53 protein-coding genes (1 of these 53 running past the window's edge) are annotated in these 57,149 nt (G+C 67.5%); 40 read left to right on the forward strand and 13 right to left on the reverse strand.

Annotated features, from left to right (window positions below; genetic code table 11):
• Positions 1–317 precede the first annotated feature (317 nt).
• From infA to RIL96_RS09845, 15 genes are all read left to right on the forward strand, one after another.
• Positions 318–539 (forward strand): translation initiation factor IF-1, encoded by a 222-nt coding sequence (infA, locus tag RIL96_RS09775; RefSeq protein ID WP_310548833.1) that lies wholly within the window; start codon positions 318–320, stop codon positions 537–539.
• A gap of 13 nt (positions 540–552) precedes the next feature.
• Positions 553–666: a 50S ribosomal protein L36 gene (rpmJ, locus tag RIL96_RS09780; RefSeq protein WP_261624120.1), complete on the forward strand. Its 114-nt coding sequence runs from the start codon at positions 553–555 to the stop codon at positions 664–666.
• A gap of 224 nt (positions 667–890) precedes the next feature.
• Positions 891–1,259, forward strand: coding sequence for a 30S ribosomal protein S13 (rpsM, locus tag RIL96_RS09785; protein WP_310548834.1), 369 nt, complete (start codon positions 891–893; stop codon positions 1,257–1,259).
• Positions 1,260–1,326: 67 nt separating this feature from the next.
• A complete protein-coding gene (rpsK, locus tag RIL96_RS09790) occupies positions 1,327–1,728 on the forward strand; it encodes a 30S ribosomal protein S11 (RefSeq protein WP_261624122.1) in 402 nt (133 codons plus the stop codon).
• Positions 1,729–1,878: 150 nt separating this feature from the next.
• A complete protein-coding gene (locus RIL96_RS09795) occupies positions 1,879–2,892 on the forward strand; it encodes a DNA-directed RNA polymerase subunit alpha (protein ID WP_310548835.1) in 1,014 nt (337 codons plus the stop codon).
• Between the two features lie 94 nt (positions 2,893–2,986).
• Complete coding sequence (gene rplQ / locus RIL96_RS09800) at positions 2,987–3,535, forward strand: 50S ribosomal protein L17 (protein WP_310548836.1); 549 nt, start codon at positions 2,987–2,989, stop codon at positions 3,533–3,535.
• 199 nt (positions 3,536–3,734) lie between these two features.
• Positions 3,735–4,592: a tRNA pseudouridine(38-40) synthase TruA gene (truA, locus tag RIL96_RS09805; protein ID WP_310548837.1), complete on the forward strand. Its 858-nt coding sequence runs from the start codon at positions 3,735–3,737 to the stop codon at positions 4,590–4,592.
• Between the two features lie 81 nt (positions 4,593–4,673).
• Entirely contained in the window at positions 4,674–6,185 is a 1,512-nt protein-coding gene (locus RIL96_RS09810; RefSeq protein ID WP_310548838.1) for a sugar porter family MFS transporter, read from the forward strand.
• A 182-nt stretch (positions 6,186–6,367) separates the two neighbouring features.
• Positions 6,368–8,473, forward strand: coding sequence for a PTS mannitol transporter subunit IICBA (locus RIL96_RS09815; RefSeq protein ID WP_310548839.1), 2,106 nt, complete (start codon positions 6,368–6,370; stop codon positions 8,471–8,473).
• Between the two features lie 104 nt (positions 8,474–8,577).
• Complete coding sequence (locus RIL96_RS09820; RefSeq protein ID WP_310548840.1) at positions 8,578–9,768, forward strand: mannitol-1-phosphate 5-dehydrogenase; 1,191 nt, start codon at positions 8,578–8,580, stop codon at positions 9,766–9,768.
• A gap of 297 nt (positions 9,769–10,065) precedes the next feature.
• Positions 10,066–10,515 (forward strand): 50S ribosomal protein L13, encoded by a 450-nt coding sequence (rplM, locus tag RIL96_RS09825; RefSeq protein ID WP_310548841.1) that lies wholly within the window; start codon positions 10,066–10,068, stop codon positions 10,513–10,515.
• 35 nt (positions 10,516–10,550) lie between these two features.
• Complete coding sequence (rpsI, locus tag RIL96_RS09830) at positions 10,551–11,051, forward strand: 30S ribosomal protein S9 (protein WP_310548842.1); 501 nt, start codon at positions 10,551–10,553, stop codon at positions 11,049–11,051.
• A gap of 183 nt (positions 11,052–11,234) precedes the next feature.
• The gene (gene ppk2 / locus RIL96_RS09835) at positions 11,235–12,122 is read left to right on the forward strand and encodes a polyphosphate kinase 2 (protein WP_310548843.1); all 888 of its coding nucleotides are present in this window, start codon (positions 11,235–11,237) and stop codon (positions 12,120–12,122) included.
• An 84-nt stretch (positions 12,123–12,206) separates the two neighbouring features.
• Positions 12,207–13,559 (forward strand): phosphoglucosamine mutase, encoded by a 1,353-nt coding sequence (glmM, locus tag RIL96_RS09840; RefSeq protein ID WP_310548844.1) that lies wholly within the window; start codon positions 12,207–12,209, stop codon positions 13,557–13,559.
• A gap of 44 nt (positions 13,560–13,603) precedes the next feature.
• Positions 13,604–14,854: a CapA family protein gene (locus RIL96_RS09845; RefSeq protein WP_310548845.1), complete on the forward strand. Its 1,251-nt coding sequence runs from the start codon at positions 13,604–13,606 to the stop codon at positions 14,852–14,854.
• 77 nt (positions 14,855–14,931) lie between these two features.
• Here RIL96_RS09845 and mscL read toward each other — a convergent pair whose 3' ends face one another.
• The gene (gene mscL / locus RIL96_RS09850; protein WP_310548846.1) at positions 14,932–15,366 is read right to left on the reverse strand and encodes a large conductance mechanosensitive channel protein MscL; all 435 of its coding nucleotides are present in this window, start codon (positions 15,364–15,366) and stop codon (positions 14,932–14,934) included.
• Positions 15,367–15,572: 206 nt separating this feature from the next.
• Entirely contained in the window at positions 15,573–16,490 is a 918-nt protein-coding gene (gene coaA, locus RIL96_RS09855) for a type I pantothenate kinase (RefSeq protein WP_310548891.1), read from the reverse strand.
• Between the two features lie 152 nt (positions 16,491–16,642).
• Between coaA and glmS the strand changes: the two genes are divergently transcribed.
• From glmS to tsaD, 8 genes are all read left to right on the forward strand, one after another.
• Positions 16,643–18,514, forward strand: coding sequence for a glutamine--fructose-6-phosphate transaminase (isomerizing) (glmS, locus tag RIL96_RS09860; RefSeq protein ID WP_310548847.1), 1,872 nt, complete (start codon positions 16,643–16,645; stop codon positions 18,512–18,514).
• Positions 18,515–18,555: 41 nt separating this feature from the next.
• On the forward strand, positions 18,556–18,909 hold the full coding sequence (locus RIL96_RS09865; RefSeq protein ID WP_310548848.1) for a holo-ACP synthase: 354 nt from the start codon (positions 18,556–18,558) through the stop codon (positions 18,907–18,909).
• Positions 18,910–18,919: 10 nt separating this feature from the next.
• Positions 18,920–20,446 carry an NAD(P)H-hydrate dehydratase gene (locus RIL96_RS09870; protein WP_310548849.1) on the forward strand — a complete coding sequence of 509 codons (1,527 nt, stop codon included), beginning with the start codon at positions 18,920–18,922 and terminating at the stop codon, positions 20,444–20,446.
• A gap of 89 nt (positions 20,447–20,535) precedes the next feature.
• Positions 20,536–21,726 (forward strand): alanine racemase, encoded by a 1,191-nt coding sequence (gene alr / locus RIL96_RS09875; RefSeq protein ID WP_310548850.1) that lies wholly within the window; start codon positions 20,536–20,538, stop codon positions 21,724–21,726.
• Positions 21,723–22,316: a tRNA (adenosine(37)-N6)-threonylcarbamoyltransferase complex ATPase subunit type 1 TsaE gene (gene tsaE, locus RIL96_RS09880; RefSeq protein ID WP_310548851.1), complete on the forward strand. Its 594-nt coding sequence runs from the start codon at positions 21,723–21,725 to the stop codon at positions 22,314–22,316. Before alr ends, tsaE begins: the two co-directional genes overlap by 4 nt.
• Positions 22,317–22,488: 172 nt before the next feature.
• Positions 22,489–23,247, forward strand: a complete 759-nt coding sequence (gene tsaB, locus RIL96_RS09885) for a tRNA (adenosine(37)-N6)-threonylcarbamoyltransferase complex dimerization subunit type 1 TsaB (RefSeq protein ID WP_445482784.1) — start codon at positions 22,489–22,491, stop codon at positions 23,245–23,247.
• Positions 23,244–23,816 carry a ribosomal protein S18-alanine N-acetyltransferase gene (gene rimI / locus RIL96_RS09890; RefSeq protein WP_310548853.1) on the forward strand — a complete coding sequence of 191 codons (573 nt, stop codon included), beginning with the start codon at positions 23,244–23,246 and terminating at the stop codon, positions 23,814–23,816. The genes tsaB and rimI overlap by 4 nt, the downstream gene beginning before the upstream one ends.
• Complete coding sequence (gene tsaD, locus RIL96_RS09895) at positions 23,813–24,922, forward strand: tRNA (adenosine(37)-N6)-threonylcarbamoyltransferase complex transferase subunit TsaD (protein ID WP_310548854.1); 1,110 nt, start codon at positions 23,813–23,815, stop codon at positions 24,920–24,922. The genes rimI and tsaD overlap by 4 nt, the downstream gene beginning before the upstream one ends.
• A gap of 112 nt (positions 24,923–25,034) precedes the next feature.
• Here tsaD and RIL96_RS09900 read toward each other — a convergent pair whose 3' ends face one another.
• Positions 25,035–26,480, reverse strand: coding sequence for a CitMHS family transporter (locus RIL96_RS09900; RefSeq protein WP_310548855.1), 1,446 nt, complete (start codon positions 26,478–26,480; stop codon positions 25,035–25,037).
• Between the two features lie 142 nt (positions 26,481–26,622).
• Here RIL96_RS09900 and RIL96_RS09905 point away from each other — a divergent pair, with 142 nt between their 5' ends.
• The 3 genes from RIL96_RS09905 to RIL96_RS09915 all read left to right on the forward strand — a co-directional run bounded on the left by RIL96_RS09905 (position 26,623) and on the right by RIL96_RS09915 (position 29,071).
• Complete coding sequence (locus RIL96_RS09905; protein WP_310548856.1) at positions 26,623–27,732, forward strand: PAS domain-containing protein; 1,110 nt, start codon at positions 26,623–26,625, stop codon at positions 27,730–27,732.
• Positions 27,733–27,813: 81 nt separating this feature from the next.
• A complete protein-coding gene (locus RIL96_RS09910) occupies positions 27,814–28,362 on the forward strand; it encodes a sensor histidine kinase (RefSeq protein WP_310548857.1) in 549 nt (182 codons plus the stop codon).
• 22 nt (positions 28,363–28,384) lie between these two features.
• Positions 28,385–29,071, forward strand: a complete 687-nt coding sequence (locus RIL96_RS09915; RefSeq protein WP_310548858.1) for a response regulator — start codon at positions 28,385–28,387, stop codon at positions 29,069–29,071.
• A gap of 141 nt (positions 29,072–29,212) precedes the next feature.
• Here RIL96_RS09915 and RIL96_RS09920 read toward each other — a convergent pair whose 3' ends face one another.
• Entirely contained in the window at positions 29,213–30,370 is a 1,158-nt protein-coding gene (locus RIL96_RS09920) for a glutamate--cysteine ligase (protein WP_310548859.1), read from the reverse strand.
• Positions 30,371–30,501: 131 nt separating this feature from the next.
• On the opposite strand from RIL96_RS09920, the gene RIL96_RS09925 reads away from it, so the two are divergent.
• Positions 30,502–32,355 carry a glycoside hydrolase family 3 protein gene (locus tag RIL96_RS09925; protein ID WP_310548860.1) on the forward strand — a complete coding sequence of 618 codons (1,854 nt, stop codon included), beginning with the start codon at positions 30,502–30,504 and terminating at the stop codon, positions 32,353–32,355.
• A 75-nt stretch (positions 32,356–32,430) separates the two neighbouring features.
• Here RIL96_RS09925 and RIL96_RS09930 read toward each other — a convergent pair whose 3' ends face one another.
• Positions 32,431–33,072: a hypothetical protein gene (locus RIL96_RS09930; RefSeq protein ID WP_310548861.1), complete on the reverse strand. Its 642-nt coding sequence runs from the start codon at positions 33,070–33,072 to the stop codon at positions 32,431–32,433.
• 363 nt (positions 33,073–33,435) lie between these two features.
• On the reverse strand, positions 33,436–34,848 hold the full coding sequence (locus RIL96_RS09935; protein WP_310548862.1) for a THUMP-like domain-containing protein: 1,413 nt from the start codon (positions 34,846–34,848) through the stop codon (positions 33,436–33,438).
• A 221-nt stretch (positions 34,849–35,069) separates the two neighbouring features.
• Here RIL96_RS09935 and RIL96_RS09940 point away from each other — a divergent pair, with 221 nt between their 5' ends.
• From RIL96_RS09940 to RIL96_RS09955, 4 genes are all read left to right on the forward strand, one after another.
• Entirely contained in the window at positions 35,070–36,101 is a 1,032-nt protein-coding gene (locus RIL96_RS09940; RefSeq protein ID WP_310548863.1) for a siderophore ABC transporter substrate-binding protein, read from the forward strand.
• Positions 36,102–36,205: 104 nt separating this feature from the next.
• A complete protein-coding gene (locus RIL96_RS09945; protein ID WP_310548864.1) occupies positions 36,206–37,318 on the forward strand; it encodes an ABC transporter permease in 1,113 nt (370 codons plus the stop codon).
• A complete protein-coding gene (locus tag RIL96_RS09950; protein ID WP_310548865.1) occupies positions 37,315–38,409 on the forward strand; it encodes an iron chelate uptake ABC transporter family permease subunit in 1,095 nt (364 codons plus the stop codon). Before RIL96_RS09945 ends, RIL96_RS09950 begins: the two co-directional genes overlap by 4 nt.
• A complete protein-coding gene (locus RIL96_RS09955) occupies positions 38,406–39,161 on the forward strand; it encodes an iron ABC transporter ATP-binding protein (RefSeq protein ID WP_310548866.1) in 756 nt (251 codons plus the stop codon). Before RIL96_RS09950 ends, RIL96_RS09955 begins: the two co-directional genes overlap by 4 nt.
• 312 nt (positions 39,162–39,473) lie before the next feature.
• On the opposite strand, the gene chrA is transcribed toward RIL96_RS09955, so the two are convergent.
• Positions 39,474–40,700, reverse strand: coding sequence for a chromate efflux transporter (gene chrA, locus RIL96_RS09960; RefSeq protein ID WP_310548867.1), 1,227 nt, complete (start codon positions 40,698–40,700; stop codon positions 39,474–39,476).
• Positions 40,701–40,769: 69 nt separating this feature from the next.
• Positions 40,770–42,236, reverse strand: coding sequence for an MFS transporter (locus tag RIL96_RS09965; protein WP_310548868.1), 1,467 nt, complete (start codon positions 42,234–42,236; stop codon positions 40,770–40,772).
• 239 nt (positions 42,237–42,475) lie between these two features.
• Between RIL96_RS09965 and RIL96_RS09970 the strand changes: the two genes are divergently transcribed.
• A complete protein-coding gene (locus RIL96_RS09970) occupies positions 42,476–43,138 on the forward strand; it encodes an alpha/beta fold hydrolase (protein WP_310548869.1) in 663 nt (220 codons plus the stop codon).
• A 90-nt stretch (positions 43,139–43,228) separates the two neighbouring features.
• Here RIL96_RS09970 and RIL96_RS09975 read toward each other — a convergent pair whose 3' ends face one another.
• The 4 genes from RIL96_RS09975 to RIL96_RS09990 are packed head-to-tail and all read right to left on the reverse strand — an operon-like array spanning position 43,229 to position 47,755.
• A complete protein-coding gene (locus tag RIL96_RS09975; RefSeq protein WP_310548870.1) occupies positions 43,229–45,061 on the reverse strand; it encodes an acetyl/propionyl/methylcrotonyl-CoA carboxylase subunit alpha in 1,833 nt (610 codons plus the stop codon).
• The gene (locus RIL96_RS09980; RefSeq protein WP_310548871.1) at positions 45,058–45,771 is read right to left on the reverse strand and encodes a Maf family protein; all 714 of its coding nucleotides are present in this window, start codon (positions 45,769–45,771) and stop codon (positions 45,058–45,060) included. The genes RIL96_RS09975 and RIL96_RS09980 overlap by 4 nt, the downstream gene beginning before the upstream one ends.
• Entirely contained in the window at positions 45,771–46,109 is a 339-nt protein-coding gene (locus RIL96_RS09985; protein ID WP_310548872.1) for an acyl-CoA carboxylase epsilon subunit, read from the reverse strand. Before RIL96_RS09985 ends, RIL96_RS09980 begins: the two co-directional genes overlap by 1 nt.
• Positions 46,110–46,120: 11 nt before the next feature.
• On the reverse strand, positions 46,121–47,755 hold the full coding sequence (locus tag RIL96_RS09990; protein ID WP_310548873.1) for an acyl-CoA carboxylase subunit beta: 1,635 nt from the start codon (positions 47,753–47,755) through the stop codon (positions 46,121–46,123).
• Positions 47,756–47,934: 179 nt separating this feature from the next.
• On the opposite strand from RIL96_RS09990, the gene RIL96_RS09995 reads away from it, so the two are divergent.
• Complete coding sequence (locus RIL96_RS09995; RefSeq protein ID WP_310548874.1) at positions 47,935–48,828, forward strand: SDR family oxidoreductase; 894 nt, start codon at positions 47,935–47,937, stop codon at positions 48,826–48,828.
• A gap of 30 nt (positions 48,829–48,858) precedes the next feature.
• Positions 48,859–49,908 carry a biotin--[acetyl-CoA-carboxylase] ligase gene (locus tag RIL96_RS10000; protein WP_310548875.1) on the forward strand — a complete coding sequence of 350 codons (1,050 nt, stop codon included), beginning with the start codon at positions 48,859–48,861 and terminating at the stop codon, positions 49,906–49,908.
• 141 nt (positions 49,909–50,049) lie between these two features.
• Here RIL96_RS10000 and RIL96_RS10005 read toward each other — a convergent pair whose 3' ends face one another.
• Positions 50,050–50,241: a hypothetical protein gene (locus RIL96_RS10005; RefSeq protein ID WP_310548876.1), complete on the reverse strand. Its 192-nt coding sequence runs from the start codon at positions 50,239–50,241 to the stop codon at positions 50,050–50,052.
• A 221-nt stretch (positions 50,242–50,462) separates the two neighbouring features.
• On the opposite strand from RIL96_RS10005, the gene RIL96_RS10010 reads away from it, so the two are divergent.
• From RIL96_RS10010 to RIL96_RS10035, 6 genes are all read left to right on the forward strand, one after another.
• Complete coding sequence (locus tag RIL96_RS10010; protein ID WP_310548877.1) at positions 50,463–51,068, forward strand: hypothetical protein; 606 nt, start codon at positions 50,463–50,465, stop codon at positions 51,066–51,068.
• A gap of 511 nt (positions 51,069–51,579) precedes the next feature.
• A complete protein-coding gene (locus RIL96_RS10015) occupies positions 51,580–52,638 on the forward strand; it encodes an adenylate/guanylate cyclase domain-containing protein (RefSeq protein WP_310548892.1) in 1,059 nt (352 codons plus the stop codon).
• Positions 52,639–52,897: 259 nt separating this feature from the next.
• Positions 52,898–53,728 (forward strand): PP2C family protein-serine/threonine phosphatase, encoded by an 831-nt coding sequence (locus tag RIL96_RS10020; RefSeq protein WP_310548878.1) that lies wholly within the window; start codon positions 52,898–52,900, stop codon positions 53,726–53,728.
• A 48-nt stretch (positions 53,729–53,776) separates the two neighbouring features.
• Positions 53,777–55,969 (forward strand): NAD-dependent DNA ligase LigA, encoded by a 2,193-nt coding sequence (ligA, locus tag RIL96_RS10025; protein ID WP_310548879.1) that lies wholly within the window; start codon positions 53,777–53,779, stop codon positions 55,967–55,969.
• Between the two features lie 72 nt (positions 55,970–56,041).
• Positions 56,042–56,929, forward strand: a complete 888-nt coding sequence (locus tag RIL96_RS10030) for an inositol monophosphatase family protein (protein ID WP_310548880.1) — start codon at positions 56,042–56,044, stop codon at positions 56,927–56,929.
• Positions 56,926–57,149 carry the start of a GNAT family N-acetyltransferase gene (locus tag RIL96_RS10035; RefSeq protein WP_310548881.1) on the forward strand. Its footprint extends 364 nt past the window's final position, so the window shows 224 of its 588 coding nt (coding positions 1–224); it begins with the start codon at positions 56,926–56,928; its stop codon lies off the right edge, out of view. The genes RIL96_RS10030 and RIL96_RS10035 overlap by 4 nt, the downstream gene beginning before the upstream one ends.

The raw sequence follows: 57,149 nt of genomic DNA on the forward strand, positions 1-57,149 counted from the left end.
ATTCTCAGTTGAGGCACCGAAGGCGTTTCGCGGGCATCTTCCGTGAGTCTCGTCGGAGAATTGCCGGGCGCGTCAGAGTCGGGTAGGGTTGACTGCTGGTTGTCTCTGCGCTCCTCTGTGCCCAGGTACGAGTGTGTGGAGACCTCTGACAGCAACTGAACCAGATCCTGTCGCAGCGCGTACGACGACGGCGACGCCATCATCACACAGCCCTGATCGCCCTCGGCGGTGCGACCCGCCGAGCGGGTCGCCCGGGCGGGATGAGGCCTCACCTCGATGCGTCGCTCCGCCGCAGGGTCGCGAACGGTGTGGAGCATATGGGGAAAAAAGAAGGTGTGATCGAGGTCGAAGGTCAGGTGACCGAGGCCCTTCCGAACGCGATGTTCCGCGTGCGTCTGGAGAATGAGCACGTGGTCCTCGCCACCATCTCGGGCAAGATGCGCCAGCACTACATCCGCATCCTCCCGGAGGACCGGGTCGTCGTGGAGATGAGCCCGTATGACCTCAACCGTGGACGTATCGTCTACCGCTACAAGTGATAAGAGGAAAGCCATGAAGGTTCACCCGAGCGCGAAGAAGATCTGCAGCGACTGCAAGCTGATCCGTCGTCGCGGTGTGGTCCGCGTGATCTGCAAGAACCCGCGCCACAAGCAGCGCCAGGGCTGAGCCCACCGGTTCACGGGCCTCCACGGTCCGGGAACCCGCGGGTGAGGCGCCGGCGCAGAGAAACACAGCTCAACAACGCTGACAGCAGCACAGTCCGTCATGAGCTGGACGGACACACCTCCGGTGACCGAGGGCCGGAGACCTGAGAACACGACGTCACCTCCGACGTCGAGGGGCCGTGCTGCTGAAGACCTTCGGTGAAGAGAAAGAGGAGGACTGCCACGATGGCACGTCTGGCAGGTGTCGACATCCCGCGCGAGAAGCGCACGGTGATCGCACTTACGTATATCTACGGCGTCGGCAAGACCCGTGCAGAGATGGCCGTCGAGGCCACCGGCGTCTCGCCGGACACCCGTGTGAAGGATCTGACGGACGACGAGCTGGTCGCCCTGCGCGACTACATCGAGGGCAACTTCGAGGTGGAGGGTGACCTGCGCCGCGAAGTCGCCGCGAACATCCGCCGCAAGGTCGAGATCGGTTCCTACGAGGGTCTGCGGCACCGCCGCGGGCTTCCGGTCCGTGCCCAGCGCACCAAGACCAACGCTCGTACCCGCAAGGGTCCGAAGAAGACCGTCGCAGGCAAGAAGAAGTAGTTTGCGCTGATCGGAGCCGACCACCGGCTCCGCAGCCGATCAGACCAACTCGGAACACGGAGTACCTATGCCCCCCAAGACACGCGCTGCGGCTCGCAAGCCGCGCCGCAAGGCAAGCAAGAACATCACCCAGGGTCAGGCTCACATCAAGTCGACCTTCAACAACACCATCGTCTCCATCACCGACACCACCGGCGCCGTGGTCTCCTGGGCCTCCTCAGGCGAGGTCGGCTTCAAGGGCTCGCGCAAGTCGACCCCGTACGCTGCGCAGATGGCCGCGGAGAACGCCGCCAAGCGAGCGCAGGAGCACGGGATGAAGAAGGTCGACGTCTTTGTCAAGGGCCCCGGCTCGGGACGCGAGACCGCGATCCGCTCCCTGCAGGCCGCAGGCCTCGAGGTCGGCTCCATCCAGGATGTCACCCCGAGCGCCCACAACGGCTGCCGCCCGCCCAAGCGTCGTCGCGTCTGAGCGGCCTTCTCCCAGCACAGGCTCCCCGCCGCCGTCGCACGTCGGAGGCCCGGTTTCACGCCGGGACCGACGTCGTCGGCGCCGGAGGGTGAGCATCACCATCACTCAAGACTGCGTCATATAGCGGATGCACTCTGAAAGGAACCATCAGTGCTCATTGCACAGCGCCCCACGCTGACCGAAGAAGTCGTCGCTGAGACCCGTTCGCGTTTCGTCATCGAGCCCTTGGAGCCGGGCTTCGGCTACACCATGGGTAACTCGTTGCGTCGCACGCTGCTCTCCTCCATCCCGGGGGCCGCGGTGACCAGCATCCGGATCGACGGCGTACTCCACGAGTTCACCACAGTGCCTGGCACGAAGGAGGACGTCACCGAGCTGGTCCTCAACGTGAAGAAGCTCTCGGTGTCCTCCGAGCACGACGAGCCCGTCGTCGCCTACCTCCGCAAGGAGGGGCCGGGAGAGGTCACCGCCGCCGACATCACCGCACCGGCCGGTGTGGAGATCCACAACCCCGAGCTGCACCTGGCCACGCTCAACGACGACGGCAAGCTCGACATCGAGCTGACCGTCGAGCGCGGCCGCGGCTACGTCTCCGCCGCGCAGAACAAGTCGCTCGACGCTGAGATCGGCCGCATCCCGGTCGACTCGATCTACTCCCCGGTCCTGAAGGTCTCCTTCAAGGTCGAGGCCACCCGTGTCGAGCAGCGCACCGACTTCGACAAGCTGATCGTCGACGTCGAGACCAAGCCGGCCGTCACCCCGCGTGATGCTCTGGCCTCGGCCGGGACGACTCTGGTCGAGCTGTTCTCCCTGGCCCGCGAGCTCAACGTCGCCGCTGAGGGCATCGAGATCGGCCCCTCGCCGACCGATGCCGCCCTGGCTGCGGATATGGCCCTGCCGATCGAGGACCTCGAGCTGACGGTGCGCTCCTACAACTGCCTCAAGCGGGAGGGCATCCACACCGTCGGTGAGCTGGTGGCCCGTTCCGAGGCCGACCTGATGGACATCCGCAACTTCGGTGCGAAGTCCATCGACGAGGTCAAGGACAAGCTGACCGAGCTGGGTCTGTCCCTGAAGGACTCGCCGGCCGGTTTCGACCCCAGCGCCGCACGCTTCCAGGAGGCTGGCGACGAGGACTACGCCGAGGGCGAGCAGCAGTACTGAGGCCCTGGTCGCCTCATCGACTGCGGCACATGACACGAACCGCGCCCACGCCTGATGGCGGGCCTGTGGCGCATCATCCAAGGAGAACGAGACCATGCCTACCCCGAGCAAGGGACCGCGCCTGGGCGGAAGCCCGTCGCACGAGAAGATGATGCTGGCGAACCTCGCTGCCAGCCTGTTCGAGCACCGCTCGATCACCACCACTGTGACCAAGGCCAAGCGCCTGCGTCCCTACGCCGAGCGGCTGATCACCGAGGCGAAGAAGGGCGACTTGGCGGCCCGCCGTCGGGTGGTCGGCAAGATCAGCGCGCAGAACGCCACGAACCAGGCGATCGTCCACGAGCTGTTCACCTCGATCGCTCCGGCGATGGCCGAGCGTCACGGTGGTTACACCCGTATCACCAAGATCGGCAACCGCAAGGGCGATAACGCTCCCATGGCCGTGATCGAGCTGGTCATGGAACCGGTGTCCCCGAAGCAGGCTGTGGTGCAGCAGGCCGAGCAGACGGCGGCCGCACAGGCTCCGGCTGAGGAGACCGTCGAGGAGGCCCCGGAGCAGGAGGTCGTCGAGGAGGCCCCGGAGCAGGAGACTGCTGAGGATGTTCCGGCCGAGGACGTCACCGAGGAGCAGGACGAAAAGTGACGCCGTCGCCGTCGGACTGATCCGGCAGTGAGCTCTGCAGTACGAAGGGCGCCCCGATCCGCAGAGGACGGGGCGCCCTTCCTATGTCCACCCCAGCCCCACCCGGTATCGAGAATCCCTGGCTTTGTGAGTAATCCCGCTGTATGTACCCAGGGATAACTCACAAAGCCAGGGATTCTCGATAGGTAGGGTGGTGGCTATGAGTCCAGCTGCGGAGGGGTCCCCGGTGCGTGTGCGCTTGGACCTCGCCTACGACGGCGGCGCCTTCCACGGCTGGGCCGCGCAGCCCGGACTGCGCACAGTCGAGGGCGTGCTCTCTGAGGCACTGGCCACTCTGATCCGCCGACCGGTCAAGCTGACCGTCGCCGGACGCACCGATGCCGGGGTCCATGCCGCACAGCAGACCGTCCACGTCGATCTCACCGACGCCGAATGGCAGGGCCTGCCACGGCGCAGCGCCGAGGACCCGGCCACTGTGCTCATCCGGCGGCTCAGCGGTGTACTCGCCGGTGAGGACGGCGCCGTCGTCGTCTATGCCGCCCAGCGCGTCGGCACTGATTTCGATGCACGTTTCGCGGCGCTGAGCCGCCGATACATCTACCGGATCGCGGATCACCTCGAGGCCCGGTCCCCGCTACGCCGAGCAGACACCGCCTGGCACCGCCAACGGCTCGACGAACTGCTGATGCACGCCGAGGCCGCTTCGGTGCTGGGCCTGCACGATTTCGGCAGCTTCTGCCGCCCGCGTGAGACCGGTACTACGATCCGCCAGCTGCAGGAATTCACCGTCCGCCGCGACACCGACGGCGTCATCCGCGCCGAGGTGACCGCTGATGCCTTCTGCCACCACATGGTCCGGGCGCTGGTGGGCGCGGTGATGGAGGTGGGGGAGGGCCGTCGCAGCCCCGGATGGCTCGCTGAGCGGCTCGAGACACCCAGCTGGGATGAGAAGGTGCGGCTCGCTCCGGCCCGGGGGCTCACATTGGCGGGTGTGGAGTACCCGCAGGCGGATCAGCTCGCGGCACGTACGGCGCAGACCCGGGCGGTGCGTCGCTGAGCTGCCCTGACGTGCGCTAAGGTGTCTGGGCCGACGAGATCGTCGTAGAACAGATCGTCGCAGAGCGAAGGCGAGGTCCTCATGAACACCCACTCCCACATCGGCGCAGGATCCGGGGCCGGTGACGGCACGAGCCCAGGCGCAGGCCGCAGCTCAGACAACGACTCCGGTGCAGTAGGCGCCGTCGTCTGGGTCGTCATGGTGGCCGCTTTCGGCGGCTTCCTCTTCGGTTTCGACACCGCCGTGATCAACGGCGCGGTCGGCCCCATCCAGGAAGTCTTCGGCCTCACCGACGTCATGCTCGGCTTCACGGTGGCCTCTGCGCTGCTGGGCTGCATGATCGGCGCCTGGGTGGGCGGCTCGCTGGCGGACCGGATGGGCCGCGTCCGGGCGATGCTCATCGCCGCGGCGCTGTTCTTCCTCTCGGCCGTCGGCTCCGGCCTGGCCTTCACCGAATACGACCTCGTCCTCTGGCGTGTCCTCGGCGGTGTCGGCGTGGGGATGGCCTCGGTGATCGCCCCGGCCTATATCGCTGAAGTCGCCCCGGCCACTTTGCGCGGACGGCTCGGTTCGATGTGGCAGATGGCCATCGTCGTCGGGATCTTCGGTGCGGCGCTGTCCAATGCGCTGCTGTTGAACATCGCCGGTGGTGCGGGCCAGACGCTCTGGTTCGGTCTCGACGCCTGGCGCTGGATGTTCCTCATGGAGGCCTTCCCGGCGCTGATCTATGGGCTGCTGGCCACCTCCATCCCGGAATCGCCGCGCTATCTGGTCGCACGCGGTGACGAGGACCGGGCGGCCCAGGTGCTGCGGCAGGTGGTCGGGCTGCGCGGTGAGCAGGAGGTCCAGGCGAAGATCGCCGAGATCGCGCGGACCATCAACAGGGAATCCCGACAGCGTCTGCGTGATCTGCTGGTGGGCGGGAAGCTGATGCCCATCGTGTGGGTGGGTCTCGGTCTGGCGGTCTTCCAGCAGTTCGTCGGCATCAACGTGATCTTCTACTACTCCTCCACGCTGTGGCAGTCGGTGGGGATCCCGGAGGACCAGTCATTCCTCATCCAGGTCATCACCGCCACGGTGAACATCCTGGCCACGGTGGTCGGCATCCTCATCGTGGACAAGGTCGGACGGCGCATTCCGCTGCTCGTCGGTTCAGCCGGGATGGCGGTGACCTTGGGCATGATGGCGGTGGCCTTCTCCCAGGCACAGGTGGCCGGTGACGCCGGCGCCGGCGACGCCGCGGTGACCCTGCCCGAGCCCTGGGGCATCATCGCGTTGGTCTGCGGCAACCTCTTCGTCCTGTTCTTCGGTGCCACCTGGGGTCCCTTCATGTGGCTGCTGCTGGGAGAGATGTTCCCCAACCGGATCCGTGCCATGGCTGTGGGAGTGTCGGCGGCGGCCAACTGGGCGGCGAACTTCATCATCTCCACGATCTTCCCCGCGATGGCCGGGTTCTCCCTGGTCTTCGCCTACGGGTTCTACGCGGTCTCGGCGCTGCTGTCGCTGGTGTTCGTGCTGCTGTGGGTGCCCGAGACCAAGGGTCGTGAGCTTGAGGACATGTCCGATTCCGCCTTCCGCCGCAGCGGGCGCTGAGCACCGCACACTGCGTCGCGGAACCCGCGGGATGATCGCCTGACCGGCGGTGATGGCTGCGATTCGGATGCTGGTGGCGGTGCTCCGCGCGGTCTACCATGAGGACCGACGAGACCTACGGCGGGGATGCCACCGTTCGGTATGGCGGAGCAGCCGTGCCGCAGAGGATGAAAGGCGGCGTGATGACGGCAACAGCTTCTGAGGCTTCCGCTCAGACGGAGTCCCGGGGCGGAGCGCGGGTTCTGATCCAGCGTTTCGGCTCCTTCCTCTCGGGCATGATCATGCCCAATATCCCGGCACTGATCGCCTGGGGGATCCTCACCGCGTTCGTCATCCCGGACGGCTTCACCCCGAACGAGGGGCTGGCGACGATCGTCGGCCCGATGATCCACTATCTGCTGCCGCTGCTGATCGCCATGCAGGGCGGTCGGATGATCTATGAGGCGCGTGGTGTGGTCGTCGCCGGTATCGCCACCTTCGGCGTGATCGCCGGTTCGGACTGGCTGATCCTGCAGCAGTACGGCGATGAGGCGGGCAACTATCAGATCCACATGTTCATCGGTGCGATGATCATGGGGCCCTTGGCCGCCTGGGTGATGAAGAAGCTCGACGGGCTGTGGGAGGGCAAGGTCCGCTCCGGCTTCGAGATGCTGGTTAACATGTTCTCCGCCGGTCTGACCGGGTTCTTCCTCGCCGTCGGCGGGTTCTACCTGCTGGCTCCGGTGGTCAACTGGCTGATGGAGGTGCTCGGCCGCGGTGTGGAGTGGTTGGTGGACACCGGTCTGCTGCCGCTGACCTCGGTGATCATCGAACCGGCCAAGGTCTTCTTCCTCAACAACGCGATCAACCACGGTGTGCTCACTCCGCTGGGGGTCGCCGAGTCGGCCGATATGGGTAAGTCGGTCCTGTTCATGCTGGAGGCCAATCCCGGCCCGGGTGTCGGGGTGCTCATCGCCTATACCGTCTTCGGCGTGGGCGCCGCGAAGGCGACGGCTCCGGGTGCCGCACTGATCCAGTTCGTCGGCGGCATCCACGAGGTCTATTTCCCCTATGTGCTGATGAAGCCGGCTCTGCTGCTCGCCGTCGTTGCCGGCGGCGCCTCGGGCGTGGCGGTCAACGTCGTCTTCGACACCGGGCTGCGCGGCCCCGCCTCGCCGGGGTCGATCCTCGCGATCGGGGCGCAGACCGCTGCTGGAGACTACCTCGGGGTGATGCTCTCAGTGGTGGTTGCCGCCGGTGTGAGTTTCGCCGTGGCTGCGCCTATCCTGCTCGCCTCACGCCGCCGTGACCTGGCTGCCGGTGGCGATCAGTTCTCCGAGGCGGTGGCGAAGACGGAGGCGAATAAGGGCAAGTCCTCTGAGGCGCTGTCCGGGCTGGCCGCAGGCGCGGGTTCCGGCGCGGCGGCTCTGGGCACCACCGTCCCGACGAAACGGATCGAGACCATCATCTTTGCCTGCGATGCGGGTATGGGCTCCTCGGCGATGGGCGCTTCAGTGCTCAAGCGCAAGCTCAAAGAGGCCGGGATCACCGACGTCGCTATCTCGAACAAGGCGATTCCCTCGTTGCCGGGGAACACTGATCTGGTGGTCACCCAGCAGCAGCTCACGGACCGGGCCAGGAGCCGTGAGGCCGAGGCTGTGCATGTCTCGGTGGACAGCTTCATGGACGCCCCGGAGTACGACGACATCGTGCGGCTGGTCCAGGAGTCCCGTGAGGATCAGGGATCAGCAGCGCATCAGGCGCCAGAGGACCGGACGGCCACCGGGGAGGCTCAGACCGCTGTAGTCGCACCGGAGGCCGGCAACACTGAGCAGGTACCTCAGGATGGGCAGGTACCGCAGAATGTGCAGGCACCTCAGGATGTGCTGACTCTGGACCGGGTCCGCATCCACGCCGGGGCGGCCACTCAGGAGCAGGCACTGACCGAGGCGGCGGACATGCTGGTCGAGGCCGGGGCGGAGACTTCGGACTACCTCGAGGCGATGCGTCGCCGGGAGGAGACCGTCTCTACCTTCATGGGCAACGAGCTGGCCATCCCGCACGGCACCAACGACGCCAAAGAAGCCGTGCTCGCCTCGGCGCTTACCGTCTCCCGCTACGACGGCGGCGTCGATTGGGCGGGCAAGCAGGCGACGTTCGTCGTCGGGATCGCCGGTGTGGGCAAGGAGCACCTGACGATCCTGTCCAAGATTGCGCGGCTCTTCTCCGATAAGGAGGCGGTGCAGCGGCTGAAGGCTGTGGAGACCGAAGAAGAGCTGCTGGAGATGCTCAACGCGGTCAATGACTGAGTCCAGGCGGCGGATGCGTCACTGCCATATATGAGCAGAGATGCGGGCAGAGGTGTGAGCAGAGATGCGGGCAAGGGGACCAGCGCACAACGGGAGGAGTTCAGATGAGCAGCGCAGCGACAACGACGACCAAGACGGCGGTGCACTTCGGGGCCGGGAACATCGGACGGGGCTTCGTCGGACAGCTGCTGCACCAGGGCGGCTACCGAGTGGTGTTCTCCGACGTCGCCGCGCCACTGGTGCAGGCCCTGCAGGAGGCTGACTCCTACACGGTCCGCGAAGTCGGTGAGGGCGGCGCTGACCACGTCATCACCGACTTCACCGCGGTGAACTCCGCGGAGGATCCCGAGCGGGTGGCCCGGGAGATCGCTGCTGCGGAGGTGGTGACCACTGCCGTGGGTCCGACGGTGCTGCGGTTCATCGCCCCGCATATCGTCGCAGGTCTGGAACTTCGTGATCCCCAGGCCGCACCGCTGCAGGTCATGGCCTGTGAGAATGCTATCGGCGGCACCGATCAGCTGCGCGGGTTCATCGCTGAGGCGGCAGGGCAGCGCTGGGCCGAGCTGGACTCTCGGGCGGTGTTCGCCAACACTGCCGTCGATCGGATCGTCCCCGGTCAGGGCCCTGCCGAGGGGGCTGCGAAGCGTGGCGGCGAGGCGATCGACGTGGAGGTCGAGCCCTTCTTCGAATGGGCCATCGAACGCGGACCCTTCGGTCAGCACTTGCCGCAGATCCCCGGCGCACATTTCGTCGATGACCTCGGCCCCTACATCGAGCGCAAGCTCTTCACGGTCAACACCGGCCATGCCGCTGCCGCCTACTTCGGTGCGCAGGTCGGGGCGGGCACCATCGCTGAGGCGCTGGACGATGAGCGGGCCGCCGCCGGGGTGGCCGCAGCGTTGGAGGAGACCTCAGCACTGCTGGCGCAGAAGCACGGTTTCAGTGCTGAGGATCTGGCCCAGTACCGGGCGACCATCCTGGATCGCTTCCGGAACCCGGCCCTGCCGGACACGGTGGATCGGGTGGGGCGGCAGCCGCTGCGCAAACTCTCGCGGCACGAGCGGTTCATCGGTCCTGCCGCTGAGGCTGCCGAGCGGGGGCTGTCGACGACGGCTCTGCTCGCTGCCGTCGGTGCGGCCCTGGCCTTCCGCTCCGAGGATGAGCAGTCGGTGGAGCTGGCACGGCTGCTCGAGGAACTGCCGGCAGAGGCCCTCGTCGAGCAGGTCACCGGTCTGAGACCTGAGCATCCGCTGTATTCGGCGGTGCGTGCAGAGGTGGCCGCGGCGCAGGGCTGAGGCCGGTGCAGGTGCTCCGGCGGCCGTCGCGTTGCTCCGAGGGCACCGCACCGGTATAGTAGATCTCTGTTGTGCGTGTCCACTCTCGGGCGCACCTGTGTCGAGGCGGCTCGTTGCATGGCCATCAAGCCTCCATAGGGGTCCGGAGCCTAAGGGCCCGGCATCTTCTCAGCCCTCACCTGGGAAGCCGGACGGCACACTTGCGAAGAACCGGTTCTTCGTCGGAATTCGGGGCGCTCTCACACGTCCCGGCCCGATGAGACCGACCGTAGAACACCGACCGAAGGCATCAACACCGTGCGTACGTACACCCCGAAGTCTGGCGACGCCGACGCTCAGTGGCACATCATCGACGCCACTGACGTTGTGCTCGGCCGCCTCGCCAGCCAGAGCGCCGCCCTGCTGCGCGGCAAGCACAAGCCGACGTTCGCCCCCCATCAGGACATGGGCGACTTCGTCATCATCATCAACGCCGAGAAGGTCGCCGTCACCGGCGATAAGGGACGGAAGAAGCGCTACTGGCGTCACTCCGGCTTCCCCGGCGGGATCCGGTCCCTGAGCTTCGACGAGATGGTCGAGCGTCACCCGACCCGCGCGGTCTACCAGGCCGTGAAGGGGATGCTGCCGCACAATAAGCTCGGCGCCGCTCAGCTGAAGAAGCTGCGCGTCTACGCCGGCCCGGAGCACCCGCACGCGGGGCAGCAGCCGAAGCCGTTCGAGATCAGCCAGGTCGCTCAGCAGTCCTGAGCCGCACCGATACGAGAAGATTTCCAAGGAGAACCGTGGCTCAGAACACTGAAGAGCTCACCGAGACCGAGGAGCTGTCCAGCTACACCTCGGAGTCCGCAGCAGCCCCGGCTGAGACCGGCGAGAGCACTGAGCGTGCCCCGCTGACCGTCGGCGGTGCCGCCGTCGGCCGTCGGAAGAAGGCCCGCGCCCGTGTCCGTCTGGTCCCCGGCTCCGGAAGCTGGAGCATCAACGGACGCAGCCTGGAGGACTACTTCCCCAATAAGCTGCACCAGCAGGAGGTCAACGACCCCTTCACCCTGCTGGGTCTGGAAGGCGCCTACGACGTCATCGCCCGGATCGACGGCGGCGGCCCCTCCGGTCAGTCCGGTGCCATGCGGCTGGGCATCGCCCGCGCACTCAACGGCATCGACCGTGACCACAACCGCCCGGCGCTGAAGAAGGCCGGCTTCCTCACCCGTGATGACCGCGCGGTGGAGCGGAAGAAGGCCGGTCTGAAGAAGGCCCGTAAGGCTCCGCAGTACTCGAAGCGCTGATCCCGCCGGTCCGTGAGGCCGAGGCAGGATCCCGCATGGCACCCCGTCGCTCCGTCAAAGGAGCGGCGGGGTGCCTTCGTCGTGGGCCGGGGCGGCCGGACGCGGAGCGAGCGGACATATACTTGAAAGGCACCTGATGCGCGCCACGGTGTACCTCGTCACTCGTTCTCACCAGGGGGTTCCATGGAGGAAGCCGGTCACCACGAACAGCACCTCGCCTATTACGGCGGCGCCTCGCTCCCCGCGCCGGACAAAGAGGCCTGGCGTGAGGGGTACCCGTACCAGACCAAACTGCGCCGGGCCACCTATGAGAAGCGCAAACGGGCGCTGCAGATCGAGCTGCTGAAGCTGCAGCGCTGGGTCAAAGACTCCGGCGAGAAGGTGCTCATCATCTTCGAGGGCCGTGACGCCGCCGGCAAGGGTGGGGCCATCAAACGGTTCCATGAGCATCTGAACCCCCGAGGCGCTCGGATCGTCGCCCTGGACAAGCCCACTGACACAGAACGCAGCCAGTGGTACTTCCAGCGGTACATCGAACACCTGCCTTCCGGCGGGGAGATCGTCATGATGGACCGCTCCTGGTACAACCGGGCCGGAGTCGAGCGGGTCATGGGCTACTGCACGCCGAAGCAGTATCTGGAGTTCATGCGTGAGACTCCGGAGCTGGAGCGGATGCTGGTCAACTCCGGCATCCGGCTGTTCAAGTTCTGGTTCTCCGTCTCCCAGAGCGAGCAGCTAGCCCGCTTCGCCTCCCGGCAGACCGACCCGGTGCGCCGCTGGAAGCTCTCGCCGACGGATATGGCCTCACTGGACAAATGGGATGACTACACCGCCGCCAAAGAGGCGATGTTCTTCTATACCGACACTGCCGCCGCCCCGTGGACGGTCATCAAATCCAATGACAAGAAGCGTGCCCGGCTGGAGGCCATGCGGTGCGTGCTCAATGCGGTGCCGTATCCGGACAGTGATCCCGCGGTGGTGCACACGCCGGACCCGCTGATCTGCGGGCCGGCTTCGGAGCTGTCGGAGAACGGGGAGACGCTGGGCTCGGCGTTCCCGCACGCGCGCTGAGCACATCGGCTGAGCCCGCCCAGTCGTGGCCATGACCCGTGGCCGCTGCCTGCACCGCTGAGAACCGCTTACACTGGACGAATTATGCCAAGACTCTTCGGAACCGACGGAGTTCGTGGGATGGCCAATGGGCTCATCACCGCCGAGCTCGCCCTGCAACTCTCTCAGGCCGCCGCTGTGGTGCTCGGCCATCGTCGCGCGGAGCCCGGGCGACGTCCGGTGGCCGTGGTCGCCCGAGATCCCCGGGTCAGCGGAGAGTTCATCTCCGCGGCAGTGGAGGCCGGACTGGCCAGCGCCGGTGTGGACGTCCACGACGCCGGCGTCCTGCCCACCCCCGCCGCAGCCTTCCTGGTGGCTGACTCCGGCGCGGACTTCGGGGTGATGATCTCCGCCTCGCATAACGCCGCCCCGGACAACGGCATCAAATTCCTGGGCCGGGGCGGCCATAAGCTCGAGGATGCGGTGGAGGACGAGATCGAGACGGAGATGTCCGCGCAGCCGCAGCGCCCCACCGGCGCCGACGTCGGCCGGATCCGCCGGTTCTCCGACGCCGAGGACCGCTATGTGGTGCACCTGCTGAAGTCGCTGGGGGAGACTTCGCTGCGCGGGCTGAAGGTCGTGTTGGACTGCGCCCACGGCGCCGCCTCCGGCTGTTCCCCGCAGGCGTTCACCGATGCCGGGGCTGAGGTCGTGGTCATCGGTGCGGACCCGGATGGGCTCAACATCAACGACGGATACGGTTCCACCCATCTCGAGCGTCTGCGTGAGACGGTCCAGGAGCAGGGCGCGGACCTTGGCATCGCCCACGACGGCGACGCCGACCGTTGCCTGGCCGTGGACCACACCGGTGAGGTCGTCGACGGTGACCAGATCATGGCAGTGCTGGCGCTGGCGCTGAAGGAGCGGGGCGAACTGCGCGATGACACGCTGGTGGTCACCCTGATGAGCAACCTGGGACTGAAGCTCGGCATGCAGGCCGCCGGTATCCAGGTGGTGGAGACCGCAGTGGGGGACCGGTACGTGCTGGAGAGCATGCGCGCCGGGGGCTACTCGCTCGGCGGCGAGCAGTCAGGACACCTGATCCTCGCTGACTATGCCACCACCGGAGATGGGCTGCTCACCGGACTGCAGCTGGCCTCCCGCGTCGCCGCGACCGGAACCTCGCTGCGAGAGCTGACGGCCACGGCCATGGAGCGCCTGCCCCAGGTGCTGGTCAACGTCGCCGGGGTGGACAAGGCACGGGCGAAGACGGACGAGCAGGTTCAGCAGGCCGTGCGTGAGGCCGAGGCCCGCCTGGGCGAGGCCGGCCGAATCCTCTTGCGGCCCTCCGGTACGGAGCCCTTGGTGCGGGTGATGGTGGAGGCGCGCAGCGCCGACGACGCCCGGGATGAAGCCCAGGTGCTGGCGGAGGTCGTCCGACGGGAACTGGCCCTGTAGCGGTGGACGACGAGCTGCGGGTATGGACGCGGAGGGCTCGCAGTGTGCTCGCAGTTCTCGTCCTCGCGACGGTCGGAGGCGCGCCGACCGCGGCCTGCGCCTCCCCTGAAGATCAGCCGTCCGGTGACGACTCGGACGGACAGCCTGAGGGGAGCCCTGCGCCGGGGACGCCGGAATCTGAGCCTGAGCAGACCGAGTTCACGCTCCTCTCCGCCGGCGACGTGCTGCCGCATACGCCGGTGATCGAGGCGGCACGCCAGCCCGGCGGCGGCTACGACTTCCTGCCCCTGATGGAACCGGTGGGCGAGTGGGTCGAGCAGGCGGACCTTTCCCTGTGCGGCATGGAGGTCCCGGTCCGAGCCGAGGGGCGAGCGCCCAGCGGCTATCCCGAGTTCGGTGCCCCGGATGAATTGGTGGAGGATCTCTCCGCGCTCGGCTTCGACGGCTGCACCACCGCGACCAACCACTCCCTCGACGGCGGCATCGGCGCGTTGGAGCGCACGCTGGACCTATTCGATGAGGCCGGGATGGGGCATGTGGGTACTGCGCGCAGCGCTGAGGAGAGCGAGGCGGCGCAGATGTACCGGCTTTCCCGCGGCGGCCGGGAGATCACCGTGGCGCATATCTCCACGACGCTGCTGCATAACGTGCCGCCGCCGCAGGACTCGTGGTGGGTCACCGATGTGGCGGCTGATCAGCTCACCGCGCTGGCAGCGTCGGCGCGTGACGAGGGCGCTGATCTGGTGCTCGCCTCAGTGCATTGGGGCGAAGAGTACGTCGATACCCCGGGCGCCGAGGAACAGCGTTACGCGGAGCAGCTTGCCGCCGGTGGGGAGGTGGATGTGGTCTTCGGCAACCACTCGCACACGCCGCTTCCGCTGCGCCAGCTCGACGGCGGTCCGGCCGATGAGGGGATGTGGGTGGTCTGGTCGATGGGGAACTTCCTCTCGAACCAGGATGAGCAGTGCTGTGTCCCGCGTACTGCGGTGGGAACGATGGTGCTCGCCGACGTCGAGGCTCCGGCTGAGGGGCGGGTCCGGGTCACTGATCTGAGCTGGACCCCGGTGACGGTGGACCGCACCCACGGCTACCGGGGGATTCTCCCGCTGGCAGAGCTGAACGAGCTGACTGAGCTGACTGACGGGGAACTTCCCGAGGACACCGGGTTGACTGAGGAGCGCGTCGAGACTCGCTACCAGCAGCTCCTTGAGGTGATGGATGAGGACTCTATGGCCACTGACCCTCCGCGAACTGAGGAACCGGTGGAGGTCGAGGTGCTGCCGCGGTCTGACTGACGGTTGTGGCGGCACAGACGACGGCGCCCCGTCCCTCACAGCAAGAGGGACGGGGCGCCGTCGTGAAACGGTGTCGGTCAGGCCTGGGGGGTCTGGCCGCCTGCGCTCGGAGCGGCGCCACCGGTGTTCTGCGCCTTCATGAGGTCGCGGATCTCGGTGAGCAGCTGGACGTCAGGCTCGACCTCGTCCTCCTCGGAGATGCCGAGGCGGCGGTTGCGAGCCTCGATCATCTTGTTCATCGGCATGACCACCACGAAGTAGATGGCCCCGGCGATGAGCAGGAAGTTCACCACCTGCGTGAGCAGCACGCCGAACTGCACGGCGTTGCCGTTGAGCATGACCACGGCGAAGTTGTCGAAGTCGGGGAAGCCGATGAGTCCGGAGATCATCGGCATCAGGACGTTTTCGACCAGCGCGTTGACCACGCTGGCGAAGGCGGCGCCGATGACGACGGCGACTGCAAGGTCGATGACGTTGCCCTGCATGATGAATTCTTTAAAACCTTTAAGCATACTGAACATCATAGACGCAGGGGTGAGTGTGACGGCAACACTTTCAAGTCAAAAGTGAGACGTGTCGCAGTGTGTCCTTGATCTCCTCTGATCCCCGCTGTGGCGGGCTCCATTGCCTTGAGCAACGGTCATCTCGGGAGCACGGGGCGATATTACCTCGACGTCACATTCCTGGTGTCACGGGCGCGTGTTGCGCCCAGCTGCCCTCAGACCTTTCGCAGCAGCACTCGAGACACTGAGTGGTCGCGATCCTTACTCATGACCAACCGGGCACGGGAACGTGTGGGCTGGATGTTCGAGCGCAGGTTCGGCCCGTTGATCCGCCGCCAGATCTCCGTGCCTCGTTCTGAGGCCTCGGCGTCGGAGAGGAAGGAGTACTGATGGAAGTAGCTCTGCGGATCGGCGAAGGCGCCGTGGCGCCAGCGCATGAACCGCTCCACGTACCACTCCTCGATATGGGCGGGCTTGGCGTCGACGTAGATCGAGAAGTCGAAGAAGTCACTCAGCGCCAGCCCCGTCGTCCCATCGGCACGGACCCGCGCCGGCTGCAGCACGTTGAGCCCTTCGACGATGAGCACATCCGGACGCCGGACCGAGATCTCCTCATCCGGGACGATGTCGTAGTACAGATGCGAGTACTTCGGGGCGCGCACCTCGGGCTTGCCGGACTTGACCTCCGCGACCATACGCAGCAGCGCCCGGCGATCATAGGCCTCCGGGAACCCTTTGCGCTCCATGAGGCCACGCCGTCGCAGCTCCGCATTCGGGTAGAGGAACCCGTCGGTGGTCACCAGCTCCACCCGAGGTGTGGAGGGCCAGCGGCGCAGCATCTCCTGGAGCACACGCGCCGTGGTGGACTTGCCCACTGCCACCGAACCTGCCACCCCGATCACGAAAGGCGTCCGGCGGGTGGTGCCGCCGAGGAAATCATTGGTCGCGCTGCGCAGATGCGCCGAGGACTCCACATAGATGGACAGCAGCCGGGACAGCGGTAGGTAGATCTGCTCCACCTCGCCGAGCGAGAGATGCTCGCCGATCCCGCGCAGCCGATCGACGTCGCCCTGGTTCAGCGGCTGCTCGATCGTGTCGGCCAGCCGCGCCCAGGCGCGTCGGTCCAGCTCCACGAAGGGGGAGTAGTGCCCGGTGTCCTCCTCATGCGGCGGCGAGTCGGCCCACGGCGCAGTCTCGACGACGGCGCGGGGTGCGGCGTCCGAGGGGCGCGCAGAGAGGTGGTCGGAGGAGTGCGAGGACACACAGACACGATACGCTATGTGCCATGTGTGGAATCGTCGGATACATCGGTCTGCCGGAGAAGAGCAGCGACCACCAGGCCCTCGACGTCCTCTTGGAGGGACTGCGGCGCCTCGAATACCGCGGGTACGACTCCGCCGGAGTGGCGACAGTCGCCGACGGTGCCGTCGAGACGCGGAAGAAGTCGGGCAAGCTGAGCAACCTGGTCGGTGAGATCGACCAGGCGGCGATGACCCCGGCCTCGGTGGGCATCGGCCACACCCGCTGGGCCACCCACGGCGGCCCGACCGATGAGAACGCCCACCCCCATCTGGGCGACGGCGGCAAGCTCGCCATCATCCACAACGGCATCATCGAGAACTTCGCCGAGCTGAAGGAGAAGCTGCTCGCTGAAGGCGAGACCTTCGACTCTGAGACCGACACCGAGGTCGCCGCGAAACTCATCGGACGGCTCTTCGCGGGTGACGCCGCGGGCGATCTCACCGAGGCGGTGCGTCTGGCCAGCAACGAGCTCGAAGGCGCGTTCACCATCCTGGCCGTCCACGCTGACCAGCCCGACCGCGTCGTCGCCTCTCGGCGGAACTCGCCGCTGGTGATCGGCCTGGGTGAGGGCGAGAACTTCCTGGGCTCGGACGTCTCCGGGTTCATCGACTTCACCCGTGACGCGGTGGAGCTGGAGCAGGACCAGATCGTCACTATCACCACCGACGACTTCCGCATCATCTCCTTCGACGGCAGCCCCGCCGAGGGCCGCCGGTTCCGGGTGGACTGGGATGCCGCCGCCGCCGAGAAGGGCGGCTATGACACCTTCATGGAGAAGGAGATCCACGAGCAGCCCAAGGCTGTGGAGGACACGCTGCTCGGGCGCACCGACGCCGAGGGCCGGCTGACGCTGGACGAACTGCGCATCGACCGGGAGGAGCTGAAGAACACCTCCAAGATCATCGTGCTGGCCTGCGGCACCGCCGCCTACGCGGGCACTGTCGCCAAATACGCCATCGAGCACTGGTGCCGGATCCCGGTGGAGGTCGAGCTCGCCCACGAGTTCCGCTACCGGGACCCGATCATCGACGAGTCCACCCTCATCGTCTCCATCTCCCAGTCCGGGGAGACCATGGACACCCTGATGGCGGTGCGCTACGCGAAGGAGCAGGGCGCGCGGACCCTGTCGATCTGCAACACCAACGGTTCGACGATCCCGCGCGAGTCCGACGCCGTGCTCTACCTGCACGCCGGCCCTGAGATCGCCGTGGCCTCCACCAAGGCGTTCCTGGCGATGATCACCGCCGCCTACCTGCTGGGCCTCTACCTCGGCCAGCTTCGCGGCCAGCTGTTCACCGGCCAGATCAAAGACATCCTCGCCGATCTGCATAAGATCCCCGGCAAGATCCAGGAGATCCTCGACGACGCCGATACGATCAAGCAGCTCGCCGCCGAGATGAAGGACACCCCCTCGGTGCTCTTCCTCGGCCGGCACATCGGCTACCCGGTGGCCATGGAGGGGGCGCTGAAGCTCAAGGAGCTCGCCTATATCCACGCCGAGGGCTTCGCCGCCGGTGAGCTCAAGCACGGGCCCATCGCGCTGATCGAGGAGGGGCAGCCGGTGTTCGTCGTCGTGCCCTCCCCGCACGGCCGGGACTCGTTGCATGCGAAGGTGGTCTCCAATATCCAGGAGGTCCGCGCACGTGGGGCGAAGACGATCTCCGTGGCTGAACGCGGCGACGATGCGGTGGAGAATTTCTCCGAGTCGGTGTTCCACGTCCCCGGGACCCAGCCTCTGCTGATGCCGCTGCTGACCACGGTGCCCCTGCAGATCTTCGCCTGCGCCCTGGCCTCGGAGAAGGGCTACGACGTCGACCAGCCGCGGAACCTGGCCAAGTCGGTCACGGTGGAGTGAGCCTGGAGCGAATCCGGAGTGAACGCTGAGAGGAAGCGCCGATGATCGCGGGGATCGGAGTCGATGTCGTCGACGTCGTGCGCTTCGGCGAGCAGCTGCGCCGTGCCCCGGCTCTGCGTCAGCGGCTGTTCACCCCGGCCGAGCGTGAGCTCAGTACACGGTCCCTGGCCGCGCGGTTCGCAGCCAAAGAGGCTGTGGCCAAAGCACTGGGCGCCCCGGCGGGGATGAACTGGCAGGACTGCCGGGTGGTCCCCGATGCCGAAGGCGCCCCGCATATCGAGGTGGTCGGCACGGTCGCTGCGGTGGCCGAGCGGCGCGGGGTGAGCCGCTGGCACCTCTCGCTAAGCCACGACGGCGACATCGCCACCGCGATGGTCGTGGCGGAGAAGGTCTGAACCGGCTGCCGTGGACGCTGAGGCGCTGACCCCGCTCTACACCGGGGCAGAGGTCCGCCAGGCCGAGGCCCCTCTGCTGGAGGCCGGTGAGGGTCCGCAGCTGATGGCCCGTGCCGCGTGGGGGCTCGCCGGGGAAGTGGCGGTGCAGCTGCGTCACCGCCGGGGCCGCATCTACGGCACCCGAGTCACCGGACTCATCGGACCCGGCAACAACGGTGGTGATGGCCTCTTCGCTCTGGCTCTGCTGCGCCGCCGCGGGGTGGATGCGCGCGCAGTGCTCGTCAGTGACCGTGCCCATGACCAGGGGCTTGCGGCTTTCCGCCAGGCTGGTGGACGGCTCACTCAGAGCATCGACGCCGACGTCGATGTCCTGATCGACGCCGTCATCGGCACCGGAACCTCCGGCGGGTTCGCCCTACCGCAGGTGCCCGGGCTGACGGAGGCGCTGGCCCGAGAGAGCACCGCCGTCGTCGCCTGTGACGCCCCCTCCGGTGTGGATCCGGGCACCGGCGCTGTGGCGCAGGAGGTCATCGCCGCGGATCTGACCGTCACCTTCGGCGGACATAAGCTCGGTCTGATGGTCGGGGCGGGTGCCCAGGCCTCGGGGCGGGTGGTCGTCGTCGACATCGGGATGGCGGGTGAGCTGGCTAGATTCCGTGCTGAGGCAGCGCGCAGCCGGTCCGTGGTCGCCGCAGAACCGGTTACGCCGGCGCCGCGGCGGCAGGACCACAAATATTCCCGCGGTGTGGCCCATGTGGTCGCCGGGTCTCACCGGTACCCCGGGGCGGCGGTGCTCAGCGTGAGGGCGGCGGTGCAGACCGGGTGCGGGATGGTCACTCTGTACGCCCCGGGGCCGGTGGTCAGTCTCGTCACCGCGGCGCAGCCTGAGATCGTCGGGACCACTGCGCCGGAGATTCCCCCGCGGGCCACCGCTGTGGCCGTCGGTCCGGGCATCGCGGAGGACCCGGGGCAGTGCGCGGCGCTGGACTGTGCGCTCGACTGGGCTCAGCGCACCGGTGGGCGGCTGGTGCTCGATGCCTCGGCACTGACGCTGCTGGCTGAACGAGGCGAACAGCTGACGGCCCAGCTTCCGGCCTCCACCGTGCTCACACCGCATCTCGGTGAGCTGCGCGCGCTGATGGAGGCCGCCGGGCGTAAGGATCTGTGTGAGGAGCTTGAGGCGTCTCCGGTCACGGCGGTGGAAGATTTCGCCGGGTATCTGGGCTGCACGGTGCTGCTGAAAGGGGCCAGCACGATCATCGCCGAGCCCAGGAGCCGGACCCTGGTGCACCGGGTGCAGGCCCCGGGGCTGGCCACAGCCGGCAGCGGCGATGTGCTCACCGGAGTGCTGGTCGCGTTGGCTGCCACCGCCGGGCCGAAGGTGCCGCTGGCCGAGATCGCGGCCACAGCGGTGCGGCGCCACGGGCAGGCCGCGTGCCGCCTCGATCCGCAGGGGCGAGGCGGCTTCGGGGCGTCCGCGCTGATCGAAGCCTGCAACGGTGCGGCGATCCGTGCCTCGGCTGGCACCTTCGACTGAGGTGCTGACGACTGAGGTGCTGACCGGCTCGCCTGAGGCGGGATGCCCGGAGAGCCGGTGATGTCAGTGGCGGTCGATAGAATGCCGCCATGACCTCAGCCGATCACCTCGAACGTGTCGCACTCATCGATCCGGCCGCCATCCGTCGCAACGTGGAGACCATCGCCGGATATGTCCGTCCGGCGAAAGTGATGGTCGCGGTCAAGGCGGACGGCTACGGGCACGGGGCGGTCACCGCCGCACGCGCCGCCGTGCAGGGCGGCGCGGATTGGATCGGGGTCGCTCATCTCGCCGAAGCCTTCGCGCTGCGAGACGCCGGCATCGAGGCGCCGCTGCTGGCGTGGCTGCACACCCCGGCCAGTGACTTCGCCGAAGCGGTCCGCCGGGGTGTGGACATCGGGATCTCCGGATGGGAGCTGGAGCCGGTGGCCGAAGTCGCCGAACGGATGCAGACCCCGGTCCACGTGCACTTCAAGATCGACACCGGTCTGGGCCGCAACGGATGCACTGCCGCGGAGTGGCCGGGGCTCATGGCCCGAGCCGCGCAGCTCCAGGAGCGCGGGCTGATCTCCGTGGTCGGGATCTTCACCCACTTCGCCGTCGCCGATGAGCCGGACCGCCGGGAGACCGATGAACAGCTGGAGGTCTTCCGCTGGGCCCTGCAGGCCGCGGAGGAGGCCGGTGTGCGGCCGGCGCTGCGTCATGCGGCCAACACTCCGGCGGCGCTGTCCCGCCCGGACGCGCATTTCGATATGGTCCGCGTCGGCGTGGGCGTCTACGGGCAGAGTCCCTTCGCGGACCGGACGCCTGCGGAGCTGGGCCTGCAGCCGGCTATGGAGCTGCGCACGCGGGTGGCCGGTGTGAAGACTGTGCCAGCCGGGCAGGGGATCAGCTATGGGCTGACCCACCGGGTGGATCGTCCTACAGCGTTGGGTCTGATCCCGATGGGATACGGCGACGGAGTACCGCGGATTGCGGTGGATGCGCCGGTGCGGATCGGCGGCAGGGTCTACCGGTCAGTGGGCCGTGTGGCGATGGACCAGTTCGTCGTGGATCTGGAGGACCCGGAGACTGCCGTGCAGCCTGGAGACGAGGTGGTGCTCTTCGGCGGAGACTCAGGGCTCTCTGCCGCGGACTGGGGTGCTGCCGCGCAGACCATCAACTACGAGATCATCACCCGGATCGGTGCCCGGGTGCCGCGCGTGGTGCTCGATCCCGATGCCGATGTCGACACCGATGTCGCTGCTGCCCCCGGTGGGACCGCTGAGGCGGGCGCATGAGTGAGCCGGAAGCTGGGCCGACGCCGCAGTGGACCGTGGAGCTGGACCTGCAGGATCTGAACGACACGGCCCAGTTGGCCGAGGAGCTGGCCGGGTATCTGCGTGCCGGGGATCTGCTGATCCTCACCGGAGGGTTGGGCGCTGGGAAGACCACGTTCACTCAGGCGCTCGCCGCCGCACTGGGGGTCCAGGGCCGGGTGAGTTCGCCGACCTTCGTGCTCTCGCGAGTGCATCGCGGCACTGATGACGGGCCTGATCTGGTCCATGTGGATGCCTACCGCACCGATGCCGAGGGCTTCGAAGACCTCGACCTGCTCAGCTCAGCAGCTGAGGCGGTGACAGTCGTCGAATGGGGCCGTGGGCTGGCGGAGAAGTCGCTGACCGGTGCTTCCGGCTCCTGGCTGGACCTGGAACTGCTGACCGAGGCCGAAGGGGATGGCGTCGGGTCTGACCCCGCTGACAGCCGAGGCATCGTGACTGATTTCTCCGAGTCGGATGATGATGTTCTGGGTGCTTCACGCAGGGCATTGCTGCGCGGCGTCGGCCCCCGGTGGGTGCAGGCACCGCGTCTCACCCTGCCCCGCCGCTGAGCCGTGCAGCCTCCGCCACAGGTGTCGTAGCCCTCTCTGGTGACGGTCCTCTGAGCCTTGCCCTCATCGAGTCCCCGATTCCTGCGGCGTGTCGGGTCGGAAACGGGGTGAACTGTAGCAGCAATCGGGGATTCGATACAGCGCGGAGCACTACCATGGAGGAGTGCTTCTTGTGATCGACTCTTCCGCCGGTGCCTCCGCCGCCGTCCTGGATTCCGGGGCTGGCCTGAGCACATGGCGCACCGCGGCGACGACCACTCACGCCGAGGTGCTGGCCGCCGGAGTGCGTGACGTCCTCACCCGGGCCGGGCTGGACCCTATGGCGCCGCAGCGTGCGGGATCCGTCCCGTCCTCGGAGCAGGATGGGTCTGCCTGCAGCGCGGGGGAGGGCCTGGCGGGCGTCGTCGTCGGCGTCGGCCCGGGGCCGTTCACCGGTCTGCGCGTCGGCATTGTGCTGGCCCACACACTGGCCGAGGTGTGGTCGCTGCCGCTCTACGGAGTGTGCAGCCTGGACAGTCTCGCCCTCCGTGCGGCGGAGCAGGGCCTCGTCGAGGGCTCCGCAGAGTTCCACGTGGCGGTGGATGCCCGCCGTCGGGAGGTCTACTCGGCACGCTATCGGGTGGTGCCTGATGCGCGGGGCGGCCAGGAGACGTCAGAGTCTCCGGAGCCGCCGGGCGCCGCCGTCGAACGCCTCGAGCCCCCGCAGGTCGGCCCGGCCGCAGCGCTGCCGCAGCTGCCCGTCGTCGGTGTCGGGGCCACGCTCTACCCCGACCAGCTCACCGCCGTGACCGGCACCGAGGACTGGACCGCCGATGCTGCCGAGATCGGCCGGCTCGGTGCGGACCCCGCGCACCGGCTCGCGCCCCAACCGCTGTACCTGCGCGAATCCGACGCGAAGGTGCCCGCGCCACGGAAGCGAGCAGGCACATGAGCCGCCCCGCAGATACCGTCGGCGGCACCACCGGTGAACCCGTACCCGAGACGATCCGAGAGATGACCCCTGAGGACGTCAATGCGGTGGCGGCTCTGGAACAGGTCCTCTTCCCCGTCGATGCCTGGCCCGAGCGGTTCTTCCATCAGGAACTCGCCCACACCGAGACCCGGCGATACTGGGTGGCCGAATCTGCCGCGCCCGGTGTCGGTGCTGAGGACGGGGGCGCTGACGGTGTGGTGCTCGGGTATATCGGGCTCATGTGCGTGCTGCCGTTTGCCGATGTGCAGACCATCGCCGTCGCCGAGTCGGCTCAGGGCCGTGGACTCGGTCGACGCCTGCTGCGGAGGCTCATCGCCGAGGCCAAGCGCCGCGGTGCCGAACAGGTGCTGCTGGAAGTGCGCACAGACAACCACGGCGCCCAAGGTCTCTACCGCAGTGAGGGGTTCGAGGTCATCCACACCCGCCCGCGGTACTACCCCGACGGCGCCGACGCTCTGATCATGCGGCTGCCGCTGCTCGATCTCGAGGCCCCCACCAGCGCGAGCCAGCTGAGGAGTCAGCAGTGACGAGTATCCAGAGCGTGACCGCCCCCTCCACCAGTGCCCCGCTGGTCCTGGGCATCGAGACCTCCTGCGATGAGACCGGCATCGGCATCGTTCGGGGCACCCAGCTGCTGGCGAACACCGTCTCCTCCTCGATGCAGGAGCATGTCCGCTTCGGCGGGGTGATCCCGGAGATCGCCGCCCGCGCGCATCTGGAGGCCTTCGTGCCCACCCTGCGCCAGGCGCTGGACACTGCGGGGGTCACCGTGGAGGAGCTCGACGCCGTCGCCGTGACCTCCGGACCGGGGCTGGCCGGTGCACTGATGGTGGGGCTCTCGGCCGCCAAAGGACTTGCGCTGGCCGCAGGAAAGCCGCTCTATGGGGTCAACCACCTGGTCGCCCACGTCGGCGTCGGGCTGTTGGAGACTGAGGGTGCGGCACCCGCGGGTCTGCCCCCGCACACCGGGGCGTTATTGGTCTCCGGCGGGCACACGGAGGTTCTGCGGGTCGGCTCGCTCACCGAGGACGTCGAGCTGCTGGGCTCGACCATCGACGACGCCGCCGGTGAGGCCTATGACAAAGTGGCACGGCTGCTCGAGCTGGGGTATCCGGGCGGGCCGAAGATCGACGCGCTCGCCGCTGAGGGGGACCCGCAGGCATTTCGTTTCCCACGCGGGCTGACGCTGCCGAAGTTCGTCGGTACGGCGCAGGCGCCGGGGCCGCATCGGCACAATTGGTCCTTCTCCGGGCTGAAGACGGCTGTCTCACGGGCGGTGGAACAGTTCGAGCAGCGCGGCGAACCGGTGCCTCGTGCTGATATCGCCGCCAGTTTCCAGGAGGCCGTGGTAGACGTGCTGACTGCGAAGGCGGTGCGTGCCGCTACCGAGCACGGGCTGTCCACGCTGCTGCTGGGCGGGGGAGTGGCGGCGAACCGGCGGCTGCGTGAGCTGCTGGGGCAGCGCTGTGAGCAGGCCGGTATCGCGCTGCGCATCCCGCCGGTGAGTCTGTGCACCGATAACGGTGCGATGGTCGCGGCCCTGGGCGCGCAGTTGGTGGCCGCGGGAGCTGCGCCGTCGTCGTTGGACATCCCGGCCGACTCCTCCCAACCGGTGGAGCGCATCCGCGCCTGAGCCGCCCCTCCCGGTTGACTCTGGAGTTGGTGCCCTTTTCAGCCGGAAAACGGCCTCAAAAGGGCACCAACTCCAGAGTCAACGTGGGTACGGTGGGTCAGTGGGTTCCGCCTCAGCTGGTGGGGATGAGGCCCAGCAGCAGCGACAGCGCCAGGATGACGATGGAGAAGATCCACATCGGGAAGAACGAATACCGGATGTGCTTGCCGATGTCGCACCCGGTCAGGCCCAGCGCCAGCCAGAGCGCAGCGGCGAAGGGGCTGATGTAGGTGCCGATGATATTGCCGACGAGCACTGCATAGACCACGGCCATCGTATCGACGCCGACCTGCGTGGAGATGCCCTCCACCACCGGCAGCAGCGCGAAATAGTGCGCGTCGGTGCTCAAGACCAGCTCCAGCGGCAGACCGAAGAACCCGACGATCAGATGCAGGTAGGGCACCAGAGCTGCCGGCAGCAGTGTCACCGCATCCTCTGCCAGCGACTCCAGCATGCCGGACTCGCCCAGGATCCCGAGGAAGCATCCGGCCGCGAGGACGATGGCCCCGGTGCCGACGGCGTTACCACCCTGCTGCTTGATCTGCTCCATCTGGTCCGCGACCCTCGGGAAGTTCACCACCAGGGCGCCGCTGAGACCGAGCATGAACGCCAGCGACGGAGGCATCAGATCAGAGATCAGCAGTGTGAGCATGCCCAGGACCAGCACTACATTGGCCCAGTACCGCCAACGCGGTACCTCGAGGCTCTCATCGGCGGAGTCCCCGGTCTGTTTCCTGTGCTGTGAGCCCTCCTCCGGTGCCTCGCCGTCGGAGGCGCTGCCCTGCGAGGGGCTGAGCGATTCCCTGGCTGGGGCATCGCCGAAACCGGTGGAGGCGCGCTGCGGATCGGTGCCGATCCCCGCGCCGACCAGTTCCCGGTCATCGCCGGTGGCCTCACGCAGGATGCGGATCCGACGCTGCTCACGCAGGCCCAGGAGCACCGCCATGATGACCAGCAGCACCAGACCCAGGATCTGCACCGGGATCAACCCGCGCCACAGGTTGATCGGGTCCTCACCGATCACTGCCGCGGCGCGACCGACCGGCCCACCCCAGGGCAGCATGTTCAACACGCCCATACTGGTCGCTGCCAGCAGAAGCAGCAGGTACGGGCTCATGCCCAGTGCCTGGTAGAGGGGCAGCAAGGCAGGAATGGTGATCAGGAACGTGGAGGCTCCGGCGCCGTCGAGGTGGCAGATCGTGGCCAGCAGCACCGTGCCGACGGCGACGGCGACGACGTTGCCGCGGGTGATGCGCACGGTGAACCGGACGAGAGGGTCGAAGAGCCCGACCTTGTTCATGATCCCGAAGAACAGGATCGCGAAGATGAGCATCACCGCGACGTCGAGCACTGAGGCGATGCCTTCTCCGAAGAAGTCTCCGATCTCGGCGAATGAGAACCCGGCCGCCAGCGCTCCGGCGACGGGGATCACCGTCAGGCCGACGATGGGGGCGATACGGCCGAGGATCAGCAGAGTCGTCATCGTGGCGATGACTGCCAGGCCGATGATGCTGAGCATAGTCGTCTCCTGTCAACGAAAAGAAAGCCCAAGGGAATGTGATCTGTATGACAGCGTGGGGCATGGGGGATGGGACCCAGGCTTTTAGTCCCCCGGAGGTCATAGTGGTCATACTGGTCTCAGCACGGCGGAGAGGGGTGCGATGACGGTGAAAGAGGGTTCCACAGCTGGAGGCAGGCGCTCCGGCCGCCGGGTCGCGCCCCTGACCCGAGAGCTGTTCCTCTCTGTGACCGTGCTGCTGACCTTCGCCGTGCTGATCGTCAGCGCGTTCTGGGCTGTGGCCCAGTATCGCGACGTCCGTGACCACTACGAACACCGGGCGCTGGCCGTGGCCGAATCGGTGGCGGCGATGCCGACGGTGGCCGAGGCCCTGACCCAGGAACCCGACCCCTCAGAGGTGCTGGCCCCCTTGGCGGAGACCCTGCGCACCGCCTCCGGCACCGAATATGTGGTGGTCGTCGATGCTGAGGGGATCCGGCAGTCCCATCCCGACCCGTCGGCCATCGGCCAACGGCCGGTACTCGACCCGGCCCCGGTGCTGGAAGGTGAGACGTGGACCGGCGTCGAACACGGCCCGGCGGGCATGACGCTGCGCGCTCGCGTGCCGGTGACCGACCCGCAGACCGAGGAGGTCATCGGGTACGTCTCCGTCGGGTTCCTCGCGTCTCAGGTTGCTGGAGCCTCCTGGGAGGCCGTGCCGCTGATCTTCGCCTCGGCGCTGTGCGTGCTCGGCGTCGGAGTCCTGGGGGCTCTGGTGATCTCGCGGCGGATCAGGCGCAAGACCCACGGACTGGCGCCGGAGGAGATCACGGCGCTGCTCGATGCCCGGGAAGCGGTGTTCCACGCCATCGGGGAGGGGGTCGTGGCCACTGACGGGGCAGGCCGACTGACTCTGGCCAACCGCGCGGCCCAGAGGTTGCTGGATCTGCCTGCGGATCATCTGCAGCGCACCGCCGCGGAGCTGGACCTTCCACCGAGCCTGCAGCGGGTGCTGGTGGAGGGATCTGCGGAGCATGATGAGGTGGTGAGCTTCGGTTCGCGGGTGCTGATCTGCCGTCGGCGGCCGGTGCGCATCGACGATCGGCAGAGCGGGTCGGTGGTGACCGTCCGTGATCAGACCGAAGTGGCCCAGCTGAGCCGACGGCTCGACGGGGCACACACGGTGACCCAGGGGCTCAGGGCCCAGCGCCATGAGTTCGCCAACCGCCTCCACACGCTCTCCGGGATGCTGGACCTCGGTGCGGTAGACTAGGCCCGGGAGTATCTCGCCGATCTGGCCACCAGCACCTCGCGGGTCGATGCCGACGTCGTCGAACGGCTGGAGGAGCCCTCGGTGGCCGCCTTGGTGCTGGCGAAGATGGCTCAGGCCGATGAGGCCGGATGTCAGGTGACGTTGTCTGCGCTGAGCCTGCTCCGGGACGGGCTCGCTGCCGATCTGCGTGATGACGTGTTGCTGGTGGTGGGGAATCTCGTCGATAACGCGATGGAGTCCGTGGGTCCGGGTGGTGCGGTGGAGCTGCTGGTGCGTCAGCACAGCGGTGGTGCGGGGGAGCACGGGGTCCTGGCAAGGGCGGAGGGTGTCTCAGAGGGTGTTTCAGACGGTGTTTCAGCGGAGGGGACCATCGAGATCCGGGTGATCGATGACGGCCCCGGCGTCCCGGAACATCTGCAGGAGTCGATCTTCACCGCCGGGGTCTCCACCCGATCCGATGACGGCCGCGGGCTCAGGGGGATCGGCCTGGCGCTGGTGGCGCGGGCCTGCGAGCGTCGGGGCGGGGCGGTCGTCTGCGAATCCGACCGTGAGACGGTGTTCTCGGCGTTCTTGCCGGTGACACGGCCGGCCGGAGACTCTGCCCAGCAGTCTGGGGAGCTGCCGAGCTAGGGGTCTGCACAGAAGGAGGGTCATGTTCTCGGTAGTGATCGTTGATGATGACGTCCGCGTGGCGCGTAATCACCGTGAACTGGTTGAGTCTGTTCCGGGATTCGAGGTCTCGGCGGTGGTCCACACGATGGCTGAGGCCTTGGCGGTCATTCCGGCGAAGCGGCCGGATCTTGTGCTGATGGACCTCTATCTGCCCGATGGCCGGGGCATGGACCTGATGAACCGGCTGCGTGATCCTCGGATGCGTCAGTCCTCCGGGCGTGTGGATGTGATCGTCGTCAGCGCGCTGCGGGACATGGAGCACGTGCGGGAGGCCTCCTGGCTGGGCGCCCTCTACTACCTCATCAAGCCGTTCCCTCTGGCTGCTCTGCGTGATCAGTTGGAACGCTATGTGGGGATGCGGCGTCGTGCCGAGGCCGGCGGGCTGGCGTCGCAGGCCGACGTCGATGGGATCTTCGCGGCGATGAAGCCTCAGCAGAAGGCGCAGCTGCCCAAGGGTATGGCCGCGCCGACGATCGATCTGGTCGTCGATACGCTTCGTGAGGCCGGGGAGGATCTCTCCGCGTCAGAGGTGTCCGAGCGCACCGGGCTCGCCCGAGTGACGGCGCGTCGATACTTGGAGCATCTCTGTGCGGAGGGCCGGGCGGAACTGGGTCTGCGCTATGGCTCGGCGGGCCGGCCGGAGCACCGCTACCGCTGGACGGCATGACCCGTCCCCTGCCCCCTCCCGGTTGACTCTGGAGTTGGTGCCCTTTTCAGCTGAAAAACGGCACCAAAAGGGCACCAACTCCAGAGTCAACGTGGGGTGGGTGCGGGGTCGCGCGGTGTGGGGTGGGGCGGTGGGGCGGAGTTACAGCTCGTGGCGGATCGAGCGGCGGGTGAGGTCCGTGGAGTCTAAGACGACGCCGCGCAGATCACCGCCCTGCGCGGCGGCCACCCGGCGCTGCCGCTGGTAGCCGACCTCCCCGGCCATCATCGTGCGCACCCCCGCCAGCTCCTCATCGCAGCCCAGCTTCTCCGCGATCGGGGCGAGGTCTTCGAGCACCTTCTCGAGATGCTCGGTGACCAGCATCTCGTCGCCGTCGGCGTTGAGGATGATGATCGCCTCCATCCCGTACCGAGCCGCCCGCCACTTATTCTCCTGGGCGTACCACTGCGGCATCCGCGGGGTCTCGCGGCCGGCCTCCAGATCCTCCACAGTGCGGTGGACCAGGCACTGCGTCAGCGCGGCGATCGCGGCGATCTCCTCCAGAGTGGCCAGCCCGTCGGCGATGCGCATCTCCACAGTCCCCAGCCGCGGCACCGGGCGGACATCCCACCGGACCTCGGTGACGTCATCGATCACCCCGGTGCGCAGCATGTCCCGCACATAGGTCTCGAACCCGCCCCAATCAGACAGCTGGAACGGCAGCCCGGCGGTGGGCAGCTGCTGGAACATCAGCGCCCGCTGTGAGGCATAACCGGTGTCCTCACCCGACCAGAACGGTGAGGAGGCCGTCAGCGCCTGGAAATGCGGGTGGAAGGCTGTCAGCGTGTTCATCGCCGGCACCGCGTAGGCGCGGCGCTCGAGCCCGACGTGGACGTGCACCCCGTAGATCACCATCTGCCGGCCCCACCACTGGGTCCGGCGGATCAGCTCGGCATAGCGTTCCTTATCCGTCACCGGCTGCTGACGGGGCGCGGCGAAGGGGTGGGACCCCTGGGAGTACAGTTCGACGCCGAGTGGTCGGCAGATCTCCTCCACCAGCCCGGCCACCTGGCGGAGCTGGGCGATGCCCTCACCCACGCTGCGGCAGACATCGGTGATGACCTCCACCGTGTTGGTCAGCAGCTCCTGCTTCACATAGGGGTGGTCGTCGTCGGGGCCACAGCTGGGTTCGGCACGCCGGCAGGCCTCGAGGACCTGATCAGCCACCGGGCGCAGGTCACCGGTGTGGTGATCGACCAGAGCCAGTTCCCACTCAAGTCCGAGTGTGGAGCGCTCCGATCGGGCGAAGGGCAGTTCCATGGGCTCATCCTCGGTCGGTGCAGGGCCTTGCCGCCCCGCCGGGTGAGGAAAAGTACGCCCGGAAGGTGCAGACAGTTCAGAATACTCGCAGGTCGCCCCGATTCGCTGGTACGAGGGCTACTCTGGGTCGCATGCTGAAGACCTCATGTGCTGACACCTCCAACGCCGCTGCCGCACCCCGGTCCGTAGCGCTCGCCCGCCGGCGTCGCGGCTATGCTGCGCTGAGCCTGGCCGCGCTGCTGCTGGTCACCGCCTGCGCCGACGGCGACGAGGCCACTGAGGAGGGCACCGACGATGGGCAGACGGCGGAACAGGGCGAGAGTGCACAAGGCGAGAGCGCACAGGGTGAGGGGGATGACGCGGACGATGACGGCGCAGAGGTCGAGGCCGCACTGGCCGGGCCCTCCGCCGAGCACCGTGACGAAGCCGAGGAGCTGGTGGCACAGATGTCGCCGGAGCAGAAGGCAGGGCAGGTGCTCGTCGGGGAGTACTCCGGCACAGACGCCTCCCAGATGGCCGGGCTGATCGAGGAACTGCACCTGGCCGGGGTCATCGTCATGGGTGACAACGTCCCCACCGAGGGCTCGGAGGCGGACCTCGAGGCTCTGGCCTCGCAGATCGAGACGATGCAGGAAGCCGCCTCGGACCGCAGCTACCCCGCGATCATCTCCGTCGATCAGGAGGGCGGGCTGGTCACCCGCATCGGGGAGCCGCTCACCGAATGGCCGACCCCCATGGCCTACGGGGCCGCCGCGCAGGGCGGGCATGACGACGCCGTCGCCACGGCTCAGCAGGGGCATACGGCGATGGGCCGCGAGCTCGCGGAGCTGGGTTTCACTGTGGACTTCGCGCCGAACGGCGATGTCACCGTCGGCTCCGCCGATCCCACGATGGGCAGCCGGGCCTTCGGCGCTGACCCGGAGATGGTCGCTCAGCTGAGCATGGCCGGGCTGCGCGGTTTCAGCGAGGCTGGAGTCGCCGGTTCGATGAAGCATTTCCCCGGGCACGGCTCTGTGGAGGACGATTCCCACCACACGCTGCCGGTGCAGGACAAGAGCCTGGAGCAGTTGTGGGATGAGGATTGGCTGCCCTTCCGTGAGGCGGGTGAAGAGGGCGCGCCGATGGTGATGGTCGGGCATCTGGAGGTTCCCGCGCTCGAGGAGGGGGTGCCTTCCTCGTTGTCCTCGGTGACCTACTCGCAGCTCCGCGGCACCGGGTTCGACGGGGTGGCGGTCACTGATGCACTGAACATGGGTGCGATCGTCCAGCAGTATGGTGCCGATGAGGCCCCTGTGCAGGCCCTCGACGCCGGGGCCGACCTACTGCTGATGCCCTCGGACATCCGCGGGGCGCATGAGGCGATCCTCGCAGCGCTGGGCAACGGGGAGCTGGAGGAGCAGAAGCTCGACCAGGCCGCCCAGCGGGTGGTCGCGATGATGCTCTGGCAGCAGGATCTGGCCGCCGGCGAGCTCGCCGGCGGCCCTCGCAGCGGTGCTGGCTCAGACGTCGGCTCAGATGCCGGTGAGCAGGACGAGACTGGTGCAGTGGCTCCGGATCAGCGGAGCCTCGGAGTCAGCCGGGATGCGGTGACTCTGGTCGAGGGCGAATGCGGCGCCGCGCTGGTGGGTGATGAGGCCGATGATGAGCAGGCCGCGGCGGGGATCGAGATCATCGGTGGGGATGAGGAGGACCGCGCACGCCTGACCGAGGCCGCTGAGGCGGCCGGGGTGGACGTGGGAGCGGGTGGCGTCCAGGTGCACCTGTTCTCCGGTGCCCAGGGGTCAGCCGGAGGCGACGTCGCCGTCGCGCTGGAGCGCCCGGAGGCGCTAGCCGGTGCGGATGCCCCGGTCCAGATCGCGCTCTACGGGGACACTCCGGGTTCCTTCGAGGCGCTGATTGAGGTGCTGGAAGGCCGTGAAGCCCCCGGCGCACTGCCCACTGCGGTGGGTGAGCACGAGGTGGGTCACTCCCGCTGCGCTGAGTGAGGTACTTCGGCTCGCACCGCCGGTGGCAGGAGCAGTGTGTGTGTGGCAAAGATCAGTGTGTGGCAAGGAGCAGTGTTAGGACCGGTGCGCGCGCAGATCCACCGTGGTTTTTCCGCGAGATGACCCGGCGCTGCGGTACAGGGCCTGATGCGGTGCCTCGCGGGAGGAGCTGCGCTTGCCCGAGCGGCACCAGGCCACCTGGGCGTCGAGGATCTGCAGCACCTGGCCGATCGCGAGCTCTCCATGGCTCGGTGGCACCGGTGGTGTCCGGCGGATCGCCGCTGAGGTCGCCAAGGTGTGCCTCAACGCCGCCCATTGTGCGGCATCAGGTGGTGCGCAGAACGAGTTCCCCAGAGACATCGCGCCGATCCGATGCCCCTGATCATTGCGGAGCACGGCCCAGAGGCCCGCGCTCTGCCGGGTGAACTCCATCCGCGCCACGGCGGCGAAGGGGTACCTGTGACGGCGCGTCGTGAACTCGCCCCGGGGGAGGTCGAATCGCAGGCGGGGGATCAGCAGCGCACGAGTACCGAGGAGCAGGGCCACGCCGCAGCCGATGATCAGCGGCCACTGTGCCGGAGGTGCCGCCTCACTTCCCGCTCTCGGGACGGCGATGATCACCGGGCCGGCCAGGATGATGACTGCGAGCGTGATCCAGAACCATATACTGACGCCGCGGTTGCCCCGCACGATCGGCGGAAGCTGCTCGTCGGTCATAGTGAGGGCCTTTCTGGGTGGGACGCTGAGTCCGTCATGACCACAGCCTGCCACAGTGGCCAGTCTCGTGATGCAGCTCACTTCAGGACCGGCTTGATTAGGTGAGGGTCATGTTGTTTAATTACTTCAGGACGACCTGAAGGGTGGACTTCGGCGGATGTCGGAGGTCAGCCTTCTCGTCGCCGGCAGATCTCCCGTTCGGCGGGTGCGAACGTGATCGGGAGACCGGCACAGTGCTCTGTGTCTTTCTTGGGTGCGACAAATGAATACGACAGTGGCGGGGCTTGGTGCGAGGCCCCGCCACTGCTATGTCAGTCCCCAGTGCGGTCTTGGCCTCACTGCGACGTCAGCTTCACTGCGACGTCAGCCCAGGGGCTCGACGACGGCGACGATCCGCTGATCTGCCACCCGAGTCACCACCAGAGTTGCTGCTCTGGCCTGTGCCCCGCGGCGTCGCGGCGGCAGTATCTGCTGGCGCAGCCGTTCCGGCGTGATGTCGACTCCGCGCTTCTTGATCTCCACGCGGGTCACCTCCTGCTCCGCAGCCCACCGTTTCAGCGTCTTGACGTTGAAGGCCATGGTCTCCAGGATCCGATAGCCCCGCGCCAGTCCCTGGGCTTCAGGCGGTGCCTGGGTGTCCTCGGTAGTGCAGAAATAGGCGATATGACGGTCCAGCAGCCACCCGCCGAACAGCTCCGCGCAGTCGGCGACCAGCCCTGCCCGGATGACCGCCCCATCAGGTTCCCAGAGGATTCCGTGCAGGCCGTCAGGGCCGCTGGGCGCGCTGGCCGGGGTTGGATCAGTTCCCCTCAGGTGGGGGTTCGCTGGGTCTGGTTCCGCTGAGCCTGATTCCTGTGGGCTGAAGTCCGTTGAGCTGGTGAGCTCCACTGCCGGCTGGCCCTGGCGCAGCACCGTGGCCGCGCGCCGGACCCCGGGGCGGGTGAGGGTGCCGAACCACAGGGCCACTTCGACGACGTCGCCGTCGATGCTGACCCATTCAGCCTCACAGTCCCGGGGGATCTGCTCGTGGGCGATCCCGGGGCCGAGCTTGACTCCTACCGGATGCCCTGCGGCGGCCAGATCCTGTGCCAGGCTCAGCGGAGGCGAGAAGGTCTCCGGATCGCTGAGCCGATGGGCGGCACCGTCGGCGCTGCGGGCGGCATGCGGGTCGCGGCGGGCGGGGTCCAGCCATAGCCCCAGCTCAGCTGCGGGTTCGCTCGGCTCAGCAGGGGAGGCTTCGGGTGAGGCTCCAGGTGAGGGGTCAGGGAAGGCGCGGGGTAGCTCTTCCGTCAGGAACTCTTCGGCTGTGCCGTGGCACACCTGGGCCTCGGGGAAGGGGGAGAGGTTGATCGTGGCTGCGGCCGCAGTCGTCTCATCGGATTCTACGGCGATGACCTGGAGTCCCGATGCCGCCGCGGCCAGGGCGTCTCCGCCGATCCCGCAGCCCAGGTCCGCCAGTGTGGTGATCCCTGCGCGGTGGAATCGTCGGGCATGCCGGGCGGCCACATCGAGCCGAGTGGCCTGCTGCAGCCCGTCCTCGGTGAAGAGCATGCGGGCGGCGAACTGGCCGAACTTCGTCGCAGCCGCGGCGCGTAATCGGGATTGGGTGAGCGCGGCGGCTACAGTCTCGGCGGGATGGCCCTGCCGGCGCAGCCGCTGGTTCAGCGTGAAGCTCTCGTCGGCGTCGTAGGACGGCAGGCTCGCGAGCAGCTCCCAGCCCTGGGTGGTCAGCACCGGGGCCAGCAGTGAGGGCGGCGAAGCGGTCGAGTCTGACATGCCTGACAGCCTATCGGCGCATGTCCGGCACGGCAGATGTCATGTGCGAAGGGTGTGACGTCACAGAGTTGCACCGGTGAAGAAATGCACTTAGTGTCTATTGAGCTTAGGCAACCCTTATGTCACTCGGAATCGCCGCAGAATGCATCAGCATGATGTGATGTATCACGCTGGTCGCGTCCTCGTCGGTCGATCCTCGCCCTGAACAGGAGTCCACGTAAATGCCCACTCTTGAGTTCTCCCGCCGCCGCGCGGCCCTGCTCTCCACAGCTACTGCCGCCGCCCTGCTGCTTACCGCCTGCGGCTCGGATAGTGACTCCGACGCCGAAGAGGACAACGGCAACGAGGAGGCCCAGACCGAGGTCACCGAGATCGAGGACGACCACGGCACCCAGGAGCTGCCCGAGGACCCGGACTCCATCGTCGCCACCGACAACCGCTCTTTCCGCACTCTCGAAGAGTTCGGCGTCGAGCTCACCGCCGCTCCGCAGGACATCATGGACCCGGAGACCCACAGCTACGCCGAGGACGAGGACATCCTCAACCTGGGCAATCACCGTGAGCCGGACTTCGAGCAGCTCGTCGCCGCCGAACCGGACCTGATCATCAACGGCCAGCGCTTCGCCCAGTACTACGAGGACCTCGAAGAGTACGCCCCCGACGCCACCATCGTGGAGTTCGAGCTGGACGAAGAGGGCGACGAGACCCTGGACGAGAACCTGATCCACAAGACCGAAGCCCTCGGGGAGATCTTCGGCGAGCAGGAGGCCGCCGAGGAACTGGTCACCGCGTTCCAGGACGAGATCGACCGGGCCACCGAGGCCTACGACGGCGAGTCCACGGTGATGGGACTGGTGACCTCCGGCGGAGACATCAACTACGCCGCTCCCTCTGTCGGCCGCGCGGTGGGCCCGCTCTTCGACATGGTGCCCTTCGAGCCGGCCCTCGAGGTCGACGACGCCTCCACCGACCACGAAGGCGACGACATCTCCGTCGAGGCCATCGCCGACTCCAACCCGGAGTGGCTGATCGTCATGGACCGTGACGCGCGGATGAGCGGTGACGAGGGTGAAGAGTACAGCCCCGCCCAGGAGCTCATCGAGGAGTCCGAGGCCCTGCAGGACGTCCCCGCCGTGCAGAATGATCAGGTCATCTACATGCCCGGCAACCTGTACCTGACCGAGGACATCCAGGCCTACACCGAGGCGCTCGCCAGCATCGCCGACGCCATGGAAGAGGCCCAGGACCAGTGAGTCCGAATCTGAGCTGAGGCCCCGAGCTGCGGCTCGGGGCCTCAGCTGCGCCCCTCGCACCGGCGCCCGACCGACCCCCTGACGCACCAGACCCGGAAGAACCCATGTCGAGCACTGAACACGCCGACCCGGCAGACAGCCCCGAAGCACACGGAGAAGCTGAGACTGCTGTCGTTCGCGCGCCCCGGAGCACGTTGGGCACCGGCGAGACCGGACTCAGCGGAGAAGCCTCCCCGGGCCGTGAACGCGGATCCCGCGGACGCCGGCTGTTCACCCCCGCCCTGCTCATCGGCCTCGCCGTCACCCTCGGACTGCTGACCCTGTCACTGATGGTCGGCCAGTACGACATCTTCGGTGAGGGCGGGTCACGGATGTTCGGCATCACCCGTATCCCACGGACCATCGGGCTGATCCTGGCCGGGGCCTCGATGGCGATGTGCGGGCTGATCATGCAGCTGCTCACCCAGAACCGGTTCGTCGAGCCGACCACCACCGGCACCACCGAATGGGCGGGACTGGGCCTGCTGCTGGTGATGATCCTGGTGCCCTCGCCCTCCCTGACCACCCGGATGCTCGGTGCCGTGATCATGGCCTTCATCGGCACGATGATCTTCTTCCTCTTCCTGCGCCGGGTCTCGCTGACCTCCTCGCTGATCGTGCCGATCATCGGCATCATGCTCGGTGCGGTGGTCTCTTCCGTCTCCACCTACATCGCGCTGATGACCGAGCAGCTGCAGAACCTGGGCATCTGGTTCCAGGGGTCCTTCACCTCGGTGATCCGGGGGCAGTACGAGATCCTGTGGGTGGTGCTCATCGTGGCGGTGCTGGTGTTCATCGTCGCCGATCAGTTCACCGTGGCCGGACTGGGTAAGGAGACAGCCACCAACGTCGGGCTCAATTACGCCGTCGTACTGTTCATGGGCACCGCGATGGTCGCCTTGGCCACCGGGGTCACCGCCGTGGTCGTGGGCACCCTGCCGTTCTTGGGGCTGGTCGTGCCGAACATCGTCTCGCTCTTCCGCGGTGATGACCTGCGTTCCAATCTCCCCTGGGTGTGCCTGGTGGGGATCTGCGTGGTCACCGTCTGTGACCTCATCGGCCGCACGATCCGCGCGCCCTTCGAGATCCCGGTCGGGCTGGTGCTGGGACTCGTCGGGTCCATCGTCTTCGTCGGGCTGCTGCTGCGCCAGCGCCGCAAGGGAGGGCTGGCCACATGAGCCTGCTGAGCCGTTCCCCCTCCCGTGAGGCTGCGCCGCAACAGGCCGAGACCGCAGGTCACGCACCGCAACCCCGGGGCAAGGCGCCCCGGCGGCATTCCGGCCCGCTGCCCGACCGCGGGCACGCGCTGCGCTACTGGATCATCATGGCGGTGCTGATGCTCTGCGCCGTGGGCTTCACCTTCGGCATCCTCGCCTGGGACAACCCCATGGAGGTGGGCAGCCGCGGATTCTGGCTCATCGCCCGGATGCGCGTGGAGACAGTCATCGTCGTCGCCGTGGTCGCCCTCTGCCAGGCGATGGCGACGGTGGCCTTCCAGACGGCGACGAACAACCGCATCATCACCCCCTCGATCATGGGGTTCGAATCGCTGTACGTGGCCGTGCAGACTGCGATGGTCTTCCTCTTCGGCATCACCGGGGTGAGCATGCTCATCGGTGTGCCGCAGTTCTTCCTGCAGGCCGGGGCGATGGTGGTCTTCGCCATGATCCTCTATACCTGGCTGCTCTCCGGGCGGTTCTCCAACATCCACATCATGCTGCTGGTCGGTGTGGTCATCGGCGGTGGGCTCGGTTCGCTCTCGACATTCATGCAGCGGATGCTCACCCCGTCCGAGTTCGATGTGCTCACCGCCCGGTTCTTCGGGAACATCGGCAACGCCCGCACCGAGTACCTGCCGTATGTGATCCCGATCGTGCTCATCGTCGGTACGGTGCTCTGGCTGCGGGCGAGCCGGCTCAACGTGGTCGCCCTGGGGAAGAACACCGCGAACAACCTGGGGCTGAACCATAAGCGGGAGCTGATGGTCATCCTGGGGCTGGTCTCGGTGCTGATGGCGATGACCACCTCGCTGGTGGGGCCGATGACGTTCCTCGGCTTCCTGGTGGCCACGCTGGCCTACACCTTGGCTGACACCTATTCGCATCGGATGCTGTTCCCGATGGCCGCGCTGATCGGCTACGTGGTGCTCACCGGCGCCTACTTCGTGATGCGCCATATCTTCTACGCCCAAGGCGCGGTGACGATCATCGTGGAGCTGGTGGGCGGTCTCGTGTTCCTGTTCTTCATTCTGCGGAAGGGTCGCCTGTGATCAGTCTGAGCGAGGTCACCAAGGGCTACGGCTCCGAGGTCCGGATCGGTCCCGTCGACGTCGAGATCCCCTCCGGGGGGATCACTGCGCTGGTCGGTCCCAACGGTGCTGGGAAGTCGACGATCCTGACGATGATCGGCCGGCTGCTGGACTTAGACACCGGGACGATCACCGTGGCCGGGCACGATGTGGTCAACACACCCTCGAAGGCGATCGCGAAGAACCTCTCGATCCTGCGGCAGGAGAACCATTTCGTCACCCGGCTGACAGTCCGCCAGCTGGTGGGTTTCGGACGGTTCCCGTACTCGCGGGGGCGGCTGAACGAAGAGGACGAGCGACATATCTCCGAGGCGATCGACTTTCTGAACCTGACCGATCTGGAACAGCGCTACCTGGATCAGCTCTCCGGTGGGCAGCGGCAGCGGGCCTATGTGGCGATGGTGCTGGCGCAGAACACTGACTACGTGCTGCTGGACGAGCCGCTGAACAACTTGGACATGCAGCATTCGGTGCAGATGATGCGCCAGTTGCGGCGAGCCGCCGATGAGCTCGGCCGCACTGTGGTGATCGTGCTGCATGACATCAACTTCGCCGCGCACTACTCGGATCGCATCCTGGCGATGAAGGACGGGGGAGTGGTCGAGCACGGCACGGCCGAGGAGATCATGCGCGATGAGGTGCTCTCTAGGATCTTCGACACCGATGTGGAGGTCATCGACGGTCCGCGCGGGCCGCTGGCGGTGTATTACTGAGCCGGTGAGCGGCCGCGCGGGGTGTTTACGAGGCCGATCCTGCGGGTGAGCGGGTCGATGCCGGAGCTTGCGCTATGAATGTGCGTCGGGCTGCGATATAGATCCAGTCCGACGCACATATATAGCCGACGGTTGAGCACCGTGGGTGAAGGGGCGCTACAGACGGAGCGTGGAGCGTAGCGGTGAGCCTCCCCGCGCAGTGAACGCGGTGACTCTGCCGTATGAGTTGTCGCCGTATGAGTTGTATAAGTCCCCGGGAGGCCAGGTTCACGCCCCGCTCCCCTGACTGAGGCTCTTCGGCAGTGTGCTCCTCTAGAACACCAGCCAGCCGATGCCTGCCGCACCCAGCACCACCGCCCATGCCGGTACCTTTCCGAACTGCAGGGCGGCGAATCCGGCCGCGGCGATGACTGCGGCGATCCACCCGGTCTCCAGCACACCGGCGGTGAACACCGGGGTGATCAGCGCGGCGGTGAGGATCCCGACGACGCCGGCGTTGAGTCCGTCCAGTGCGCGGCGGGCGCGCAGGTTGGTGCGCAGCTGCTCCCAGAAGGGCAACGCCCCCGCTGTGAGCAGCCCGGCCGGAAGGAAGATCGCCACAGTGGCGACGATCGCGCCGAGCAGGCCGGCGGAGTCTGCCGCAGCCCCGAGGAAAGTGGCGAGGGTGAACAGAGGCCCCGGCAGTGCCTGGGCTGCACCGTACCCGGCGAGGAACTCATCCTGGCTGAGCATCCCGGTTTGCACGGTTTCGGCCTCCAGCAGCGGAAGCACCACGTGCCCGCCGCCGAAGACCAGGGCACCTGCCCGGTAGAAGATATCGGCAAGGTCCAATGTCGGGCTCTGCAGGAACGCCGCGATCAGCGGCAGGGCGGCGAGCAGGGCGAGGAAGAGCCCCAGGAGCACTCCACCGGTGCGCCGAGAGATGCCGCCGTGGAGTGAGTCGAGTTCGTCCGGCTCGGGCTGCGCTGGGCGCAGCACCAGCAGCCCGAGGACCCCGGCGCCGATCAGCACGAGGATCTGCACCGCTGGGTTCGGCACCCACAGCACCACCGCCATGACTCCGGCGGCGATGAGCAGCCGAGGGACATCCGGGGTGAGACTGCGGCCCATGCCCAGCACCGCGTGGGCCACGACGGCGACGGCGGCGGCTTTGAGTCCGAGCACCCACCCGGCCTCGGCCAGGTCACCGGCGGCGGAGAGCCCATAGGCGAAGGCCCCCATCAGCACCGCAGAGGGCAGTGTGAAGGCCACCCATGCGGCAAACAGTCCGCCGACTCCGGCGCGTTGGAGCCCCAGTGCCATTCCCACCTGGCTGGAAGCCGGACCGGGCAGGAACTGGCATAGGGCGACCAGATCTCCGTAGGCCTTCTCCGTCAGCCATCGACGCCGGGTAACGAAGGCCTCCCTGAAGTACCCCAGATGTGCGACGGGGCCGCCGAAGGAGGTGAGCCCCAGGCGCAGGAAGATCAGGAAGACCTCGCCGACGCTGCCATGGCGCTCAGGTGTGCGGTCGGAGTTGGTGGGTGTGTGCTCAGACATCAACGGGACAGTCTGCCTGAGGAAGGTGAACGCCGTGCGAACCGCTCACGCGGCGCGGACACCCGCGTCTCAGTCTGTGCCTGCGGTGTAGAGGGACTTCGTCTTGGTCTCGGGGGAGAGGAGCAGCGAGATCATGGTCAGCACGCCCAGGATGGCCAGGTAGACGCCCACGGCGGCCACGTCGAAGGAGGTGACCAGCCAGGTGGCGACGAAGGGGGTTAGCGCCGCACCGAGGATGGAGGCGAGGTTATAGGCCACACCGGAGCCGGTGTAGCGGGTGTTGGTGGGGAACAGTTCGGGAAGCACCGCTGACATCGGGCCGAAGGTCAGCCCCATCAGGGTCATGCCCACGCAGAGGAACAGCAGCATCTGCCACACGTTGAGGTCTGCACCGGTGCCCATGGATTCCGGAGCCAGGAAGACGCCGAAGGAGAGCCCGAACAGGATGATCGCAGCGGTGACCACCATCAGCATCGGGCGGCGGCCGAAGCGGTCGGCCAGCCGTCCGGCCACCGGCACGAAGGCGGCGAAGAACAGGATGGAGAGGACCTGCAGGATCAGGAAGTTCTGGTAGTCGTAGCCCAGCCCACCGGCGCCGATGGCGTAGGAGAGGATCCAGGTGGTCATCAGGTAGAACAGGCCGTAGGTGGCCAGCATGGTGAAGGTGCCGAGGATGACTTCCCACCAGTTGCGGCGGAAGACTTCACCGATGGGCGCCTTGACCTGCTCGTTGTTCTGCATGGCCCGGGCGAAGACGGGGGTCTCCTCGATGCGCAGGCGGACGTAGAGCCCGACGCCGACCATGATGATGGAGAGCAGGAAGGGAAGCCGCCAGCCCCACACCAGGAAGGGCTCGTCGATCGAGGCCTCGGTGGAGTCGTAGGCGAAGAGCATGGTCAGAGTGAGGAAGAGCCCGTTGGCCAGCAGGAAGCCGAACGGGGCTCCCAGCTGGGGCCACATCGCCGCCTGGGCGCGCTTGCCCGGCTTGGCGGTCTCGGTGGCAAGCAGGGCGGCACCGGACCATTCGCCGCCCAGGCCCACACCCTGGAAGAAGCGGAAGATGGTCAGCATGGCCGGCGCCCAGAGGCCGATCTGGTGGACGGTGGGCAGCAGGCCGATGAGGAAGGTGGCGATCCCCATCGTCAGCAGCGCGCCGACCAGGGTGGCTTTGCGGCCGATGATGTCACCCAGGTGGCCAAAGATCACCGCGCCGAGGGGGCGTGCGATGAAGGCTGCGCCGAAGGTGGCGAAGGAGGCCAGCTGGGCCTCAGTGGAGTCTGCGCCGCCGTAGAAGAACAGGATCGGAAAGACCGAGACGGCGGCGGTGGCGTAGATGTAGAAGTCGTAGAACTCGATCGTGGTGCCGATGAGCGAGGCGAGGATGATTCGCCGACGTGGGACATTCAGGTGCGGGTCCGCGACGGCGTCGTTGGCGTTGGTCTGAGCATCGGGCGTCGCCGTGGCGTTGGCGACGAGCTCAGATTCACGCGCGCTCAGCTGGTCAGCGGGACCAGCTTCGGATGTCGGGTCAGCCATGGGGCGCTCCTCACTCTCACAGATGGCCCCACCGCGAGGACTTCTGCGGTGAGGCCAGGACCACGTGATTCTACGCCTGGTGATCTCCGATGAGCAGGGGTGCTCGGAGTTGTCTCATTTTGTGGACGGTGATTCCTGCTATGCCTCTCTGTACTGGGCCGCTGATGCGGTATCGAGTGATGCGGTATCGAGCGGCCCAGTCGATCGTCACGCTCGTCGTCACTCGAGGCAGGAGGATAATGAGCCTCATGCGCGAGGAACAGGTGGTGGTCTTCATCCACGGGCTTGGAGATACTCCAGATGCCTGGGACTCTCAGATCGATGCGCTTCCGGCCGGTTTTCGAGCAGTGGTGATCGACGTCCCCGCGCTAGCGGCGGTCCGCTCGAGAACCGGGCAGTTCACCCTCGCTGAGGCGTCGGCAGATCTCCTCGGAGAGCTTGACCGCCTCGGTGTCGAGAAGGCTCACTTCTGCGGACTCTCCTTGGGCGCGATGATTGCCTTCCGGATTGCGGTGGATCGTCCTGAACGTGTACATTCGCTCACCCTCGCGGCCGGGCAGGTGAAGCCACCACGGCTGCTGATGACACTCCAGAGAGCCATCATGCGTATGCTGCCGGCGAGAGTCGTGGCCCCTCAGGGTGTGAGCAAGGCCTATATGCTCGCCGTCGTCGATGCCGTTGCCGCGGTGGATCTCACAGGTGAGCTTGCGTCAGTTGCCGCACCGACACTCGTCCTCTGCGGCTCTCGGGATCGTGCGAACCTGCCCGCGGCGCGGCGCTTGGCGAGCGGGATCCCCGAGGCAGAGCTGCACATCATCGACGGTGCTGGCCACCAGTCGAATGTCCAGGCGCCTGAACGCTTCTCGGCCATCTTCTACGAGTTCCTCAGACGGCGGGCCTGAGCCGACGGTGCACTTCGGCTGACGGCAGCGGGCCTCAGCTACGGATCCTCGTGGACACGCAGCGCCGACCAGAGATTATCGGTCCCCGGCTCACTCGATCGTGGCCAGCACCTCACCGGCGGTGACCGTCGTGCCCGGCTCCGCTTTGAGTCCCTTGACCTTGCCCGCCTTATGCGCTGTGAGCGGCTGCTCCATCTTCATCGCTTCCAGCACCAGGATGAGGTCGCCCTCGGCTACCTTGTCCCCGTTCTTCGCGTGCGCCTTCACGATCGTTCCGGTCATGGGGGAGGCCAGCTGGTCCCCAGTGACGGCGGAGGCGGTGGCAGTGCGCTTACGGCGGCGCTTCGAGCGCTGCTGACTGGTGGCCAGCTTGCCCGCAGCCAAGGAGGCCGGCAGCGAGACGGTCACCCGCTTGCCGTTGACCTCCATGACCACGTCCTCGCGCTGCTCGGGCTGCTCCGGCACTGCGTGGGCGGTCAGCGCGTTGTACGGGGAGATCGTGTTGTGGAACTCCGTCTCGATCCACCGAGTATGCACTGAGAACTGCTGAGGCTCGCGTCGGTGCCGCCCAGCCCCCGCCGGGCGGCGTTTGCCGTCCTGGCTGACATGGTCCTCTGCCAGCTCCGGTGCGAAGGCCGGATCCTCGATCACCGTGCGGTGGAACGGGATGACAGTGGGCAGCCCGTCGATGTGCATCTCTGCCAGCGCCCGGCGGGCCCGGCGCAGCGCCTGCTCCCGGTCAGAACCGGTGACGATGAGCTTGGCGATCATCGAATCGAAGGAGCCGGAGATCGTCTCACCCGAGACCACGCCGGAATCCACGCGCACACCGGGGCCGGTGGGCAGGTCGAAGCGCTCCAGGGTCCCCGGCGACGGCAGGAAGTTCCGGCCGGCGTCCTCGCCGTTGATGCGGAACTCGATGCTGTGCCCGCGCACCTCTGGGTCCTCATAGCCCAGACGCTCCCCGCGGGCGATGCGGAACTGCTCCCGGACCAGATCGATCCCGGTGACCTCCTCACTGACCGGGTGCTCCACCTGCAGACGAGTGTTGACCTCCAGGAAGCTGATCGTCCCGTCCGCACCGATCAGGAACTCGCACGTCCCGGCTCCGGTGTAGCCGGCCTCGCGCATCAGCGCCTTCGACGCCCGGTAGAGCTGGCGCTGCTGATGTCGGCTCAGGAACGGAGCCGGAGCCTCCTCGATCAGCTTCTGATTGCGGCGCTGCAGAGAGCAGTCACGTGTGGAGACCACCACCACGCCACCATGGGCATCGGCCAGGCACTGGGTCTCCACGTGGCGGGGGGCGTCGAGGAACTTCTCGATGAAGCACTCCCCGCGGCCGAACGCCGCCGTCGCCTCACGCACCGCAGACTCATAGAGCTCGACGATCTCCTCGGCGTCGCGGACCACCTTGATCCCGCGTCCGCCACCGCCGAAGGCGGCCTTGATCGCGATGGGCAGGCCCTGCTTCTCCGCGAAGCGGACCACCTCTTTGGCCGACTTCACCGGCTCTTTCGTACCCGGCGCCAGAGGGGCGCCGACCTTCTCGGCCAGCCGCCGCGCCGAGACCTTGTCACCGAGCCGTTCGATCGCCTCCGCCGACGGGCCGATCCAGGTCAGACCCGCCTCGACCACCGCCCGAGCGAAGTCCGCGTTCTCCGAGAGGAACCCGTAGCCGGGGTGGATCGCGTCAGCACCGGTGGCCCGTGCGGCCTCCAGGATCTTCTCCTGCAGCAGGTAGCTGTCGGCGGCGGTGCTGCCGCCCAGTGAGTACGCCTCATCGGCCATCCGCACATGCATCGCGTCTCGGTCTGAATCGGCGTAGACGGCGACGGCGGAGAGCCCCTCATCGTGGGCCGCCCGGATCACCCGCACGGCGATCTCACCGCGGTTGGCGATCAGCACCTTGCTGAAGTCGTTCATCGTTCTCTCGGCTCCTGCTCTCGGTTCTCGGTGGGCGTGCTCGATGGTGCATCGTCGGTGTGGCTGGGGCGCCAATAGTCGGTGATGTCCTCGCCGATCTCGGCGAGCAGTTCAGTCAGGGCATGCGGAGAGACGCCGATCACCGAGAGGTGATCACCGTCCACACTCCGGACGAAGGCGGCCCCCCGGCCGTCGATGGTGAATGCCCCGGCGCAGTGCAGCGGTTCCCCCGATTCGGCGTAGGCGCGGATCTGAGCTTCTGTCGGCTCAGCGAAGGAGACTCGGGTCGAGACCGTGCGGCCCACGGCCTGCCCCTGGGGGCCGATCAGCCAGTGCCCGGAGTGCAGCACCCCGGTGCGGCCGCGCAGCATCTGCCACCGTGCGACGGCGACGTCGACTTCATAGGGCTTGCCGTGGGCCTCACCGTCGAGTTCGAACACTGAATCGCAGCCCAGCACCGGTGCCTGCGGCTGCCGCGGCGCTGCGGCCACGTCCTCGGCCTTGGCACGGGCCAGCAGCAGCGCCACCTCGGACGGGGCCAGCCCCTCGGCTCCGCCGAGTGCCCGTGCTGCGGCGAGCACCTCCTCTTCATCGACTGAGGAGACCTCAGTGGAGAAGGCCACACCGGCGGCCTCCAGCACACGAGCCCGGCCGGGGGAGGCGGAGGCCAGCACCAGTGAGGCGGGGATGGCGTCGGTGGGGGATGTCATCACCGCACCCCCGCAGCGAACTGCCAGGCATCGGCGCCGTGACGCTCATGCAGGCCCAGTCGGCGACGTCGATAGCGCGCCCGGTTCGTGGGCCCCGCCGTGCCCTGACCCCGGTCCTTGACCGCCTCGCTTCCAGCCAGACGCCCGATGACGGCCAGCAGTGCCGCGAGCTCGTCATCGCTGAGTTCAGTGCCCCGCAGCGGAAGGGTCGTCGAGGTCTCGTCGTCGAGGACCTGATCCTCCTGCGGATCGAGATCCTGGGCAGTGTCGGCGGACGCCGCCTGTTCAGTCTGCTCGGCGTGGTCAGCCGGCTCGGCGCGGTCAGTCTGCTCAGTCATCGATGCCTCGCTCACAGCGGGATGTTGCCGTGCTTCTTCGCCGGCAGCGTCTCGCGCTTGTGGTAGGTGGCCCGCAGCGCCTTGGAGACCTGCCACCGGGTCTCGGCAGGCTCGATCACCGCGTCGATATAACCCAGCTCGGCGGCCTGGTACGGGTTCAGCAGCTCCGCCTCGTAGTCGTCGATCAGCTCCTGACGCTTGGCCTCGACGTTCCCGCCGGATTTCTCCACGGCGGCGAGATCACGGCGGTAGAGGATGTTGACCGCCCCCTGGGCGCCCATCACCCCGATCTGGGCCGTCGGCCAGGCCAAGTTGATGTCAGCGCCGAGCTTCTTCGAACCCATGACGATATAGGCGCCGCCGAAGGCCTTGCGGGTGATCACCGTGATCTTGGGGACGGTCGCCTCGGCGTAGGCGTAGAGCAGCTTGGCTCCGCGGCGGATGATCCCGTTGAACTCCTGGTCAGTGCCGGGCAGGAATCCGGGGACGTCAACGAGCGTGACGATGGGGATGTTGAACGCATCGCAGAACCGGACGAACCGGGCGGCCTTCTCGCTGGCGGCGATGTCCAGGGTGCCGGCCAGCTGGGAGGGCTGATTCGCCACCAGCCCGACGCTGCGGCCCTCGATCCTCCCAAGCCCGATGACCACGTTCGGCGCGTAGAGGGCCTGCAGCTCGAGGAAGTACCCCTCGTCGAGGAGCTGCTCGATCACAGTACGCATGTCATAGGGCTGGTTGGCTGAGTCCGGGATCAGGGCATTGAGCGCCTCGTCCTCGATCTCGATCTTCGCCCGGTCCTCGAAGGGCTCCTGCGGGGCCTCGGCCAAGTTGTTCAGCGGCAGGAACTCCAGCAGATCCTTCACGAACTCCAGCGCATCGGTCTCATCCTTGGCCAGGTAGGCTGCCGTGCCGGTGTGCTGGTTATGGACCTTCGCCCCGCCGAGGGTCTCCATATCGACGTTCTCGCCGGTCACCGACTTGATGACGTCGGGCCCGGTGATGAACATATGCGAGGCCTCATCGACCATGATGACGAAGTCGTTCAGCGCAGGGGAGTAGGCCGCTCCGCCCGCCGCCGGGCCCATGATCAGCGTGATCTGAGGGATGACCCCGGAGGAGTGGACGTTGTTGCGGAAGATGTCGGCGAACATCGCCAGTGAGGCCACACCCTCTTGGATGCGGGCGCCGCCGCCGTCGTTGATCGCGATGACCGGGCAGCCGTTGCGGGCGGCGAACTCCTGGACCTTGACGATCTTCTCTCCGTTGACATTGGAGAGGGAGCCGCCGAAGACGGTGAAGTCCTGCGAGTAGACCGCGACCATCCGGCCGTCGATGGTCCCGTAGCCGGAGACCAGGCCATCGCCGAGCAGCTTCCGGCGTTCCATGCCGAAGGCGGTGGACCGGTGGACGGCCAGCGCGTCGAACTCGACGAAGGAGTCTGGATCCAGCAGCAGCTCGATGCGTTCGCGGGCGGTGTGCTTGCCCCGGGCATGCTGCTTCTCCACGGCGGCCTGCCCGGCCGGTGCGGCGGTCTGGTCCCGCCGGTGGCGGAACTCGGCGAGCTTGCCGGCGGTGGTGGCGAGGTCGAAAGCGTCGCGGGATGAGCTGCGCGAGGCCTCGGCGTCGTGCTTCGGCGAGTTCGTCATGGTTCTGCGGGCGAGCCTTTCCTCACAGATGATCGGTGGAGTTCCTACAAATCAGCGCTCAGTCTATCCGGGTCACAGGGTCATTCGGCTGTAGGAAACCTACAACAGTGCCGCCATCATTCTCGCGCAGATCCCGGCCCGGGGCGGACAGCTCGGTTACCGAGAAGTAGACTGCCGCTATGACCCAGAACACGTCTGCTCAGAAGCTCTCCGGTCCGCAGTCTCTGGCGGGCCGCACCGTGCTGATCTCCGGCGGAAGCCGCGGGATCGGTCATGCCATCGCCGTCGCCCTGGCCGCCCAGGGCGCACAGATCGCGCTGCTGGCCAAGACGGATCAGCCGCACCCGAACCTGCAGGGCACAGTCCACACCGCTGTCGCCGACGTTGAGGCTGCCGGCGGCCGGGGGCTGGCCGTCGTCGGTGATGTACGCCGGGATGAGGACGTCCAGCGGGCCGTGGGCGAGACCGTCGAGGCCTTCGGCGGGATCGACATGCTCATCAACAACGCCTCCGCCATCGACCTGACCCCCACGGCCGAGCTGCCGATGAAGCGCTATGACCTCATGCACGACATCAACGTCCGCGGCACCTTCCACCTCTCTCAGGCGGTGGTGCCGCATCTTCGCGCCTCGGGCAGCGCGGCACAGGCCGACGGCGGACTCGGCAGCTGGACTCCGAAGATCCTCACGCTGGCTCCGCCGCTGAACCTGGACCCGCAGTGGTTCGGCAAGCACCTGGGCTACACCATGGCCAAATATGGCATGTCGATGACCACTCTGGGCTTCTCCGAGGTCCTCGCCGACGTCGACGCCGAGGTCAATTCGCTCTGGCCGGCCACTCTGATCGACACCGCCGCGATCCGCGCCATGCCCGACGGCGATGCCCTGGCCCAGACGGCCCGGACCCCGCAGATCATGGCTGACGCCGTCCTGGCGCTGACCACCGGGGCCGCCGGTACCCACCGCGGGCAGTTCCTCACCGATGAGCAGGTGCTCGAAGCCGCCGGCGTGCAGGACCTCAGCGGATACGCTGTGGACCCGACCATGACGCTCACCCCGGACATCTTCCTGTGAGCTGATCCGCATTCTGCGCTGAGGTGCCCGATGAATGACCCGCACGCTGACTCGCACGCTGGCCCGTCCGTTTCCTCGTCGTCGGCGTCCTCTGGTTCCCCGGGCGGACTGCCGGGCCTTGATGTGCCTCGGCTCGCTGAGGAGCTGGTGGAGCATGGCCCCTACAGCCGTGTGGAGCGGGTCGAGAGCATCGATTCCACCAACCTCTTCCTGCAGCGTGCGGGGCAGGACCCGGGCGAATTCGCCCGGCAGTGGCAGCATCTCTCCGTGCTCACCGCTGAGGAGCAGACCGGCGGGCGAGGTCGGGTGGGCCGTGCATGGTCGTCTCCGGCGCGGACCACGCTGTCCATCTCAGTGGTGCTGCGCCCTGACTGGGACCCGGAATACCTGCGCTGGGCCTCGCTGCTGGCTGCGCTGAGCCTGGCCGAGGTCCTCGACGAGCAGTTCGGCATCCCCGCCCGGGTGAAATGGCCCAATGACGTCCACGTCGAGGACCGCAAGATCAGCGGGATCCTGGCTCTGATCACCCCCGGTGGCCCGGACTCCTCCGGTGCGCCGCGTGGGTTCGCGGTGATCCTGGGCATCGGGGTCAACGTGCTGCTCGAGGGGCATCAGCTGCCCACTGAGACCTCGACCTCGGTCATCCTGGAGCAGCGGGGCCGGGGCGTGACCGCGGGCAGGGGTGCAGGTGGAGGTGCAGAACAAGGGCAGGGTGGAGATCTGCGTACTCAGGTGCTCATCGCCCTGCTGCGGAGGCTGGGTGAGCATCTGCACAGTGTCGGGGAGCTGGCCGATCAGCACCTCACGGTCCCGCTGCCGCGCACCGCACTGGGGCAACGGCTGCTGGCGATGATGGACACGATTGGCCGCCGGGTCAGAGTCGAGCTGCCGGGCGGTGCGGCCCGCCGCGGCACGGCGACCGGTCTGGAGGATGACGGCGCGCTGATCGTCGAGGTCTGCGAGCAGCGTGCATCCCAGGATGTCCCGTGGACTCAGGTGCCTCCGCAGCGCGAGTCCTTCTCCGCCGTCGACGTCGTCCACCTGCGCCCGGAGGCCTCACGCGGATCCACTCCCTCGTAGTCCCTCAGCGCCGGCCCTGACGACGCCGTCCCCGGAGCCGAGACCTTCCGGGCGGACGCTCCGCCTCCTGGGCTTGAGGGCCTCGGGGCAGCCCGGCCGCTCTCCGCTGTCACTGCGAACTCCATCAGGACCAGCGTTGTCTCAGGACCAGCCCTGTGTGGCATGGTGTCGAATCCGCCGGAGAGCCTGGCGGCCGCTGGCCGACATGACAGTCGCACCGATCGCTGCCAGTGCGGCGCTGATATACAGGGCGAAGACGATATTGGTTGTCCCGCTCACCGCCCAGAGGGCTACCAAGAGGGAGAAGATCAGCACAAAGAGAGCTGCACGCATGATCCTCACCCGATTCATAGAATCCGTCAGTACACCTGTGAACCACACCACTACAGATGTGGTGAGAGGTCAACCACTGTCAGGCAGATGGCAGCAGAGTTCCCCGGACCCCTCACCTCGTCAGGTACTGCCGGGTAGAATGAGACCTGGTCCACAGCAGTGCGCTGAATCTTTGCGCTGACCCGGCGGCGTATACCGGGATCACCGGGGAAGGGGTGTCAGTGGGAAAGCTGAAGCTCGTCGACGGCGAACAGGTCGTCGTGCGTACCCGCGCGCACCGGCGCACACTGATTCCCGCGCTGGTCAACCTGCTCATCGCCGCCGCCGTCGTCAGCTTCCTGCTGGGTTATCTCTCCCGCGGCTCTCAGCCGGAATTCGTCCGGCAGTTCAGTGGGCTCGGCCTCTTCGTCGTCTGGGCCCTCGGTGGGCTGACCGTCTTCTTCGGCACAGTGCGGCCCGTGCTGCGCTGGCTCAACCGCCTGACCTTCCTGACCAACCTGCGGGTCGTCCAGAAGAACCTCATCGGCCCGCCGGAGCCGATGGTCGCCCCGCTCGGACTGATCTCCGAGGTTCAGCTGCGCTCGAAACGGATGCAGTCAGTCTCCGGCGCCGGTGACCTCATCGTGCTCTCCGGTGCCTACGGCCAGCAGCAGCGCACAGTGCTCCATGACATGCCCGATGCCGCTCATTTCCATACGGTGGTGGCCGAGGAGCTGGGGGAGTACCGGCATCGTGCTGCCGCCCAGCAGGCCGCCCGAGCTCCCGTGGGCTACTCCGGCCCGCACCCGCAGCACTACGCCCATGACTCCGGGGTGAGGCATGGCTGAGTCCTCTCGTGTCTCCGACGGCTCCGGGCCTCCCGGGGCCCGCGGAGACACCGGACGTCTGGCCTGGGAGCAGGCACGACGCCGGGGCTTCGGCTCCGACGAGCACATCAGCGGCATCGTGCCGGCCACACCGGATGTGCTCTCCGATGACGAGGCGCTCTCCGAGGGCACAGGCCCGCTGCGGCGTGCCGAGGGCGGTGCTGAGTACAGCCGGGAGGAACTCGACGCCGCCCGCCGGGATTGGAGTGACTTCCCCTCACCGACCACCTCGCAGACCGCGCCACCGGTTCCCCGTCGAGCAGTCGCCGCCCCTGCGGCCGGCACCCCGATCGACCCGGACCGGCCCAGTGCCCAGCGTGCCGAAGCGCCGGAGCCGATGATGCGCACAGGGTCCGGTGCGCCTGACCAGGAACACGTCGAGGAACAGCACGCCGAACAGCACGATGAGCCGTACGACGAGCAGTACGATGATGAGCGCACTCCGCTGACTGCGGCGATCCCCATCCCGCGCATGGAGCAGATCGAACAGCACGAGTGGCACCGGCGCATCCGCGAACTCGAACACCGCCTGCTCGGCGCCGAACGGTCGCTGACCTACCGGGAGATGGCCCGGGAACTCGGCGTCTCCACCGTCTCAGCACGCAAACTCTGGCGCGCGCTGGGCTTCCCGAACCTCGAAGACGACGTCAAGGCCTTCACCTACGCCGACGTCGAAGCGCTCGCCGCCATGATCGAGCTGGTGCGCGCCGGGCACCTCAACGAACAGACCGCCATCTCGCTGACCCGCTCCGTCGGACAGATGACCGACCGCATGGTGGTCTGGCAGATCGAAGCGCTGGTGGAGGATCGCATCACCCAGGAACGGCTCTCCGACGCCACTGCCCGCAGCCAGGTCATCGAGACGCTGCCCAGCCTGATCGACCCGCTCCAGCAGCTGATGGGCTATGCCTGGCGCCGTCAGCTCTCCGCAGCCCTGCAGCGGCTGACCGTGCGGGTAGAGTCCGGGCTGGCTGCCAGCGAGGCCGGGCGTGACGGTTCCGAGGATGATGCTCCGCTGCCGCTGGCCCGCGCTGTGGGCTTCGTGGACCTGGTCTCCTATACCTCACTGTCCCGGACGATGAACGAACGCACCCTGGCCGAGACGGTGCAGCGCTTCGAGTCGATCTGCGCGGAGATCATCTCCATCGGCGGTGGCCGTCTGGTCAAGACGGTCGGTGATGAGGTCCTGTTCAACGCCGAGACTCCGGAGGCCGGTGCGGACATCGCCTTGGCCCTGGCCGAGACCATCGCCGCCGATGAGATCCTGCCGCAGGCCCGGGCCGCGGTGGTCTGGGGCCGCGTGCTCTCTCGGATGGGGGACATCTACGGACCGACGGTGAATCTGGCCTCCCGGCTCACCGCGCTGGCCGACCCGGGCTCGGTGCTGGTGGACACGGTCACCGCCGAATCCCTTGACGGCGATGACTACCTGCTGGTGCCCCAGCCTCCGCGGATCGTCCGCGGCTTCGGTGAGGTTCAACCGCATATGCTGCTGCGTTCAGGCGCCGACGGCATCTCCCTGGAATCATGAGTGCGGGCGTGATGAGCTCAGGTGTCATGACTCCGGGGCAGCAGGGCCATGGTGATCCCCGCATCCCCGTGCGAAGATTGATCCAGCACCGGCAGCGGGCCAAGTGCTCGCACGTCCACGTGTGGCTGCGTGTCGCCGCACCCCGCGCGCCAGTGCCTCGTCGATGCCCGCCGTCGAAATCCGCCGTCGATGCCCGCGTTCGTCTCACGGTTCGTCCAGCCGTTCGTCTGAGAGTGTGTGAGGAGAGGGAGCCGCAGCGATGAGCAGTGAACAGATCGAGCAGACGCAGGGGCTGTACCTGGACTACGGGTACGGCTCCCACGTCGGGCTGCGCCGTGAGCTCAATGAGGATTCCTCGGTGGTGACCGATTCGCTCTTCGCCGTCGCCGACGGCATGGGCGGGCACGAGGCGGGAGAAGTTGCCTCCGCGCTGGCCGTGCAGGTCCTGGCAGAGCAGTGGCAGCGATCCGAGCGTGGGCTCACCGCTCAGGACATCGAACGCACCGTCCGCGAGGCCGATGAACGGATCCGGCGCGAGACGGCCGGTCGCGCCGGGACGACGCTCACCGGTGCCGTGATCTGCGGGGCCGAAGGTTCCGGCGGGGCAGAGGGCACAGAGGACGCGGAGTGTGCCGGGCACACAGACGACGCGGAGCGTGCCGGGCAGGCCGAGGGCTCGGACCTGCAGTGGTTGATCTTCAACATCGGTGATTCCCGCACCTACATCTTCCAGGACGGCGCCCTGCACCAGATCACCGTGGACCATTCCCAGGTCCAGGAGCTCTACGAATCCGGGATGATCACCGCTGAGGAGCGCCAGTACCACCCCCAGCGCAATGTGGTGACCCGCGCCGTCGGCGCCGGGGAGACGGCCGGGCCTGAGGTCTTCACCGCCCCGGTGGAGGCCGGGCAGCGTCTGCTGATCTGCTCCGACGGGCTCTGCGGTGAGCTGGAGGCTGACGCGCTCGCCGATATCCTCGGTGCGGGCAGGTCGCCGCAGGACACGGTGGACTGGCTCATCCACGCGGCGCTGCGTGCTGGGGGCCGGGACAACGTGACAGTCGTCGTCGTCGACGTCCGTCGCGGCTGAACTCCGGCACCGGCTGCGGTGTCAGAGGCAGCGACTAGACTCACCTGAGTGACTGATACAGACCAGCCGACGCCCTCACTCGCGCTCCGGGAGGAGTACGAGCAGCTGATCGATGAGGTGCGCCGCCACCGTGTGGCCTACTACCAGGACGATTCCCCGCTCATCTCCGACGCCGAGTTCGATGAGCTGTTCAGCCGCCTGGAGCGGATCGAGGCCGAGCATCCGGAGATCGTCTCCACCGACTCCCCGACCCAGGAGGTCGGCGGTGAGGTGTCCGAGGCCTTCTCTGCGGTGCAGCACCTGCAGCGCATGTACTCCTTGGAGGATCTCTTCTCCCGTGAGGAGCTGCGTGCCTGGTATGACCGTACCTGCGCCTCACTGGAGCAGCTGAGTCCCGGTGCGGCGCCGCAGTGGTTGGCCGAGGTCAAGATCGACGGATTGGCGATCAGCCTGCTCTACCGTGACGGCGTCCTGGTCCGCGCGGCGACCCGCGGCGACGGCACCACCGGTGAGGACGTCACCCATAATGTGCTCACCATCGCAGACATTCCCCGCCGGCTCAGCGGGACGGGGCACCCCGCTGAGATGGAGGTCCGCGGGGAGATCTTCATGCCGGGGGCAGATTTCGAGGCCTATAACGAGACGCTCGTCGCGCAGGGGCAGGCCCCGCTGGCCAATCCGCGCAACGCCGCGGCTGGTTCCCTGCGGCAGAAGGACCCGGCCAAGACCGCCCAGCGGCCGCTGTCGATGTTCGTCCACGGCATCGGGGCCCGCGAGGGCCTGGAGGTGGGGACCCAGCACGGAGTCTACGATCAGCTCGCGGACTGGGGGCTGCCGGTCAGCCCCTACACGGAGCTGCTGAGCACCTTCGAGGAGATCGACTCCTATCTTGACCGCTACGAGTCGGCACGTCACGGGCTGGTCCATGAGATCGACGGCGCGGTGATCAAGGTCGATGACTTCGCGCTGCAGCGTCTGCTCGGGCACACCTCGCGGACTCCGCGGTGGGCCGCGGCGTATAAGTACCCGCCGGAGGAGGTCACCACCCGCCTGCGGGACATCGCCGTTAACGTCGGCCGCACCGGCCGGGTGACCCCCTTTGCCGTGCTGGAGCCGGTGCGGGTGGCCGGTTCTGAGGTCTCCTTGGCCACGCTGCACAATCAGGACGTGGTCAAGGCCAAAGGTGTGCTCATCGGTGATGACGTGCTGGTCCGCAAGGCCGGTGACGTGATCCCGGAGGTCGTGGGCCCGGTGCTGCCGGCCCGGCAGGGGCGCGAAGAACAGCTGCACGAGTTCGTCTTCCCCGCCGACTGTCCTTCCTGCGGCACTGGGCTGCGCCCGGCCAAGGAGGGCGACGTCGATATGCGGTGCCCCAATGCCCGCAGCTGTCCGGCGCAGCTGTCCGAACGGGTCTTCCACGTGGCCTCCCGCGGGGCTCTGGACATCGAGGCGCTGGGGGAGGAGGCCGCACGTGCGCTGACCCGGCCGGAAGAACCGGTGCCCGGGCCGATGGTGGATGAGGGGGACCTCTTCGAGCTCACCCCGGAGGATCTGCGTGAGGTGCGCATCCGACGGCAGAAACGCGGCCGAGATGCCGCAGCGGGTGAGACCGAACTCGTGCCCTATTTCTGGACCAAGGACGGCGCCAAGCCCACGGCGACCACGCTGCGGCTGTTCGAAGAGTTGGAGAAGGCGAAGTCCCAGCCGCTGTGGCGCGTGCTGGTGGCCCTGTCCATCCGTCACGTGGGCCCCACGGCCTCCCGCGCCCTGGCAGCGGCCTATGGGTCGATGGACCGGATTCGGCAGGCCGATGAGCAGGATCTCGCCGGAGTCGACGGGGTTGGCCCTACGATCGCCGCGGCCGTGGTCGAGTGGTTCTCCGTGGACTGGCACCTGCGGGTGGTGGAGCGGTGGGCGGCGGCCGGAGTGCGGATGGTCGACGAGGTCGACGCCGAGACGCCGCGCACTCTGGAGGGGCTCAGCGTGGTGGTCACCGGAGGCTTGGAAGGCTATTCCCGGGATGAGTCCAAAGAGGCCATCATCTCCCGCGGCGGCCGGGCGGCGGGTTCGGTGTCGAAGAAGACGGACTTCGTCGTCGCCGGGGCCAACGCCGGCTCCAAACTGGAGAAGGCCGAATCCTTGGGAGTGCCCGTGCTGGACGAAGACGGATTCACCACACTCCTGGCGCAGGGCCCCGAGGCTGTGCGTGCGGCGGCGCAGCCCGAATCTGAGCAGGCGTGAGCGGGCGTGAGCAGCCCTGAGCAGGTCTGAACAGAGGCGAGGCAGATACCAGGCAGACATGAGGAGGATGGGATGACGACGTCGACGATCACCGCCGAGGAGCTGTTGACCATCGCTGCCGAGGCGGCGGCCGCCGGTGCGGCCGTGCTGGAGGAGCGTGCAGAGGTCTCCGCCGTCGGGCTGCCGTTGGCGGCCGGGGAGATCGGCCAGCAGAGCAAGTCCTCCGAGGCGGATCTGGTCACCGATTTCGACCGTCGGGCCGAGGAGGCCGTGCGTGAGGTGATCCGTGGTCACCGTCCCGATGATGCGATCTCCGGTGAGGAATACGGCACCACCAGCCCCTCGAACCCCAGCGGCTACCGCTGGTCCATCGACCCGTTGGACGGGACCACGAACTTCATCCAGGGCATCGTCTACTACGCCACATCCGTCGGTGTCATCGGTCCTGAGGGTGACTGGTTGGCCGGTGTGGTGCATGCTCCGGCGCTTGGCCGCCGGTGGTGGGCGGCGCGTGAGGGCGGGGCCTTCACCGCGCGGCTGCCGGTGCGCAGCCCACAAGCAGGAACAGATGCAGCCGTGCCTGAGCCGGTGCGGCTGCACGGCCCCTCAGGGGCGTCACATTCTGGGCTGCTGTCCACCGGGTTCGGCTATGACCCAGCGCGACGCCGTCGTCAGGCGGAGACGGTGGCCGAGCTGCTTGATGGGTTCGGTAACCTGCGGCGGCTGGGCTCAGCCGCCTTGGACCTCTGTATGGTGGCCGACGGCACAGTGGAGGCCTACGCCGAATACGGCATCTGGGAACATGACTGGGCCGCCGGAGCGCTGATCGTCGAGGAGGCGGGGGCACCGATGCGCCGTCCGGTGCATCCGGATTCCTCCGTCCTGGCCGATTGGACGATCGCCGGGGACCTGGGCATCCCGCACGACAGGCTCGAACCGACCCCATTGACTGAGCCATGAGCACTGAGACTCTGCAGGTGCGCCGTGCGGTCGCGGCAGACCTGCCGGAGGTCTCCCGGATCTCCCGGGCCGCCTACCTGCAGGGCGGGCACCTCAGCGAAGACTCCCACTACCTGGAGACCATCGGTGATGCGGCGGCACGGCTGCGTGATGGTGAGCTCTTCGTCGCCGAGGCCTCCGGGGTCATCGCCGGTTCGGTGGTGCTGACCCGTGCCGGGAC

It is taken from the genome of Nesterenkonia aerolata (assembly GCF_031470965.1).
In the GTDB taxonomy this organism is placed as follows: domain Bacteria; phylum Actinomycetota; class Actinomycetes; order Actinomycetales; family Micrococcaceae; genus Nesterenkonia; species Nesterenkonia aerolata.

Bases quoted from the DNA above. Each gene is read 5' to 3' on its own strand.
- chrA (WP_310548867.1), bottom strand. From the start codon at position 40,700: ATGTCTGAGCACACACCCACCAACTCCGACCGCACACCTGAGCGCCAT.
- RIL96_RS09865 (WP_310548848.1), top strand. From the start codon at position 18,556: ATGATCGCGGGGATCGGAGTCGATGTCGTCGACGTCGTGCGCTTCGGC.
- alr (WP_310548850.1), top strand. From the start codon at position 20,536: ATGACCTCAGCCGATCACCTCGAACGTGTCGCACTCATCGATCCGGCC.
- truA (WP_310548837.1), top strand. From the start codon at position 3,735: ATGAGTCCAGCTGCGGAGGGGTCCCCGGTGCGTGTGCGCTTGGACCTC.
- glmS (WP_310548847.1), top strand. From the start codon at position 16,643: ATGTGTGGAATCGTCGGATACATCGGTCTGCCGGAGAAGAGCAGCGAC.
- RIL96_RS09935 (WP_310548862.1), bottom strand. From the start codon at position 34,848: ATGTCAGACTCGACCGCTTCGCCGCCCTCACTGCTGGCCCCGGTGCTG.
- RIL96_RS09940 (WP_310548863.1), top strand. From the start codon at position 35,070: ATGCCCACTCTTGAGTTCTCCCGCCGCCGCGCGGCCCTGCTCTCCACA.
- RIL96_RS09925 (WP_310548860.1), top strand. From the start codon at position 30,502: ATGCTGAAGACCTCATGTGCTGACACCTCCAACGCCGCTGCCGCACCC.
- RIL96_RS09945 (WP_310548864.1), top strand. From the start codon at position 36,206: ATGTCGAGCACTGAACACGCCGACCCGGCAGACAGCCCCGAAGCACAC.
- RIL96_RS10000 (WP_310548875.1), top strand. From the start codon at position 48,859: ATGAATGACCCGCACGCTGACTCGCACGCTGGCCCGTCCGTTTCCTCG.
- RIL96_RS09995 (WP_310548874.1), top strand. From the start codon at position 47,935: ATGACCCAGAACACGTCTGCTCAGAAGCTCTCCGGTCCGCAGTCTCTG.
- rpsM (WP_310548834.1), top strand. From the start codon at position 891: ATGGCACGTCTGGCAGGTGTCGACATCCCGCGCGAGAAGCGCACGGTG.
- RIL96_RS10030 (WP_310548880.1), top strand. From the start codon at position 56,042: ATGACGACGTCGACGATCACCGCCGAGGAGCTGTTGACCATCGCTGCC.
- ppk2 (WP_310548843.1), top strand. From the start codon at position 11,235: ATGGAGGAAGCCGGTCACCACGAACAGCACCTCGCCTATTACGGCGGC.
- rpmJ (WP_261624120.1), top strand. From the start codon at position 553: ATGAAGGTTCACCCGAGCGCGAAGAAGATCTGCAGCGACTGCAAGCTG.
- RIL96_RS09930 (WP_310548861.1), bottom strand. From the start codon at position 33,072: ATGACCGACGAGCAGCTTCCGCCGATCGTGCGGGGCAACCGCGGCGTC.
- RIL96_RS09900 (WP_310548855.1), bottom strand. From the start codon at position 26,480: ATGCTCAGCATCATCGGCCTGGCAGTCATCGCCACGATGACGACTCTG.
- RIL96_RS09985 (WP_310548872.1), bottom strand. From the start codon at position 46,109: ATGACTGAGCAGACTGACCGCGCCGAGCCGGCTGACCACGCCGAGCAG.
- RIL96_RS09810 (WP_310548838.1), top strand. From the start codon at position 4,674: ATGAACACCCACTCCCACATCGGCGCAGGATCCGGGGCCGGTGACGGC.
- RIL96_RS09965 (WP_310548868.1), bottom strand. From the start codon at position 42,236: ATGGCTGACCCGACATCCGAAGCTGGTCCCGCTGACCAGCTGAGCGCG.
- RIL96_RS10015 (WP_310548892.1), top strand. From the start codon at position 51,580: ATGGAGCAGATCGAACAGCACGAGTGGCACCGGCGCATCCGCGAACTC.
- RIL96_RS10020 (WP_310548878.1), top strand. From the start codon at position 52,898: ATGAGCAGTGAACAGATCGAGCAGACGCAGGGGCTGTACCTGGACTAC.
- infA (WP_310548833.1), top strand. From the start codon at position 318: ATGGGGAAAAAAGAAGGTGTGATCGAGGTCGAAGGTCAGGTGACCGAG.
- rimI (WP_310548853.1), top strand. From the start codon at position 23,244: ATGAGCCGCCCCGCAGATACCGTCGGCGGCACCACCGGTGAACCCGTA.
- mscL (WP_310548846.1), bottom strand. From the start codon at position 15,366: ATGCTTAAAGGTTTTAAAGAATTCATCATGCAGGGCAACGTCATCGAC.
- tsaE (WP_310548851.1), top strand. From the start codon at position 21,723: ATGAGTGAGCCGGAAGCTGGGCCGACGCCGCAGTGGACCGTGGAGCTG.
- glmM (WP_310548844.1), top strand. From the start codon at position 12,207: ATGCCAAGACTCTTCGGAACCGACGGAGTTCGTGGGATGGCCAATGGG.
- RIL96_RS09920 (WP_310548859.1), bottom strand. From the start codon at position 30,370: ATGGAACTGCCCTTCGCCCGATCGGAGCGCTCCACACTCGGACTTGAG.
- rpsK (WP_261624122.1), top strand. From the start codon at position 1,327: ATGCCCCCCAAGACACGCGCTGCGGCTCGCAAGCCGCGCCGCAAGGCA.
- RIL96_RS10005 (WP_310548876.1), bottom strand. From the start codon at position 50,241: ATGCGTGCAGCTCTCTTTGTGCTGATCTTCTCCCTCTTGGTAGCCCTC.
- RIL96_RS09990 (WP_310548873.1), bottom strand. From the start codon at position 47,755: ATGACGAACTCGCCGAAGCACGACGCCGAGGCCTCGCGCAGCTCATCC.
- rplQ (WP_310548836.1), top strand. From the start codon at position 2,987: ATGCCTACCCCGAGCAAGGGACCGCGCCTGGGCGGAAGCCCGTCGCAC.
- RIL96_RS09950 (WP_310548865.1), top strand. From the start codon at position 37,315: ATGAGCCTGCTGAGCCGTTCCCCCTCCCGTGAGGCTGCGCCGCAACAG.
- RIL96_RS09980 (WP_310548871.1), bottom strand. From the start codon at position 45,771: ATGACATCCCCCACCGACGCCATCCCCGCCTCACTGGTGCTGGCCTCC.
- RIL96_RS09905 (WP_310548856.1), top strand. From the start codon at position 26,623: ATGACGGTGAAAGAGGGTTCCACAGCTGGAGGCAGGCGCTCCGGCCGC.
- RIL96_RS09915 (WP_310548858.1), top strand. From the start codon at position 28,385: ATGTTCTCGGTAGTGATCGTTGATGATGACGTCCGCGTGGCGCGTAAT.
- RIL96_RS09975 (WP_310548870.1), bottom strand. From the start codon at position 45,061: ATGAACGACTTCAGCAAGGTGCTGATCGCCAACCGCGGTGAGATCGCC.
- RIL96_RS09970 (WP_310548869.1), top strand. From the start codon at position 42,476: ATGAGCCTCATGCGCGAGGAACAGGTGGTGGTCTTCATCCACGGGCTT.
- RIL96_RS09815 (WP_310548839.1), top strand. From the start codon at position 6,368: ATGACGGCAACAGCTTCTGAGGCTTCCGCTCAGACGGAGTCCCGGGGC.
- RIL96_RS09820 (WP_310548840.1), top strand. From the start codon at position 8,578: ATGAGCAGCGCAGCGACAACGACGACCAAGACGGCGGTGCACTTCGGG.